The sequence below is a fragment of the Nonomuraea sp. AD125B genome (genome assembly GCF_041402765.1).
Classification (GTDB): domain Bacteria; phylum Actinomycetota; class Actinomycetes; order Streptosporangiales; family Streptosporangiaceae; genus Nonomuraea; species Nonomuraea bangladeshensis.
The window spans coordinates 223,491-279,157 of the sequence record NZ_JBGLOU010000005.1 but is presented as its reverse complement, the minus strand read 5'-3'; the positions used below and the strand labels follow the sequence as shown (position 1 = coordinate 279,157).

Annotated in this window: 52 protein-coding genes (2 of these 52 cut by a window edge); 28 read left to right on the top strand and 24 right to left on the bottom strand. The window is 73.5% G+C overall.

The window, feature by feature from the left end; all coding sequences use genetic code 11:
* The 3 genes in view from ACBR40_RS15805 to ACBR40_RS15795 are tightly spaced (each overlapping or abutting the next) and all read right to left on the bottom strand, a layout consistent with a single transcriptional unit that may run on beyond the window.
* On the bottom strand, positions 1–673 hold the 5' portion of the coding sequence (locus ACBR40_RS15805) for a hypothetical protein (RefSeq protein ID WP_371249186.1). The gene continues 74 nt to the left of window position 1, outside the view; only the first 673 of its 747 coding nucleotides appear in the window; it begins with the start codon at positions 671–673; the stop codon falls past the left edge of the window.
* Positions 670–1,707 (bottom strand): GNAT family N-acetyltransferase, encoded by a 1,038-nt coding sequence (locus ACBR40_RS15800; protein ID WP_371249185.1) that lies wholly within the window; start codon positions 1,705–1,707, stop codon positions 670–672. The genes ACBR40_RS15805 and ACBR40_RS15800 overlap by 4 nt, the downstream gene beginning before the upstream one ends.
* On the bottom strand, positions 1,692–2,729 hold the full coding sequence (locus ACBR40_RS15795; protein WP_371249184.1) for a hypothetical protein: 1,038 nt from the start codon (positions 2,727–2,729) through the stop codon (positions 1,692–1,694). The genes ACBR40_RS15800 and ACBR40_RS15795 overlap by 16 nt, the downstream gene beginning before the upstream one ends.
* A gap of 166 nt (positions 2,730–2,895) precedes the next feature.
* On the opposite strand from ACBR40_RS15795, the gene ACBR40_RS15790 reads away from it, so the two are divergent.
* The 8 genes from ACBR40_RS15790 to ACBR40_RS15755 all read left to right on the top strand — a co-directional run bounded on the left by ACBR40_RS15790 (position 2,896) and on the right by ACBR40_RS15755 (position 9,959).
* Entirely contained in the window at positions 2,896–3,825 is a 930-nt protein-coding gene (locus ACBR40_RS15790; protein ID WP_364458526.1) for an NAD-dependent epimerase/dehydratase family protein, read from the top strand.
* Positions 3,822–4,952 (top strand): ATP-grasp domain-containing protein, encoded by a 1,131-nt coding sequence (locus ACBR40_RS15785; RefSeq protein WP_371249183.1) that lies wholly within the window; start codon positions 3,822–3,824, stop codon positions 4,950–4,952. The genes ACBR40_RS15790 and ACBR40_RS15785 overlap by 4 nt, the downstream gene beginning before the upstream one ends.
* Entirely contained in the window at positions 4,942–5,724 is a 783-nt protein-coding gene (locus ACBR40_RS15780) for a hypothetical protein (RefSeq protein ID WP_371249182.1), read from the top strand. The genes ACBR40_RS15785 and ACBR40_RS15780 overlap by 11 nt, the downstream gene beginning before the upstream one ends.
* Complete coding sequence (locus tag ACBR40_RS15775; RefSeq protein WP_344204245.1) at positions 5,721–6,380, top strand: hypothetical protein; 660 nt, start codon at positions 5,721–5,723, stop codon at positions 6,378–6,380. Before ACBR40_RS15780 ends, ACBR40_RS15775 begins: the two co-directional genes overlap by 4 nt.
* A gap of 6 nt (positions 6,381–6,386) precedes the next feature.
* Positions 6,387–6,917, top strand: a complete 531-nt coding sequence (locus ACBR40_RS15770) for a MauE/DoxX family redox-associated membrane protein (protein WP_371249181.1) — start codon at positions 6,387–6,389, stop codon at positions 6,915–6,917.
* A gap of 143 nt (positions 6,918–7,060) precedes the next feature.
* On the top strand, positions 7,061–8,242 hold the full coding sequence (locus tag ACBR40_RS15765; protein ID WP_371249180.1) for a hypothetical protein: 1,182 nt from the start codon (positions 7,061–7,063) through the stop codon (positions 8,240–8,242).
* Positions 8,243–8,875: 633 nt separating this feature from the next.
* Complete coding sequence (locus ACBR40_RS15760) at positions 8,876–9,325, top strand: RICIN domain-containing protein (RefSeq protein WP_371249179.1); 450 nt, start codon at positions 8,876–8,878, stop codon at positions 9,323–9,325.
* Positions 9,326–9,455: 130 nt separating this feature from the next.
* Entirely contained in the window at positions 9,456–9,959 is a 504-nt protein-coding gene (locus ACBR40_RS15755; protein ID WP_371249178.1) for a DUF421 domain-containing protein, read from the top strand.
* Here ACBR40_RS15755 and ACBR40_RS15750 read toward each other — a convergent pair.
* Positions 9,956–11,146, bottom strand: a complete 1,191-nt coding sequence (locus tag ACBR40_RS15750) for a cytochrome P450 (protein WP_371249177.1) — start codon at positions 11,144–11,146, stop codon at positions 9,956–9,958. The two genes, ACBR40_RS15755 and ACBR40_RS15750, sit on opposite strands and share 4 nt — an antisense overlap.
* Positions 11,147–11,381: 235 nt before the next feature.
* Between ACBR40_RS15750 and ACBR40_RS15745 the strand changes: the two genes are divergently transcribed.
* The 6 genes from ACBR40_RS15745 to ACBR40_RS15720 are packed head-to-tail and all read left to right on the top strand — an operon-like array spanning position 11,382 to position 21,128.
* Complete coding sequence (locus ACBR40_RS15745; RefSeq protein ID WP_371249176.1) at positions 11,382–12,893, top strand: FAD-dependent monooxygenase; 1,512 nt, start codon at positions 11,382–11,384, stop codon at positions 12,891–12,893.
* A gap of 51 nt (positions 12,894–12,944) precedes the next feature.
* Positions 12,945–13,796, top strand: coding sequence for a phytanoyl-CoA dioxygenase family protein (locus tag ACBR40_RS15740; protein ID WP_364458499.1), 852 nt, complete (start codon positions 12,945–12,947; stop codon positions 13,794–13,796).
* Positions 13,796–14,833: a ketoacyl-ACP synthase III family protein gene (locus tag ACBR40_RS15735; RefSeq protein WP_344204225.1), complete on the top strand. Its 1,038-nt coding sequence runs from the start codon at positions 13,796–13,798 to the stop codon at positions 14,831–14,833. Before ACBR40_RS15740 ends, ACBR40_RS15735 begins: the two co-directional genes overlap by 1 nt.
* Positions 14,834–14,875: 42 nt before the next feature.
* Positions 14,876–15,937, top strand: coding sequence for a ketoacyl-ACP synthase III family protein (locus ACBR40_RS15730; protein WP_357626182.1), 1,062 nt, complete (start codon positions 14,876–14,878; stop codon positions 15,935–15,937).
* Complete coding sequence (locus ACBR40_RS15725; protein ID WP_371249175.1) at positions 15,934–19,917, top strand: type I polyketide synthase; 3,984 nt, start codon at positions 15,934–15,936, stop codon at positions 19,915–19,917. The genes ACBR40_RS15730 and ACBR40_RS15725 overlap by 4 nt, the downstream gene beginning before the upstream one ends.
* Entirely contained in the window at positions 19,914–21,128 is a 1,215-nt protein-coding gene (locus ACBR40_RS15720; RefSeq protein ID WP_371249174.1) for a cytochrome P450, read from the top strand. Before ACBR40_RS15725 ends, ACBR40_RS15720 begins: the two co-directional genes overlap by 4 nt.
* Here ACBR40_RS15720 and ACBR40_RS15715 read toward each other — a convergent pair.
* Both ACBR40_RS15715 and ACBR40_RS15710 read right to left on the bottom strand, forming a co-directional pair.
* Positions 21,118–22,131 (bottom strand): NAD-dependent epimerase/dehydratase family protein, encoded by a 1,014-nt coding sequence (locus tag ACBR40_RS15715; RefSeq protein WP_371249173.1) that lies wholly within the window; start codon positions 22,129–22,131, stop codon positions 21,118–21,120. The two genes, ACBR40_RS15720 and ACBR40_RS15715, sit on opposite strands and share 11 nt — an antisense overlap.
* A 9-nt stretch (positions 22,132–22,140) precedes the next feature.
* Positions 22,141–22,830 carry a TetR/AcrR family transcriptional regulator gene (locus tag ACBR40_RS15710; RefSeq protein ID WP_371249172.1) on the bottom strand — a complete coding sequence of 230 codons (690 nt, stop codon included), beginning with the start codon at positions 22,828–22,830 and terminating at the stop codon, positions 22,141–22,143.
* Between the two features lie 99 nt (positions 22,831–22,929).
* Between ACBR40_RS15710 and ACBR40_RS15705 the strand changes: the two genes are divergently transcribed.
* Complete coding sequence (locus tag ACBR40_RS15705) at positions 22,930–24,420, top strand: MFS transporter (protein WP_371249171.1); 1,491 nt, start codon at positions 22,930–22,932, stop codon at positions 24,418–24,420.
* On the opposite strand, the gene ACBR40_RS15700 is transcribed toward ACBR40_RS15705, so the two are convergent.
* The 4 genes from ACBR40_RS15700 to ACBR40_RS15685 form a co-directional block, all read right to left on the bottom strand.
* Complete coding sequence (locus ACBR40_RS15700; protein WP_371249170.1) at positions 24,332–25,075, bottom strand: ABC transporter ATP-binding protein; 744 nt, start codon at positions 25,073–25,075, stop codon at positions 24,332–24,334. The two genes, ACBR40_RS15705 and ACBR40_RS15700, sit on opposite strands and share 89 nt — an antisense overlap.
* Entirely contained in the window at positions 25,072–26,172 is a 1,101-nt protein-coding gene (locus ACBR40_RS15695) for an iron ABC transporter permease (RefSeq protein ID WP_364458474.1), read from the bottom strand. Before ACBR40_RS15695 ends, ACBR40_RS15700 begins: the two co-directional genes overlap by 4 nt.
* On the bottom strand, positions 26,169–27,194 hold the full coding sequence (locus ACBR40_RS15690) for an ABC transporter substrate-binding protein (RefSeq protein WP_371249169.1): 1,026 nt from the start codon (positions 27,192–27,194) through the stop codon (positions 26,169–26,171). Before ACBR40_RS15690 ends, ACBR40_RS15695 begins: the two co-directional genes overlap by 4 nt.
* A gap of 316 nt (positions 27,195–27,510) precedes the next feature.
* Entirely contained in the window at positions 27,511–28,773 is a 1,263-nt protein-coding gene (locus ACBR40_RS15685; RefSeq protein ID WP_371249168.1) for a hypothetical protein, read from the bottom strand.
* 146 nt (positions 28,774–28,919) lie between these two features.
* Between ACBR40_RS15685 and ACBR40_RS15680 the strand changes: the two genes are divergently transcribed.
* Complete coding sequence (locus tag ACBR40_RS15680; protein WP_371249167.1) at positions 28,920–29,558, top strand: class I SAM-dependent methyltransferase; 639 nt, start codon at positions 28,920–28,922, stop codon at positions 29,556–29,558.
* A 251-nt stretch (positions 29,559–29,809) separates the two neighbouring features.
* Here the strand turns inward: ACBR40_RS15680 and ACBR40_RS15675 are convergent, their stop codons facing one another.
* Entirely contained in the window at positions 29,810–31,147 is a 1,338-nt protein-coding gene (locus ACBR40_RS15675; protein WP_371249166.1) for a PLP-dependent aminotransferase family protein, read from the bottom strand.
* Positions 31,148–31,229: 82 nt separating this feature from the next.
* Between ACBR40_RS15675 and ACBR40_RS15670 the strand changes: the two genes are divergently transcribed.
* Entirely contained in the window at positions 31,230–31,856 is a 627-nt protein-coding gene (locus tag ACBR40_RS15670; protein WP_344204191.1) for a LysE family translocator, read from the top strand.
* A gap of 249 nt (positions 31,857–32,105) precedes the next feature.
* Here ACBR40_RS15670 and ACBR40_RS15665 read toward each other — a convergent pair whose 3' ends face one another.
* Positions 32,106–32,237, bottom strand: a complete 132-nt coding sequence (locus ACBR40_RS15665; protein ID WP_371249165.1) for a hypothetical protein — start codon at positions 32,235–32,237, stop codon at positions 32,106–32,108.
* Between the two features lie 160 nt (positions 32,238–32,397).
* Here ACBR40_RS15665 and ACBR40_RS15660 point away from each other — a divergent pair, with 160 nt between their 5' ends.
* Positions 32,398–33,336 carry a hypothetical protein gene (locus tag ACBR40_RS15660; RefSeq protein WP_371249164.1) on the top strand — a complete coding sequence of 313 codons (939 nt, stop codon included), beginning with the start codon at positions 32,398–32,400 and terminating at the stop codon, positions 33,334–33,336.
* A 12-nt stretch (positions 33,337–33,348) separates the two neighbouring features.
* Here the strand turns inward: ACBR40_RS15660 and ACBR40_RS15655 are convergent, their stop codons facing one another.
* Positions 33,349–33,888 carry a helix-turn-helix domain-containing protein gene (locus tag ACBR40_RS15655; RefSeq protein WP_371249163.1) on the bottom strand — a complete coding sequence of 180 codons (540 nt, stop codon included), beginning with the start codon at positions 33,886–33,888 and terminating at the stop codon, positions 33,349–33,351.
* Positions 33,889–33,953: 65 nt separating this feature from the next.
* Between ACBR40_RS15655 and ACBR40_RS15650 the strand changes: the two genes are divergently transcribed.
* Positions 33,954–34,799, top strand: a complete 846-nt coding sequence (locus tag ACBR40_RS15650) for an alpha/beta hydrolase (protein WP_344204183.1) — start codon at positions 33,954–33,956, stop codon at positions 34,797–34,799.
* 85 nt (positions 34,800–34,884) lie between these two features.
* On the opposite strand, the gene ACBR40_RS15645 is transcribed toward ACBR40_RS15650, so the two are convergent.
* The gene (locus tag ACBR40_RS15645; protein ID WP_371249162.1) at positions 34,885–35,934 is read right to left on the bottom strand and encodes a zinc-dependent alcohol dehydrogenase family protein; all 1,050 of its coding nucleotides are present in this window, start codon (positions 35,932–35,934) and stop codon (positions 34,885–34,887) included.
* Between the two features lie 81 nt (positions 35,935–36,015).
* Positions 36,016–36,423 (bottom strand): VOC family protein, encoded by a 408-nt coding sequence (locus ACBR40_RS15640; RefSeq protein WP_344204178.1) that lies wholly within the window; start codon positions 36,421–36,423, stop codon positions 36,016–36,018.
* Positions 36,424–36,511: 88 nt separating this feature from the next.
* On the opposite strand from ACBR40_RS15640, the gene ACBR40_RS15635 reads away from it, so the two are divergent.
* Entirely contained in the window at positions 36,512–37,108 is a 597-nt protein-coding gene (locus tag ACBR40_RS15635) for a TetR/AcrR family transcriptional regulator (protein ID WP_344204175.1), read from the top strand.
* A gap of 3 nt (positions 37,109–37,111) precedes the next feature.
* Here the strand turns inward: ACBR40_RS15635 and ACBR40_RS15630 are convergent, their stop codons facing one another.
* The 3 genes from ACBR40_RS15630 to ACBR40_RS15620 are packed head-to-tail and all read right to left on the bottom strand — an operon-like array spanning position 37,112 to position 40,659.
* On the bottom strand, positions 37,112–38,710 hold the full coding sequence (locus ACBR40_RS15630; RefSeq protein WP_371249161.1) for an ATP-binding protein: 1,599 nt from the start codon (positions 38,708–38,710) through the stop codon (positions 37,112–37,114).
* 12 nt (positions 38,711–38,722) lie between these two features.
* Positions 38,723–39,478, bottom strand: a complete 756-nt coding sequence (locus tag ACBR40_RS15625) for an SDR family NAD(P)-dependent oxidoreductase (RefSeq protein ID WP_371249159.1) — start codon at positions 39,476–39,478, stop codon at positions 38,723–38,725.
* On the bottom strand, positions 39,478–40,659 hold the full coding sequence (locus ACBR40_RS15620) for an acyl-CoA dehydrogenase family protein (protein WP_371249158.1): 1,182 nt from the start codon (positions 40,657–40,659) through the stop codon (positions 39,478–39,480). Before ACBR40_RS15620 ends, ACBR40_RS15625 begins: the two co-directional genes overlap by 1 nt.
* Before the next feature lie 86 nt (positions 40,660–40,745).
* Here ACBR40_RS15620 and ACBR40_RS15615 point away from each other — a divergent pair, with 86 nt between their 5' ends.
* Positions 40,746–42,131 (top strand): enoyl-CoA hydratase-related protein, encoded by a 1,386-nt coding sequence (locus tag ACBR40_RS15615; protein ID WP_371249157.1) that lies wholly within the window; start codon positions 40,746–40,748, stop codon positions 42,129–42,131.
* The gene (locus ACBR40_RS15610) at positions 42,128–43,240 is read left to right on the top strand and encodes a CaiB/BaiF CoA transferase family protein (protein ID WP_371249156.1); all 1,113 of its coding nucleotides are present in this window, start codon (positions 42,128–42,130) and stop codon (positions 43,238–43,240) included. Before ACBR40_RS15615 ends, ACBR40_RS15610 begins: the two co-directional genes overlap by 4 nt.
* A gap of 31 nt (positions 43,241–43,271) precedes the next feature.
* Here ACBR40_RS15610 and ACBR40_RS15605 read toward each other — a convergent pair whose 3' ends face one another.
* Genes ACBR40_RS15605 through ACBR40_RS15595 form a run of 3 tightly spaced genes read right to left on the bottom strand, consistent with a single transcriptional unit; the run spans position 43,272 to position 46,544 of the window.
* Positions 43,272–44,102 (bottom strand): SDR family NAD(P)-dependent oxidoreductase, encoded by an 831-nt coding sequence (locus tag ACBR40_RS15605; protein ID WP_371249155.1) that lies wholly within the window; start codon positions 44,100–44,102, stop codon positions 43,272–43,274.
* Positions 44,102–45,724 carry an AMP-binding protein gene (locus tag ACBR40_RS15600; protein ID WP_371249154.1) on the bottom strand — a complete coding sequence of 541 codons (1,623 nt, stop codon included), beginning with the start codon at positions 45,722–45,724 and terminating at the stop codon, positions 44,102–44,104. The genes ACBR40_RS15605 and ACBR40_RS15600 overlap by 1 nt, the downstream gene beginning before the upstream one ends.
* A 10-nt stretch (positions 45,725–45,734) precedes the next feature.
* Entirely contained in the window at positions 45,735–46,544 is an 810-nt protein-coding gene (locus tag ACBR40_RS15595; protein WP_371249153.1) for an enoyl-CoA hydratase/isomerase family protein, read from the bottom strand.
* 115 nt (positions 46,545–46,659) lie between these two features.
* Here ACBR40_RS15595 and ACBR40_RS15590 point away from each other — a divergent pair, with 115 nt between their 5' ends.
* From ACBR40_RS15590 to ACBR40_RS15565, 6 genes are read left to right on the top strand one after another with little or no spacing between them, the layout of a single operon-like run.
* On the top strand, positions 46,660–47,538 hold the full coding sequence (locus ACBR40_RS15590; RefSeq protein ID WP_344204158.1) for a branched-chain amino acid ABC transporter permease: 879 nt from the start codon (positions 46,660–46,662) through the stop codon (positions 47,536–47,538).
* Entirely contained in the window at positions 47,538–49,349 is a 1,812-nt protein-coding gene (locus tag ACBR40_RS15585) for an ATP-binding cassette domain-containing protein (RefSeq protein ID WP_371249152.1), read from the top strand. The genes ACBR40_RS15590 and ACBR40_RS15585 overlap by 1 nt, the downstream gene beginning before the upstream one ends.
* Positions 49,346–50,041, top strand: coding sequence for an ATP-binding cassette domain-containing protein (locus tag ACBR40_RS15580; RefSeq protein WP_344204153.1), 696 nt, complete (start codon positions 49,346–49,348; stop codon positions 50,039–50,041). The genes ACBR40_RS15585 and ACBR40_RS15580 overlap by 4 nt, the downstream gene beginning before the upstream one ends.
* A 37-nt stretch (positions 50,042–50,078) precedes the next feature.
* Complete coding sequence (locus ACBR40_RS15575) at positions 50,079–51,290, top strand: ABC transporter substrate-binding protein (protein WP_344204151.1); 1,212 nt, start codon at positions 50,079–50,081, stop codon at positions 51,288–51,290.
* A 17-nt stretch (positions 51,291–51,307) separates the two neighbouring features.
* The gene (locus tag ACBR40_RS15570) at positions 51,308–52,456 is read left to right on the top strand and encodes an acyl-CoA dehydrogenase family protein (protein WP_344204150.1); all 1,149 of its coding nucleotides are present in this window, start codon (positions 51,308–51,310) and stop codon (positions 52,454–52,456) included.
* The gene (locus ACBR40_RS15565) at positions 52,446–53,399 is read left to right on the top strand and encodes an acyl-CoA dehydrogenase family protein (protein ID WP_371249151.1); all 954 of its coding nucleotides are present in this window, start codon (positions 52,446–52,448) and stop codon (positions 53,397–53,399) included. Before ACBR40_RS15570 ends, ACBR40_RS15565 begins: the two co-directional genes overlap by 11 nt.
* A gap of 48 nt (positions 53,400–53,447) precedes the next feature.
* Here the strand turns inward: ACBR40_RS15565 and ACBR40_RS15560 are convergent, their stop codons facing one another.
* The 3 genes in view from ACBR40_RS15560 to ACBR40_RS15550 are tightly spaced (each overlapping or abutting the next) and all read right to left on the bottom strand, a layout consistent with a single transcriptional unit that may run on beyond the window.
* Positions 53,448–54,260 (bottom strand): FCD domain-containing protein, encoded by an 813-nt coding sequence (locus tag ACBR40_RS15560; protein ID WP_344204148.1) that lies wholly within the window; start codon positions 54,258–54,260, stop codon positions 53,448–53,450.
* A complete protein-coding gene (locus ACBR40_RS15555) occupies positions 54,260–55,084 on the bottom strand; it encodes an SDR family NAD(P)-dependent oxidoreductase (RefSeq protein WP_371249150.1) in 825 nt (274 codons plus the stop codon). The genes ACBR40_RS15560 and ACBR40_RS15555 overlap by 1 nt, the downstream gene beginning before the upstream one ends.
* On the bottom strand, positions 55,081–55,667 hold the 3' portion of the coding sequence (locus ACBR40_RS15550; protein WP_371249149.1) for an acyl-CoA dehydrogenase family protein. Its footprint extends 520 nt past the window's final position; the window shows 587 of its 1,107 coding nt (coding positions 521–1,107); its start codon lies beyond the right edge, outside the window — the gene reads right to left on this strand; its stop codon occupies positions 55,081–55,083. Before ACBR40_RS15550 ends, ACBR40_RS15555 begins: the two co-directional genes overlap by 4 nt.

The window sequence follows — 55,667 nt, the reverse complement described above, 5'->3', positions numbered from 1 at the left end:
CGTCCTCGACCGCCTCGGCGCCGAAGCGGTCCAGCACGCCGGTCGGCGAGGGCCCTCTCTCCACCTGGAACAGCGCGGCGAAGAACGTCCGCAGCGGGCCGGACTCGAAGCGCTCGGGCAGGGGGAGCAGCTTCCGCACCGCCGCCGGGTCCGGCGCGGCGGCCGGCGGCGCGGCCACCCACGTGGCCTCGCGGCCCGGCCCGGCGAACCAGGCCCGTACGTGCCCCAGCCGCTCGGCCGCCCACGGGTCGTCCGGCGCGAGCCGCACCCGGGCCAGCCGCAGGTCGTAGCAGGTGGCGTGCAGGGCCGCGCACACCTGGGCGAAGGCGACGGGCTTGGCGGGCAGGTCGCCGGCCGGGACCTCGCTGACCTCCGCCAGCAGCCCGGCGGCGCTCTCGTCGGTCCTGGCCCGCTCCACCAGCGCGTCGAACTCCCGGTACCAGCGGGTCATGGCCGCCCGGTCCGGAGGGGAGTCGTCGTCGTTGTCGCGGATCCAGCGGATCATCCGGGCCGGCAGGTACGGCTCCAGCGGATCACCGGCCACGGACCGGGGCACGACCGGCGCCGCCCTGAACACGGCCCCGCAGGAGCGGCACGACCGGCGCCGCCCGCGCAGCCGTACGGGGTGCGGGTCGCCGCACTGCACGCAGCGCACCGCGACGGCCCCCTTCACAGCGGCACCGCCAGGGCGGAGGAGGGCCGCAGCTCGGCGCCCAGGTCGCGCTTGACCTCGGCCTGGCCCTTGCCGAGCACCAGCCCGCGCCTGCCGGACCGGATGGCCCATTCGATCATGCGGACGTACCCGTCGAAGTAGAGGTGCTTGCGGCCGCCCTCCTCGGGCGGGACGGCCCCCCAGCTCAGGCAGACGGGCCAGTCGGGGTGGTCGAGGATGAGCGACAGGCCGAGCAGCCGCCCCCCGTCCCGGTAGGTGAGCGCGACGCTCTCGCCGCTGCCGATCAGCGTCTCCAGGTAGGGCAGGGGGAGCGGCGGGGCGGGCGAGAGCCTGCTGCGGTGCTTGAGGTCGTTCTCGGCGCGCAGGCGGGCGGCCTCGTCCGCGCCGACCAGGTCGCGGGCCGGGCCGACGCGCACCGACAGCTCGGCGGCGAACGTCTTCGCGCGCCTGCGCAGGGAGTCGCGGCGGCGCGGGTCGAGCACGGCGTACCAGTCGTCCAGGCGCGGCCAGGGCAGGGCCAGCCTGGCGAGCGGCGCGGTGGGGATGCGCAGCCGGAGCGGGCCGGGCAGCAGCGCGTCCTCTCCCTCCGACACCTCGCGCCAGACGGTGCTCCGCCAGCCGGGGCCGAGCGCGCGGCGCACCGCGCGGAGGTAGGCGGTCAGGAGCTCGGGGTCGTGCCCGTCCCGCCACCACCAGCCCTTCTGGGAGCGGTTGCCGGGCGCGTGCACGTCCACGACGCCCGCGGGGGAGCGGCGGAGGCCGGCGTACCGGCCCGCGGGGGAGCGCCGGGGGCCGGCGTACCGGCCGCGCCGCAGCCTTGGGGCGCGCAGCGAGGCCGCCACCGCGCCCGCCGCCCGCCCGTCGCGCCGCAGCACGGCCAGCACGACGGGGGCCTGGGCGGCCCAGGCGTAGGCGCGCAGCAGGTCCCAGCGCCAGGTCACCCGCTGCCCCGCGGCCCGGCGTAACTCCTCCCAGTCGCCGGGCTCCGGGTCGTGCCGGGGATCCAGCAGCTCCACCTTCATCCGAGCGCCCACCGGGGCACCGCCACGAGTCTCATGGGGAGGTATTCGAACCCCAGGGAGCGTTTCTCGTCAACGAAGCCGCGTCCGGCGTACAGGCTCTCGGCCTTGCCGGCCACCGCGTGCGCGACGATCCGGGTGTAGCTGTAGAAGAAGAGGTCCTTGCGCCCGCCCTCGGCGGGGGTCAGCGCCGCGAACGGCCCGTACATCGGGGTGACCGGGTGGTCGTAGACGACGGCGAGGCCGATCAGCCGGTCGCCGTCGTGGTAGGAGACGGTCCAGACGTCGTCGCGGGGGATCAGCTCGGCGAAGTAGGCGGCGGGCAGCGACAGGCGGCGGTCGAACGCGGCGGCCGGCCGGGCGAGGAGCCGCCCGGCGAGAGCGGCCGGGCCCTTGGCGGGCGCGGGGCGCGAGGTGATCCTGACGGCCTGGCGCTCGTGGAGGTCGGCGAGCTCGGCGGGGTCGAGGTCGGTGCGCCCGGCGCCGGTCACGACGCGCAGCGTGCCGTCCTGCTCGATCCGCCGGGCCTGGCGGCGCAGCGAGGCGCGGCGGCTGCCGCTCAGCGTGCCGAGCCAGCCGTCGGCGGACGTCCAGCGCAGGGGTAACAGGGTCGTGCCGGGGGAGGGGCGGACGACCGCGCCGCGCCTGGCCACCAGCGGCAGGGCGGGCTCGGTGACCATGCGGTAGACGACCCCGGCCAGCCACGGGCCGAACTCCGCGCGGGCGGCCCGTTCGAAGCCCCTGATGACCGCGCGGCCCTCATCGCCGTCCGGCAGGACCCAGGTGGGGCCGTTGGAGTGGGCGGGCAGGCGTACGTCGAGCAGGAACGGCCCCCGGCCCGACCGGAGCGCGCCGACGGCGCCGACCACGCGCTCACCGTCGCGGGCCACGCACAGCACCGGCCGGGCCCAGGAGCCGTCGAAGGAGGCGCGGATCACGTCGTACGACCAGATCGCCGTGAGCTCCCTGTCGCGACGGAAGTCCTCCCAGCCGGCGGGTTCGGGGTCGCGGCCGGGCTGGAAGAAGTCGAACCTCACCGGTACGTCCTTGACTGACACGTAATACAACGAATCTGCAACAGAGTCATTTGAGATAAACGATCGCAGTATATGTCTGATTTGATCAGCGCCGCGTCCACGATCGGGCGCTCCGCATCATCCGCCCGCGCACCACCGCAGCGCACGGCACTGACCAGGGGAAAGCATGAAAGTAGGCGTCACCGGGGGCAACGGTTTCATCGGACAGTACGTATGCGAGGAGTTAGCCGCCCGCGGCCACACTCCCATCGTCTTCGACCATCGCCAGCGCGGCACGGGCACGTACGAGTTCATGCTCGGCGACATCAGGGACGCCACGGCCATGGTCGAGCTGGCCGCCCACGCCGACGCGATCATCCACCTGGCGGCCGTGCTCGGGACCCAGGAGACGATCGACAACCCGCGCCCCGCCGCCGAGACCAACCTCGTCGGCGGCCTCAACTTCCTCGAAGCCGTCGCCCAGTACGACCTGCCCGGCGTCTACATCTGCGTCGGCAACCACTGGATGGACAACAGCTACTCCATCTCCAAGACCGCCGTCGAGCGCTTCGTGCGCATGTTCAACGCCCACCGGGGCACCCGCGTCAACCAGGTCAGGGTCGTCAACGCCTACGGGCCGCGGCAGATGGCCGCGCCGCCGTTCGCGCCCGGCAAGGTCCGCAAGATCACCCCCGCCGTCGTCTGCCGCGCGCTGTCCGGCATGCCGGTCGAGCTCTACGGGGGCGGCGCCCAGATCTCCGACATGGTCTGGGTCGGCGACGTCGCGCGGGGCCTCGTCTCGGCGCTGGAGACCGCGGCCGAGCAGGGCCCGCTCAAGCACGTCGTCGAGGTCGGCCCCGCCGAGTCCACCAGCATCCGCGCCGTCGCCGAGATGATCATCGACATGTGCGTGGACCGCGGCTACGACCGCGTCCCGATCGTCGACCTGCCCATGCGGCCGGGCGAGACCCCGGAGACCGCCGTCACCGCCGACCCGCAGACGCTGCGCTCGGTCGGCATCGACCCCGCCACGCTCGTCTCGCTGCCCGAGGGCATGGCCAAGACCGTCGACTGGTTCATCGAGAGCCGCGGCACGCACTGGAGCCCGCCGCGATGAGGCGCCTGGTCATCCTGGGCGGCTCGGACGGCACGGTCAGTGCCTTCCGCGCCGCCCGGCGGCTGGGCCTGGCCACCATCTGCGTGGACATGCGGCAGGACGCGCCCGGCGTCGCCGAGGCCGACGAGTTCCTGCACCTCAGCACCCGCGACGTCCCCGCCGTCGCGGCCGCCCTGCGCGACCGCGACGGCCTGGCCGGGCTGCTCGCCCCCGGCAGCGACATCAACCTCCCGTCGCTGGTCGAGCTGGCCCGCCTGCTCGGCCTGCCGTGCGGACTGACGGACGCGACGCTGCGCGCCTCGACGGACAAGCTCTTCTTCCGCGAGGTGTGCGAACGGCTGGGCCTGCCCGGTCCCCGTTACTGCGCAGGCGACGCGGACTCCGCGCTCCGGCCGCCGCTGCCGGTCATCGTCAAGCCCGTGGACTCCGGCAGCTCGCGCGGCATCACGATCTGCCGCGAGCCCGGCGAGCTGCCGGCGGCGATCGCGCACGCCAAGGAGGTCTCCCCGACCGGGCGGGCCCTCATCGAGGAGCTGCTGACCGGCGAGGACCTCTGCGCCGAGGCCATGCTCCAGGACGGCAGGATCGCCCTGCTCGGGCTGAGCAGGCGCGTCACGGCGCCGCCCGCCGTGGTGGCGGTCGGCCACGACATGGCGCCCGCCGACGACGTCCTGGAGAAGGAGGTCGTCCGGCAGCTCGAACGCGTCTGCGCCGACCTCGGCTACCGCGACGGCCCGCTCAACGTCGATCTGTTCGTGGACGGCGGGCAGGTCACCCTCGTCGAGATGGGCGCGCGGATCGGCGGCAACGGGCTGGGCGAGGCCCTCGGGCTCATGCACGGCGTCGACACGGTCGAGGCCACCGTGCGCCTCGCGATCGGCGAGCGTCCCGACCTGACCCCGGCCCGGCGCGTCCCCGCCCACGTACGGGTGCTGCGCGCCCCCGCGGAGGGGACGCTCGTCTCCATCGACGGGCTGGAGTCGCTGCCGGACGGCGCCGAGGTGGTCGTGGTGGCCAAGCCCGGCGACCACGTCGTGCCCTACACCGAGTGCCGGGCCAAGCTGGGGTACGTCGTGGACCGCGAGCCGCCCGACCTCGACGCGCTGATCAGGATAGATGTCCGCTAGCGCGTCGCCGGGCGGGTTCCCCGGCGTCCTGTGGCGGCTGGCCTACCGGCGGGCCGTCCGGACGGCCTTCGCCCGCGTGCCCTTCTACCGGGACCAGTGGGTACGGGCGGGGCGCGAGCTCGCCGAGCCCGAGCCCACGCCCAGCGCGGACCTCGCGGGGCAGTTGCACCGGCTGTGCCCGTTCGGCGCGCCGTACGACGCGGGCGCGGAGCCCAGCCTGTGGATCGGCCCCGCCGCCGACCTGCGGGCCGCACTCCGCACGGCCGGCGTACGCGGGCGGGCGCCCGTGCTGGAGGTGGGTCCCGCGGTGCTCGACCGGCGCGCGCTCGGCCCGTTCCAGCGCTACGGCGTGCTGCTGGCCGCGGGCGCCAAGGTCAGGAACGAGCGGCGTCGGCGCGAGCTCAACGAGCCCGCGCTCCGCCTCGCCGCCGGCGCCGGGCGGGCGGTCCTGGTCGGCGAGCGTGACGCCGTGGCCGAGTTCCTGCCCGCGCTCGCCGGGATCGAGACCCGCGTGCTGATCCGCGCCGGCCTGCGCGGCGACGCGGAGCTGGCTCATGACCCGCATCTCGGTTACTACGCCGCACGCGCCCGGTGCGGCCACCTTCACCTGCTGTGGCGGCGCTTCCACGCGCGGACGACGGCGGACGGCGCGCCGGCCGTCACCGCGCTGCGCAGGCGCAGGCCCGTCCTGGTCGACGTGGTGCCCGACGGCGCCGCCACGCTCGGACGCTGCCCCGTCCACGGCGCCCCGATCCTTGGAGTCCTACCGTGATCAGAGCCAACCTGGTGACGCTCGTGATGGGCGTCGTGGCCGTCGCACTGGCCGGGCTGGTCCGTTTCGTCCTGCCGTACGAGCAGGACATCACCACCCTCTGGGGCTTCCTCGTGAAGCTCACCCCGCAACTGGCCGCCATCGTCGCGGTCGCCTGGCTGGACGTGGAGACGGCCCGCCGGCTACGCCTGCACCTGATCGCCCTTCCCGCGCTCTTCCTGGGGTTCCTGCTGTACTTCGTGCCCGCCACCTTCATCAGGGCGATGGACATCGAGGACGGATCGGGCACCTTCGAGGACCTCTACCTGCACGTCGTGGTGTTCGTGCCGTTCCTCATCGTCGCGCTGCTGGTGGCGTACCGGATCGGCGGCGGGTCGCGGGAGGGCGTGCTGCGTACGGGGGCGGCCATGTCGATCCTGCACGTGTCCGGGCTGGAGGACCTGGTGGCGGTCTCGATGAACCGCCGGCTCGACGGGATCCCCGAGGTGTGGGCGTGGGCGGACCACATCACCGTGCGGATCGGCCATCCGGCCACCAAGGCCGAGGCGTACGCCTTCATCGCCGCGCACGTCGTGGCGGCGCTGCTCGTCCTGTTCCTGCCGCGCAGCCTCTTCCGCCGCCTCTCCCGGCGGCGCGACCGGCAGCCGGCCGCCTGACCGCAGATGGACTATCTCGCGCTGACCGCGCGCTGCGCGCTGGGGCTCGTCTTCCTGGTGGCGGTGATCGGCAAGGTGCGCGGACGGGCGGCGTACGAGGCGTTCCGGCGGTCGGTGCCGGAGCTCGTCCCGCTGCGACGGGGAGCGGCCGTGCTCCCCGCAGTGGTGGTCGCCGCCGAGTGCGCCGTCGTCGTCCTGCTGGCCGTGGAGCGCACGGCGACCGCCGGGCTCGCCCTGGCCGCCGCCGTCCTGCTGGCCTTCTCCGCAGGGATCGGGCGGGCGCTGCGCGCCGGCGTCCGCGCCTCCTGCCGCTGCTTCGGCATGACGCCGTCGCCGCTCGGCCGCCTGCACCTCGTACGCAACCTCGCCCTGGCCGCGCTGGCCGTCGCCGGCGCGGCGGCCGTCCTGGCCGGAGGCCCCGAGCAGCCGCACCCGGCGGGCGTGACGCTGGCGGTCGCGGGCGGCGCGCTGCTCGCCCTCCCGGCCGTGTTCGCCGACGACCTCGCCGCGCTCTTCGCGCCCCCTCCCGGCCGCTGAACCAGGGCTGCACGCTCGCTGCAACAACCTGACAGGCCGCTTGACACCCGCGTCACCGCTATTCAAACGTTTTAGGGACGGAGGCGCGCCTCGGCGGTGATGCGCGGCTCTCTTGCCGTGCCAACACCCCACCGGAGGATGTCATGACAGCGGTCACCCCCTCGTCACCCTCGCCCAGGCGCCGGCACCGGATCGCCGCCGCCCTCGCCGTGCTGCTGGGCGCCGCCGGAGCCGCGGTCGTGCCCGGCGTGACCCCGGCGTCCGCCGCCGCGTGCGGCGACGGCGCCTTCCAGTCGCAGGTCACGGTCAGCGGCAGCACCTGGACCGCCCGCGACAGCGCCGGCGGCACCGTCTACAGCGGCACCGACTTCCGGGCCGCCGTCCAGGCCGGTATCGGCAGCCTCACGGCCGGGCGCACCTCCATCCAGCGGGTCGTGGTGCGCGGCAACGGCACCATGAGCGCCGGCACCCGGATCTCCCTGCCCAGCTACACGTCACTGTCGGTGTGCGGCACCATCAACGTCACCGGCTCGGGCTCCGGCGACTACGCGCCCGTCTACTCCCGCGGCACCACGAACATCGAGGTCCCCTACCTCAACGTCACCGGCACCCCGGTCTACGGCATCTTCCTGCGCAACGTCACCAACGTCTGGCTCGGCCAGCTCGACATGCGGCTCGGCGCGGGCCTCGGCGTACGCATCGACAACCGCGGCGACACCAGCCAGTGGACCCGCAACGTCCGGGTCGACAACGTGTACGTCCAGGAAGCGAGCTCGCACGCCATGGAGACGTACGGCGTGGACGGCCTCACCGTCGGCACCGTGACCGCGCGCGACGTCGGCGAGTCCGGGCTGCTGCTCAACCAGACCGTCAACGCCACGGTCGGCACCGTGGACGCCGACAACGCCGGCGCCGGCACCGGCTACGCCGCCTTCCGCATGGCCAACCGCAACGGCCGGATCGGCAGCTCCTACCCGAACAACATCCGCGTCGGCACGGTCAAGGCGCGCGGCGGCGGCCGGGGCGTCTTCTGCGTCTCCGAGAGCGGCGGCGCCACCATCGACCGGGTGGACATCGCCAACACAGGCAACAACTCGGTCCTGGTGGAGAACTGCTACAACGTCGTCATCGCCGGCGTGTCCGGCACGATCAGCGGGGGCGGCGAGGTCAGGATCGCGGCCCGTACGGAGTTCCCGCCGTCGTCGGGCATCAGGTTCCAGAACTTGACGGTCAGCAACACCAACATCCGCTGGAGCCCCTGCACGGGCAGCAACAACACGATCAGCAACGTCACCCGCAACAACTCCACCCTGACCTGGTGCTGACACGGGCCAACGCGAGCAATGGGCCTATGTATACGTCGCCCAAAAGCCAAGGAAACCAAATTAAAACTCCGGACGAGCTGAGGACCAAGCGGCGGAGGCTTGAATCCTGTCCGGATGTGGTCATGGCTGGAGGGTGATTTCCCGCCCGCTATCAAGTTTCATAGAGACGAACGAAGCGCCGCCGCCTCGATCGTCGACTGGAGGGGATGAAAATGGCCATTCCTGCTGTCATAAACCCTGATCAGTAGGCAGCCACGGTCGGCGATCGACGTCGAGGGCGCATTAACCTTCGAAATCGCGCCCGCCCCGTGATCCTGTCGGCGCTTTCCAGCAAGGCGCTGATAGTCAGAGGCCGATTCATCCCCACCAATTATGGATGCTCCTGGAAGTTCAGGCGCCCACGTCGGCCGATAAAGTTCTGCCCCCGCCGCGAGGGTTGTTATGGCGCCGTCGCCGCCTGCTCCGGCAGGGGCAAATAGCCGTGGTTCGGCAACTCACCACGGGTTTTCTTAGCCGCTATGCCGGTATTCGCCCTTGAGCGTCGACCGGCTCAATGTGGTGACCACGGGCAGGGCCGCGCCGCCCGGCGTGCGTCAGGGCCCTGCCCCCGATTCCCCTACCAAGGAGGTAGCCATGGCTCCTTTCCCGACGCGAGTCCGGCTGATCGTCAAGCATTCGGGCAAGGTGCTGGCCATCGAGAACGCCAGCCTCAAGGACGGTGCCAGCCTGAACCAGTACGACTCCGGCGCCCAGGACAACGAGAAGTTCGAGCTGCGCGACGCCGGCGGCGGCTATGTCCGGATTATCGTCAAGCATTCGGGCAAAGTGCTGGCCATCGAGAACGCCAGCCTCGATTACGGTGCCAGCCTGAACCAGTACGACTTCGGCACCCAGGACAACGAGAAGTTCGAGCTGCGCGACGCCGGCGACGGTTACGTCCGCATCATCGTCAAGCATTCGGGTAAGGTCCTGGCCATCGAGAACGCCAGCCTCGATTACGGTGCCAGCGTGAACCAGTACGACCCCGGCACCCAGGACAACGAGAAGTTCCGGTTGGAGCCCATCAGCGACGCCGGCTGGTAGCTCACAAGGTTCAGCACGTCCGTGCCGTCCGCGCGCCGGACGGCACGGACGGATATCGCACCCGTCTGACCGGCGGTCCCGGCTCCTCACGTGGGGATTCGCCGCACGCCGGCCCGGGTAGCCAGGTCGTATGCCCGACTGGGGAGCGGTCTTCCTGCTCAGCACGCCCGTTGCCGAGATCTTCGTACGCGGGACCGTGACGTTCCTCGCGCTGCTGCTCATGCTGCGCGTCGCCGGGCAGCGCGAGGCCAGCGGCCTCGGCCTCACGGACGTGCTGCTGGTCGTCCTGGTCGCCGAGGCCGCGGCGGGCGGCCTCACCGGGTCGTCGCACTCCGTCGGCGACGGGCTGCTGCTGGTCGCCACGATCCTGGTGTGGAGCGTCGTCGTGGACGCCGTCGCCTACCGCTGGCCGCGCGCGGCCCGGGTGCTGAAGGCCCGGCCGCGCCCGCTCATCAGCGACGGCCGGCTCAACCTCCAGGTGATGCGCCGCGAGTTCATGACCCGCGATGAGGTCCTCACCCAGCTCCGGCTGCACGGGATCCAGGACCTGGACGAGGTCAAGTCCGCCTACCTGGAGCCGAACGGCCTGATCAGCGTCGTGCGCCGCGACCGCGGCGAGGTGGACGAGCCCTAAGGGCGCCCCCAGGTGACCGGCAGCCGGTCCACGCCGTACACCGCCGAGCGGTCGCGGGTCGGCACCTCGGCCGCCGGCACCGCCAGGCGCAGGTCGGGGAAGCGCTCGAAGAGCGCGGTCAGCGCCACCCGGAGCTCGGCCCGCGCGAGATGCTGCCCGAGACACTGGTGGACGCCGTGCCCGAACGCCAGGTGCCCGGTCGCGGAGCGGGACAGGTCCAGCGCGTCCGGGCAGGGGAAGCGCCCCGGATCGCGGTTGGCCACCGGCAGCGCCAGCACCACGGTCTCCCCGGCCGCGATGACCTGCCCGCCGATCTCGACGTCGACCAGCGCGGTCCGCCGTACGTCGAACTGGAGCACCGACAGGTACCTCAGCAGCTCCTCGACCGCCCGCTCCGGGTCGGCCGCCAGCAGGGCCCGCTGGGCCGGTTCGGTCAGCAGCGCGAACGCCCCGAGCGCCAGCATGCTCGACGTCGGCAGGTGACCCGTCGCGAGCAGCACCATCCCGAGGTTGGTGAGCTCCTCGTCGCTCAGCTCGCCGGTGGCCGCCGCGTGCGCCAGCAGCCCGCCCTCCCCAGGGCTCGGAACCTGCCGGGCGAGGACGTCGCGCACCGTCCCCGTGATCGTCATGACTGCCGCGCCGACCTGGTCCGGGCGCGAGTCGAGGTCGTTCATCACCGCCGTGGCCGCCTGCACGCGCTGCCGGTCCTCCACCGGCACGCCCAGCACCTCGCAGATGACGAGCGCCGGGATCGGCATGGCGAACGCGGTCAGAAGGTCGGCGGAGCCCCCGCCGCCCGCCATGCCGTCGAGCGCCTCGGCGGTGTGCCGCCGGATCGCGGGCAGCAGCCCGGCCACCCGCCGGGGCCCGAAGTGGTGGGCGAGCAGGCGGCGGAAGCGCGTGTGCTCGGGCGGGTCCATGTGCGGGAAGATGCCCGGCTCGGCGGGCGTCGGGCGCTCGGTCGCGCGCTCGCCGCCGACCGGCTGGTGCAGCAGCTCACGCCGGGTGCTGAAGCGCGGGTCCGCCAGGATGGCGCGGGTCTCCGCGTACCCGGTGGACACCCAGCCGAGGTGGCCGTCGGGGTAGGCCAGCCTGCTGAGCGGGGGGCGGCGGCGCAGCGCGACGGGCGGGTCGAAGGGGGTGGGCCGGTCGGTTTCCAGGGACTGGGCGGTCTGGCCGTCGCTCATGGGTTGGCCTCCCCTGCGAGCTGTTGATCAAGGCCGAAGGGGATTATGCATGACAAACACGGAAAATTCCACCACTAGGAATTCTTTGATCATCGACTTAACATCGGCATCGGCTGACAGAACAGTCACCTGTCAACCCATCGGCAACAGGACCGCGCACCGGCCGTCGCCGCAGGTCAGCGGCCGGTGATCCGACGATTTCCCCAGCATTCTCACCCCCTCAGCAGAGGTGTGCATGACACAGGTCGCGATAGTCGGTGGTGGACCGATCGGGCTCTTCCTCGCCTGCGAGGTGGCGCTGCACGGTGTGCCGGTGGTGGTGCTCGAACGACTGCCCGAGATGGAGGAACATCCGAAGGCCGAAGGCATCACCGGGCGGGCCATCGACATCCTGGACCGCCGCGGCCTCATGCTCGGGGTGGACGGGACCCCGGCGCAGCCGACGCCCGAGGAGCGCGAACGCATCGCCCAGGGCGAGCGGCGGCCCGACAGCCTGCAGCCCAAGGCGTTCCCCGGCGCGCGGCACTTCGCCACCATGTTCGTGCTCCGCCCGGAATCTCCCGACCTGCTGGTGCCCCAGCAGGTGCTGGAGCGGGAGCTGGCCCGCCGGGCCGCCGAGCTCGGCGTCGAGGTACGGCGCGGCCACACGCTCACCGGCTTCACAGAAGCCGAGGACGGCGACGGCGTACGGCTCGACGTCGAGGGCCCCGCCGGGCCGTACGCGCTGCGGGCCGACTGGCTGGTCGGCTGCGACGGCGGCCGGAGCACGGTCAGGAAGCTGGCCGGCATCCCCTTCCCCGGCACCGACGGCGTCACGACCGGCTACCGCGCCTTCGCCGACATCGACGACCCCGGCTTCCACCTGCCCGGCTGGTTCCGCAAGGACAACGGGCTCCTGGTGTACGAGGAGGGCCCGCCCCGGTTCATCACCCTGGAGTTCATCGGCCGCCCGGCGAACAGGGACGCGCCCATCACACGCGAGGAGTTCCAGGAGTCGCTGCGCCGGCTCAGCGGCACCGACGTGACCGTCACCAAGGTCCACAAGATCAACCGGTTCACGGACAACGAGCGGCAGGCCGCCACCTACCGCCAGGGCCGGGTCCTGCTGGCCGGCGACGCGGCCCACGTCCAGTCGCAGTGGAGCGGGCCCGGCCTGCGGCTCGGCCTCGGCGACGCGATCAACCTCGGCTGGAAGCTGGCCGCCGTCGCCCGCGGCCGGTGCCCCGAGGACCTGCTCGACACCTACACCGCCGAACGCCACCCGGTCGGCGCGCAGACCCTGGAGGTCCAGCGCGCCTCCATCGCGCTCATGCGTCCCGGCCCGCACGTGGACGCGCTGCGCCGGCTGTTCACCCAGCTGCTGCTCGACGAGCACACGAACCGGAACCTGACCGCCCTGATCGACGACCTGCACATCACGTACGACATGGGCGACCCCTCCCTGACCGGCCCGCTGGTCGGCGGCTTCTGCCCCGACCTGCGGCTGAAGAGCGCCGACGGCCCGGCGCGGCTCGCCGAGCTGCAGCGCGGCGGGCGGCCCCTGCTGCTCGACCTCGGCCCGGACCCCGGCCTGCGCGCGCTCGCCGAGCCCTGGGCCGACCGGGTGGACCTGATCAGCGCCGAATGCGCCGAGGCCCCGGCGGACGCCCTGCTGGTCCGCCCGGACGGCTTCGTCGCCTGGAGCACGCCCGCCGGAGGGGCGTCGCTGACCGCCGCGCTCGAACGGTGGTTCGGCCCGCCCGCCTGACCCTCTCGTCACGACCGTCCGACCACGACTCAGCCCCCTGCGGAGGCCGGGATGAGCGATTCCACCCTGACGACCCTGACCACCCTGCCCGCCTCGGCCGCGATCGACGAGGCGATCGAAGCGGTCGAAGCCGCCGGAGCAGTGATCATCGAGGACTTCATCGACCCCGGGACGCTCGCGGGCCTCTGGGCGGACCTGCGCGCCGACCTGGAGCGCACCGCGGATGGCGACGGGCGGCTGGTCGGCGAGAAGACCCGCATCCTGCCCGGCCTGGTCCGCCGCAGCGCGCACTCGGTCACGGTCCTGCGCCAGCCGCACTTCCTCGGCGCGGCCCGGCACTTCCTGCAACGGCCGGTCCGCGCCTGGCTCGGCGAGCAGCGCATCGAGTTCGTCCCGACGATCCAGCTCGGCATCTCGCGGGCGATCCAGATCCAGCCCGGCGTCCCCGTCCAGGGCCTGCACCGGGACGACACCGCGCACCTGCGCACCCACCCCGGCCCGGAGAGCCGCGTCCAGGTCATGATCGCGGCCAGCGAGTTCACCGCGCGCAACGGCGCCACCCGGGTGATCCCCGGCAGCCACCGCTGGGACGACGAGCGGGGGCCGCGCGAGGACGAGGCGGTGCCCGCCGAGATGCGCGCCGGGTCCGCGCTGCTCTGGCTCGGCAGCACCTACCACGGGGCCGGCGCCAACCGCTCGGACGGGCCGCGTACCGGCCTGTCGTACGCCCTGGACCTCGGCAACCTCCGGCAGGAGGAGAACCAGTACCTGTCCATCCCGCTGGACGTGGTCCGCGGCTACCCCGAGGACGTCCAGCGGCTGCTCGGCTACGAGCCCTGCCCGCCGATGTGCGGCCTGTACGAGCTGGACGACCCGATGCTGCTGCTCCGAGGAAAGGCTTGATGCGTACTTCCGGCACGTACCTGCGCAGCATCGGCGTCCACCTGCCGCCCGTGGTCGGCATCGAGACGGCCGTCGCCGAGGGCCGCTACCCGGCCGACGAGGTGGAGCACTTCCAGCTCAGAGGCGCGGCGGTGGCGGGCGACGTGCCCGCGCCCGAGCTCGGCCTGCGCGCCGCCCGGCAGGCGTTCGAACGCTCCGGCGGGCTGTCGCCGCACGACCTCGACCTCCTGCTGTACTGCGACGTCTGGCACCAGGGCCCCGAGGGCTGGGCCCCGCAGTACTACCTCCAGCAGCACCTGACCGGCGGCCACGTCCCGGCCGTCGAGCTGCGGCAGGGCTGCTGCGGCCTGTTCAACGCGCTCCAGCTCGCCGCCGGATACCTGCGTCCCGGCGGCAGCGCGCTGCTCGTCGGCGCCGACAACCACGGCACGCCGCTGGTCGACCGGTGGCGGATGATCGAGGGCACCGTGATGGGCGACGCCGGCTGCGCGCTGCTGCTCACCACCGACACCGGGTTCGCCGAGCTGCTGTCGGTCAACGTCCGCGTGGTGCCGGAGGCCGAGGCCGTCAACGACGGCGGCGTGCCGATGTTCCCGCCGGACGCGACCGTGGGCCGGCCGCTGGACTTCGCCGCGCGCAACCGGGAGTTCCGCAACCGGCTGCTGCACGGCGACGGCGCCCAGGTGATGCTGGCGATCCAGACGGCGATGCTGGAGCTGGCCGACCGCACGCTCAAGGAGGCCGATCTCACGCTCGACGACGTGGCGCGGGTCGCCTTCCCCCACGTACGCCGCGACGACGTGGAGCACCGCGGCGTCAACTGGTTCGGGCTGACCCTGGCCGACACCACCTGGGAGTACGGCGCCGGCGTCGGCCACTTGGGGGTCGGCGACCAGTTCGTGGCCCTCGACCACCTGCTCGCCACCGGCGCGCTGGCCCCGCGCGACCACATGCTGCTCCTCGGGTTCGGCGCCGGCACCACCCTGGCCTGCGCCGTGCTGCGGATCCTGGACATCCCGCCCGAGTACGCCTCCTGAGGAGGGCCGCACCGACCTGTTCCGAACGAGCCAGGAGGCGACATGGAGACGGCGGACATGTACATCAGCGGCGTCGGGTCCTACCTGCCCGGCACCGTGGACGTGGATCACGCGGTGGCGGCCGGCTGGTACCCGGCCGAGGAGGCCGAGCTGCACGGGATCGCCTCGGTCGCGGTGGCCGGCGACGTCCCCGCGCCGGAGATGGCGCTCCGCGCGGCCCGTACGGCGGTGGCGCGCAGCGGCCGCTCGCCCACCGACCTCGACCTGCTCCTCTACACCTCCACCTGGCACCAGGGCCCGGAGGGCTGGCCGCCCCAGGCGTACGTGCAGCGCCACCTGGTCGGCGACGGCGTCCTGTCGACCCAGCTCAAGCAGGGCTGCAACGGCATGTTCGCGGCACTGGAGCTGGCCGCGAGCTACCTGCGGGCCGAGCCGGGACGCCAGGCGGCCCTGCTGGTCGCCGCCGACAACTACGGCACGCCGCTGGCCGACCGCTGGCGGATGCTGCCCGGCGCGATCGCCGGCGACGCGGGCAGCGCCCTCGTGCTCGACACCGAGCCGGGGTTCGCCCGGCTGGCCTCGGTGTGCTCGGTGTCGGTGTCGAAGGCCGAGGAGATGCACCGCTGCGCCGAGCCGCTGTTCCCGCCCGGCGTCACCGAGGGCCGCCCGCTGGACTTCGCCGCCCACAACGACACCTTCCGCCGCCGCGCGGTCGCCGGCGGCGAAGGGACCATGGTGCTGGTCACCCTGGACGAGCGCATGGTCGAGGTGATCGACCGCGCCCTGGCGCAGGCGGGCGTCAAGGCGGCCGACGTGACCAGGCTGACCTGCATGAACACCTCGCAGGAGATCGCCGACCAGATCTGCGAGCACCGGCTGGGCATCCCGGCGTCCCGCTCGACCTGGGACTTCGGCCGCACCATCGGCCACTGCGGGGCGAGCGACCAGGTCCTCGCCCTGGAGCACCTGGTCCGCGGGGGCGACCTCGGACCCGGCGACCACCTGCTGATGTTCGCCTACGGCCCCGGCGTGACCATCTCGGCCGCCGTCGTGGAGATTCTGGAGTCGCCCGCCTGGTCGCGGGCTCGGGGAGGGGACGCGTGACGGATCGACAGTTCGAGGCCATCGCGGTGATCGGGATCGGCTGCCGGCTGCCCGGCGGCGCCGACACGCCGGAGCGGTACTGGAACCTGCTGTGCGAGGGACGCGACACGAGCGGGCCCGCGCCCGCCGACCGCTGGCGCTCCTACGCCGACCGCGGCCCGTCCTACGCGGCGGCGGCCCGCCGCGCGGTGCCGTACGGCCACTTCCTCGACCGGGTGGCGGACTTCGACGCCGAGTTCTTCGGGCTCTCGCCGCGCGAGGCGGAGCTGATGGACCCGCAGCAGCGCCTGGTGATGGAGACCGCGTGGGAGGCGCTGGAGCACGCCGGCACCCCGGCCGGCGCGCTGGCCGGCACGGACGCGGGCGTGTACGTCGGCGTGTGCACCGGCGACTACGGCCACCGGCTGCTCGAGGACCTGCCCGACATCGAGGCGTGGACCGGGATCGGCGCCGCCACCTGCGCGGTCGCCAACCGGGTGTCGTACGCGCTGGACCTGCGCGGCCCCAGCATGGCCGTGGACACGGCGTGCTCGGCGTCCCTCGTCGCCGTGCACCTGGCCGTGCAGGCGCTGCGGTCGGGGGAGACCGACCTGGCGCTGGCCGGCGGCGTCAACCTCATCCTGTCGCCCGGCGAGACGCTGACCCTGGACGCGGCCGGCACCCTCGCGCCGGACGGGCGGAGCAAGTCGTTCGACGCCGCCGCCGACGGCTACGGCCGGGGCGAGGGCGCCGCGGTCGTGGTGCTCAAGCGGCTGAGCGACGCCGTACGGGCCGGGGACGTCGTGCTCGCGACCATCCTCGGCAGCGCCGTCAACCAGGACGGCCACACCGCCGGCATCATGGCGCCGTGCGGCCAGGCGCAGGAGCACGTCATGCGCCGCGCGCTGCGGCAGGCCGGCGTCGAGCCCGGCACGGTCGGCTACGTCGAGGCGCACGGCACCGGCACCGCGGTCGGCGACCCCCTGGAGGCCGCCGCGCTGGCCGCCGTCTACGGGGCAGGCAGGGAACGGCCGTGCCTGATCGGCTCGGCCAAGTCCAACATCGGCCACCTGGAAGGCGCCGCCGGCGTCGCCGGCCTGGTCAAGGCCGTCCTCGCGGTGCAGCGCGGCGAGATCCCGCCGAGCCGGCTGGACACCCCCACCCCGGCCGTGGACTGGGCCGCCGCCGGGCTGCGCGTCGCCGACCGGCCGACGCCCTGGCCCGAGGCGGGGCACCCCCGCCGGGCCGCGGTCTCCGCCTTCGGCTACGGCGGGACGGTCGCCCACGTGGTCCTCGAACAGGGACCACCGGCGCCCGCGCCCGCCGGGGGAGCCGCCGGAAGCCTCTTCCCGGTGTCCGCCGCGACCCGACCGGCCCTGCGCCAGGCCGCGTCCGACCTGGCCGCCGTCGCCGCCGTGGCCGACCCGGCTGGTGCGGCAGGCGCCGCTGGTGCGGCCGATCCGACTGGTGTGGCCGACCCGGTCGGCGCGGCTCGCGCGGCCGGCCGGGTGACGATGGCGGACCTCGGGCACACGCTCGCGCTGCGCCGTACCCACCTGTCGCATCGCGCGGTGGTCGTCGCGGACAACGAGACCGCCCTCGCCGCCGGGCTGCGCAACCTCGCCGCCGGCACCCCGCACGACGCCGTGGCCACCGGACGGCCGCTCGCCGACCCCGGCCCCGGGCCGGTGTTCGTCTTCTCCGGGCACGGCTCGCAGTGGGCCGGGATGGGCCGGGACCTGCTGGCCGCCGAGCCGGCGTTCGCCGCCGTGATAGACGAGCTGGAGCCGGTGTTCGCCGAGGAGATCGGGTTCTCGCCGCGCGAGGCGCTGAGCGGGGGCGAGCTCACCGACGTCGACCTCGTCCAGACCATGATCTTCGCGATGCAGGTCGGCCTCGTCGAGGTCTGGCGCGCGTACGGCGTGCGCCCCCACGCGGTGATCGGCCACTCCGTCGGCGAGATCGCCGCCGCGGTGACGGCCGGCGTGCTGAGCCGCCTCGACGGCGCCCGGCTGATCTGCCGCCGCTCCCGCCTGCTGCGCCGGGTCGCGGGGCGGGGCGCGATGGCCATGGTGCAGCTTCCGTTCGCCGAGGCGGAACGGCGGCTCGAAGGCCATGAGGGCGTGGTCGCCGCGATCGCGTCGTCGCCCGGATCCACGGTCGTCTCCGGCGAGCCCGACGCCGTCGCCGAGGTGCTGACCGGCTGGCTGGAGGAGGGGATCCCGGCCCGCCGGGTCGCCTCGGACGTCGCCTTCCACGGCCCGCAGATGGACCCGCTCATGCCGGACCTGGCCGCCGCCGCGGCCGGCCTGACGCCCGCCGCCCCCGGCATCGCCGTCTACTCGACGGCGCTGGACGACCCGCGCGGGCGGCCCGGCTTCGACGGCGCGTACTGGGCGGCCAACCTGCGCCGCCCGGTACGCCTCGCGGACGCGGTCGGCGCCGCCGCGGCCGACGGCTACCGCGCGTTCATCGAGATCTCCGCGCACCCGGTCGTCACCCACTCGGTGCTGGAGACGCTGGGCGACGGCGGCCACGAGGACGTCTTCGTGGGCGGGTCGCTGCGCCGCAACCGGCCCGGCAGGACCGCCCTGCTCACCGCCGTGGCCGCCGCGCACTGCGCCGGGCTCGACGTGGACTGGCGCCGGCTGCAGCCGTCCGGCGGGCCGGTCACGCTCCCGGCGTACCCGTGGCAGCGGCGCACCCACTGGCGTCCGCCGTCGCCGCCCGACACCGGCGGCCGGGGCCACGAGCCGGACACGCACACGCTGCTCGGCGACCACGTCGATCTCGCCGGGACGGACGTCCGGCTGTGGCGTACCGTCCTCGACGACCACACCCGGCCCTACCCGGGCAGCCATGCGATCGAGGGCGTGGAGATCGTGCCGGCCGCGGTCCTCACGGCGACGTTCCTGGCCGCCGCCGGCGGCGAGGAGCTGTCCGACGTGACGATGTCGGCTCCGCTGCTGACCGCCGACCGCCGCGAGATCCAGGTCGTACGCCAGGGCGCCGAGCTGCGCCTGGCCGCCAGGCTCGCGGGCGAGCAGGACGCCGCCTGGCAGCTCATCGCCACCGCCGCGATCCCCGACGCGCCGGCCGCCCCGCCCGAGCCCCGGCCGCGGCCGCTCGCCCCCGCCGATCCCGGCCTGGTCACCTCCCGGCTGGCCGCGGTCGGCGTACCGGACACGGGGTTCGACTGGAAGGTCGAGGAGCTGCAGATGGGGGACGGCGCGGTGCGCGCCCGCGTCCGCTGCGGCCCGGTCCCGTCCGGCGCCTCGCCGTGGACGCCCGTCCTGGACGCGGCCATGTCGGTCGCGCCGAGCGTGTTCCCCGGCGACCCGCTGCTGCGCATGGTGACCAGGATCGACCGGCTGGTCACCTCGGGCGTGCCGGACGGTCCGGTCACCATCGAGGTGCTGCTCGACGACGAGCAGGCCGACGACACGGCACAGGTACGGATCATCGATGACACCGGCACGGTCGTCGGCAGGCTGACGGGCCTGCGCTACCCGGTGATCGACGCGCCCGCCCCCGCCGGGAGCGGCGGCGCGCAGGGTGAGCGGCCCGCCGACTCGTTCGCCCACCTGGAGCCGGAGGAACTGCGCACGTTCCTGGTCGAGGAGGTCAGCGCGCAGATCGCCAAGGAGATGCGGCTCGCCCCCACCGACCTCGAACCGCACCGGCCGCTCATCGAGCAGGGGCTCGACTCGGTGATGACCGTGGTCGTCCGGCGGCGGCTGGAGCAGCGGTTCCGGTGCTCGCTGCCGGCGACGCTGCTGTGGGCGCAGCCGACCGTCGCCGCCGTCGCCGACTACATCGCCGGGGTGCTCTCCGACCGGGAAGCGGTGCCCGCCACCGCGCCCGGCCGGGAAGCGGTGAGCGCCGCCGCGCCCGGCCGGGAAGCGGCGAGCGCCGCCGCGCCCGACCTGGAAGCGGTGAGCGCCGCCGCGCCCGGCGGGGAAACGGTGAGCACTGCCAGGCCCGGCGGGGGAGCGAGGTGAGCGTCGCCGACCAGGCCCCGGCCCCGGGCCCGACGCCGGCGTTCCCGATGGCGCGGAGCTGCCCGCTCGCGCCACCCGACGAGTACGCCCGACTGCGGGCCACCGCCCCCGTCGTCCGGGCCGCCCTCCCCAACGGCGCCCCGGTCTGGGCGGTCACCCGCCACGCCGAGGCGCGGCAACTCCTCAGCGACCCGCGGATCAGCTCGAACACCGGCCGCCCTGAACGCCCGCGCGGCCCCGACGACGACCGCCCGGACGACGGCTTCTTCGTGGATCTGGACCCGCCGGAGCACACCCGGTTCCGTCGGGTGCTGATCCCGGAGCTCGGCGTCCGCCCTATGAACGCCCTGCGCCCGGCCCTCCAGCGGATCGCCGGCGCGGCGATCGACGAGCTGCTGGCGGCCGGGCCGCCCGCCGACCTAGTCGCCGGGTACGCGCGCCGGGTCCCGGCCCGCGTCCTCTGCGAGCTGTTCGGCGTCCCGCCCGCCGACCACGGCTTCTTCGAGTCGCGGCTGCGGATGTTGTCGGTGACGAGCATGGACCCGAGCGTCGCGGCCGAGGCGTCCAGGGACGTACGCGGCTACCTGCGCGGGCTGATCCACGACGCGGAACGGCAGCCGCGCGACGGCGTCATCAGGCGGCTGGCCGCCCGGCACCTGCCCACCGGCGAGCTGACCGCCGACGAGCTGGTCAACATGGGCTTCCTCATGCTGCTCGCCGGCTACGACTCGCCGGCGAACACGCTCTCCCTGGGCGTGCTCACGCTGCTGCGGCACCCGGAGCAGCTGGCCGCGCTGCGCGCCGACCCCGGCCTGCTGCCGGGCGCGGTCGAGGAGCTGCTGCGCTTCCACTCGGTGCAGGACTGGGTCAGCTTCGACCGGGTCGCGACCGCCGACCTGGAGGTCGGTTCAGCGCGGATCCGGGCCGGCGACCGCCTCACGGTGCTGGCGGCCTCCGCGAACCGGGACGAGCGGGCGTTCGAGCGCCCGGACACGTTCGACATCCGCCGGTCCGCCCACCACCACCTCGCCTTCGGCCACGGGGTGCACCAGTGCGTCGGCGCGAACCTGGCCCGCGCCGAGCTGCGGGCCGCCCTCGGCACGCTGGTGACCCGGCTGCCGGAGCTGCGCCTCGCGGTCGCGTTCGAGGAGGTGCCGTTCGCCTACGACGCCCCGTTCTTCGGGCCGCACGCGGTGCCGGTCACCTGGTAGGGCCCGCCAGGTAGGCGTCCTCGGCCGCGTACGGGAACCAGACGTCGGGGCCGTGCCGTTCGACCAGGTCGGGGAAGACGTCCGGCCAGCCGCCGCCGGCGGCCTCGGCCGCGCGTACGGCGGGCACGGCCCATTCGACGTCCTGGCGCAGCGCGTCGTCGTAGGGGAGCGCGGGGGAGTAGCCGAGTTCGGCGCGGGCCCGCGCGGTGTCGAACACGATCGGCTCGGCCACGTTCCACGGATGGAAGCCCACGCCGTCGGGTCGCGACGGGCCCGCGAAGGTGACGATCTCCGCCTCGTGGCCCATGACGGCGAAGATCCTGGCGGCGATCTCGGCGACGGTCAGCGGATCGTCGGCGATGTTGAGCACCCGGGCCGCGGGCCGCTCGCCGCACAGGCGGATCAGCTCGGCGACGTTCGCGACCGCCGTCGTGGGGAACCGGCTGCCGCCGTCCTGGGCGATCACGACGTACGGCCGCTTGTCCAGCGCCCGCTTGATGAACCACCAGTGGTCCAGCGACGTGCCGTGGGGCCCGTGCAGCACGCCCGTCCGCAGGACGCTGACCGGCAGCTCGGGCGTCGCCAGCAGGACGCGCTCCAGCGCCGCCTTCCCCGCCGGGTAGTCGTGGGCCTCGCGCTCGATCGTCGGCCACGTCTCCGGGATCGGCACCGGCAGGCCGGGAGCGCGGTAGACCGCCCCCGACGAGATGACGACCAGGGAGCCGACCCGGCCCGCCAGCCGGGCGAGCTGCGCGCCGTGGTAGGGGTTGAACGCGACCGTGTCCACGACCAGGTCGTGGCCGTCGAGGGCGGCGAGCAGCGCCTCGGTGTCGGCCCGGTCGATCTGGACGAGCCGCGCCCCGGGCGGCGCGGCGGCGTCCGGGCGGAGCCGGCGCTGACCGAGGGTGACCGCGTAGCCGGCCGCGGCGAGCCGGGCGGCGGTGGCCCGGCCGATCTGGCCCGTGCCGCCGATGATGAAGGCGCTCCGACCGTGAACCGTCACCAGTTGATCTTAACCCGCCCCCGTCCTACCGCCCTCGGCGTCTTTTCTGACCGCGGAGGAGAGGTGGCGGGCGATCCGCCGCATCTGCTCCGTGTAGTGCGCCACGAACTCGGGGGACCGCGCGTCGGCGCCGCAGATGGCGTTGGCCATGTGGGGCAGCAGGACGGGCGCGACGCCGGCGCCGATCATGGCGAGCAGCACGACGGCCGGGTCGAGGTCGTCGGCCAGCTCGCCGCGCTCCTGCCGCTGCCGCAGCTCGGCGACGTCGCGCGCGGCCTGCTCGCGCCGGCCCTCCCGGTCGGGGTCGTGCTCGGGGCCGTCGTAGTGCAGGCCCTCCCAGGCGAGGATGCGGGTGGCGACCGCGTCGCCGGCTCCTTGCCCGACGTAGTCGGCGATGACGTCCGGCAGCGACCGCGCCTCGTTCTCGAAGGCGACCTTCTGTTCCCGCCAGCGCTCGCCGATCGCCCGCAGCAGCCCGTCCCGCCCGCCGAAGTAGTAGGAGATGAGCTGCTTGTTGACGCCCGCCCGCGCCGCGATGGCGGCGACCCGCACCTGCGCCGGCCCCACCGCGGACACTTCGACGATCGCCGCCTCCAGGATGCGGGCCTTGGTGCGCTCCGCGTCCCGCTGCCGCTCCTGCGGCTCAGGCGAACGCCGTGCGCGTCGAGGTGTGCCGGAGGAGCCGGGTGCGGTCGACATGGATCCAGCCTAGCGATCCGCTAATTATCCGTTGGTTGACAGATTCATCCTGTCGGTGATTCTCTCGTGGAGAGCCACGAACCCCCCTGGAGCGTTCAGATGCACGAGCCGACCGGAGCAGTGCGCCTCCACCCTCGACGGTGGCCCGCCCTCATCGTGATCCTCATCGCGGTCTTCATGGACCTCCTGGACGCCACGGTCGTCCTCATCGCGCTGCCCTCCCTCCGGCACGACCTCGGCGCGAGCGAGACCGTGCTGGAGTGGACCGCGGCCGGCTACACCCTCGCCTTCGCCACGCTGCTGATCACCGGCGGCCGGCTCGGCGACCGGTTCGGCCGCAAACGCGTCCTCCTGGCCGGCCTGGTCGTCTTCGTCGTCGCGTCGGTCGCGGCGGGCGCGTCGGTGTCCCCGGCCATGCTGGTCGTCTCCCGCCTCGTGCAGGGCGCCGCGGCGGCGCTGATGATCCCGCAGGTCCTGCCCTTCATCCAGACGGAGTTCTCCGACGAGGAACGGCCGAAGGCCATCGCCGCGTTCGGCATGACGTTCGCCGTCGGCGGCGTCAGCGGGCCGCTGCTCGGCGGCCTGCTGCTCGACGCCGGCCTCTTCGGCTGGGGCTGGCGGACGGTCTTCTTCGTCAACGTGCCGTTCGGGCTCGTCTGCCTGGCCGGCGTGGCCGCCCTGGCGCCGGAGTCCCGGACCGGGGCCGCGCGGAGGTTCGACGTCCTCGGCCTGCTCATCGCCACCGCCGCCCTGGCCGCACTGTTCCACCCGCTGATCGAGGGTCAGGCGCTGGGGCGGCCCGGGTGGATCCTCGCCCTGCCGGTCGCCGCCGTCCTCCTGTTCGCGATGTTCCTCCGGAGGGAACGGACGGCGGTCGGGCGCGGCGCGGACCCCCTGATCAACCCCGCCCTGTTCCGCAGCCGCGCGGTGAGCGGCGGCCTCGCCGTCGCGGTGTTCTTCTTCTGCGGTCCCGCTTACGGGTTCGTCATGACCATCTTCCTCCAGGACTTCGCCGGCTGGACGCCGCTGCGCACCGCGCTGACCCTGCTGGCCTTCGCCGTCGGCGTCGTCTTCGGCTCCGGCGCCGCCACCCGGCTCGCGCCCATGCTCGGCCGCCGCGTCGTCATCGCCGGGCCGCTGGTCATGGCCGCCGGCATCGGGATGGTCGCGGGCGCGGTCCGGCTCGGCGGCACCGAAGTGGGACAGTGGCAGCTCGTCCCGGGGCTCTTCGTCGCGGGCCTCGGCATGGCCGCCGTCGCCACGACGCTGATCACCGTCGTGCTGGCGCACGTCCGCGACGACGACGCCGGCGCCGCGTCCGGCGTCATCAACACCACGATCCAGCTCGGCACCGCGCTCGGGATCGCCGTCATCGGCGCCGTCTTCTTCTCCCTGCTGGACGCCGGTCCGCCCGCCGACGCGACGGTCGCCGCCCTGCTCTGCGTGGCGGCGCTGCTGCTCGTGTCGGCGGCGCTGGGATTCCTGCTGCCGCCTCGGCGGATCACCGATCTTCCTGGAGCCGCTCGAAGACGAGCTGGGGGCGGCGCACCGCGCGCACCCCGTACACCTCGGAGATCAGGCCGGGGGTGAGGACCTCGCCCGGCGGGCCGCCGGCCACGACGCGGCCGGCGTTCATGACGTAGAGGCGGTCGCAGAAGGCGGCGGCCTGGTTGAGGTCGTGCAGCACGGCCAGCGTGGCGATCCCCAGCTCGCGGATCAGGTGCAGGAGTTCGAGCTGGTGGCGGATGTCGAGGTGGCTGGTGGGCTCGTCGAGCAGGAGCAGCCGCGTCTGCTGGGCGAGGGCGCGGGCGAGCAGGACCCGCTGTTTCTCGCCGCCGGACAGGGTGGCGAAGATCCGTCCCGCGGCCCCGCTCAGGCCGACCCGGTCCAGCGCGCGGGCGCACACCGCCGCGTCGGCGGCGGCGTCCGCCTTGTACGGGGTACGGCCCATGGCGACGATCTCCGTCACCGTGAAGTCCAGGTCGGCCGGGATCTCCTGGGCCAGGACGGCGGTACGCCGGGCGGCCTCGCGGGCCGGCAGCCGGTGCACGTCGTCGCCGTCCACGGCGATGAGCCCGGCGGACGGGCGCAGGGCTCGGTAGACGGCGCGGAGCAGGGTGGACTTGCCGCAGCCGTTCGGCCCGACCAGGCCGACCAGCTCGCCGTCGGCCACCTCCAGGCCGGCCTCGCGCACGATCGGGTGCCCGTCCAGCGTGACGGCCACCCCTTTCAGGTCGAGCCTCATCCGACGGTCACCGCCCGGTCCACGGAGCGGCGGCGCAGCAGCCACAGGAAGAACGGCACGCCGAACAGCGCGGTGACGATGCTCAGCGCCAGCTCCTGCGGCGCGTTGACGGTCCGCGCCGCGATGTCCACGAGCTGCAGGAACACGGCCCCGAGCAGCGCCGTCACGGGCAGCACCCGGCGGTGGTCGGCCCCGACGAGCAGGCGCGCCGCGTGCGGCACGATCAGCCCGACGAACGCGATCGCGCCGCTGGTGGCCACCATCACGCCGACCAGCAGCGAGGTCAGCACGAACAGGGTCAGGCGGAAACGGTTGACGTTCACGCCGAGCGAGACGGCCGTCTCCTCCCCGGCGGCCAGCGCGTTCAGCGGACGGTGCTGCACCAGCAGGTACGCCACCCCGACGGCGAGCACCACGGCGGGCAGCGGCAGCAGGTGCCAGCGGGCCCCGCCGAGGCTGCCCATCAGCCAGAAGAGCACCTGCTGCGCGGCCCGCCCGCTCTGCGCGAGTTGCAGCACGAAGCTGTAGGCGGCCTGGAACAGGTACGCCAGCGCCACCCCGGCCAGCACCAGCCGCGACGGCGTGAGCCGCCCGGCCCGCTGCGCCAGCACGTACACCAGCCCGAGGGCCAGCAGCGACCCGGCGAAGGCGGCGGCCGACAACGACAGCCCGCCGAGCGCCGAGGCCCCCAGGATCAGCACGAGCACCGCCCCGAACGACGCCCCCGAGGAGACGCCGAGCAGGAACGGGTCGGCGAGCGGGTTGCGCACCAGCGCCTGCAGCACCGCCCCGACCACCGCCAGCCCGGCCCCGACCAGCAGCGCCAGCAGCGCGCGCGGCAGCCGGAACTCCCAGATGATCTGCTCCTGCACAGGCGTCCACGTACGCGGCACCGCGCCGGGCACCAGCCGGTCGGCCACGATGCCCCACGCCTGCGGCAGGGCGACCGGCACCGCGCCGATGCTCACCGCGAGCCAGGTCGAGGCGACGGCGGCGACGGCGAGCGCGACGACGAGCAGGACGAACCGGCGCGCGCGCCGGTCACGGAGGACGGGCGGCCCGGCCGGCGCCGGGCTCCGCGTGGTGGTGCCGGTCACTGCGCGAAGGCGTCCGGGTGCAGGAACCGGGCGAGGTCGGTGACGGCCAGGAGGTTGCGGTAGCCGGGATGCTGGGCCGCCACGGGCAGGGCGAGGTAGCGCCGGTCCTTCGCCGCGGGGCTGTTCCTGGCGATGGCGAACGCCTCCTCGGCCTTCGCCGGCGAGCTCGGCGTGTCCTCGCCGCGCAGCGTGGCGTAGTCGCTGACCAGCAGCGCCTCCGGCTGGGACGCGCTGACCTCCTCGGCGCTCACCTCGGTGTAGTCGGCCTTGACCCCGGCCAGCACGTTCACGCCGCCCGCCATGGTGATCATCTGGTTCGTGACGCCGGCGCCGCCGTAGGCGTTGACTGGGCCCTTGCCGCCGTCGGTGGCCAGCACCTTGACCGGCGTACGGCCCTCGACCCGCTTCTTGACGCCGGCGAGCTGTCCCTGCAACTCGGTCACCAGCTTCTCCGCCCTTTCGGGGACGCCGAAGATCCGGCCGAGGTTGCGCAGGTCGGTGAAGGTGTCGTCGAGCGTGAACCGCAGCACCTCCTCGGGGCTGCACCAGCCGCCCAGGATGTAGACGGGGGAGCCGGCCGCGTCCAGCTCCTCGACGGTGGCGTAACCGCCGGCGGCGTCGAAGCTCGCCATCGCGTTGTCCAGGACGAAGTCCGCGCCCTGGGCGAGCATGACCTCCTTCTGCGGCAGCATGATCGTCTCGCTGATCTGCGGGATCTTGTCGTACTGCTCCTTCTGTCCCGGCAGGAACGCGCTCTCACCGAAGAACGTGCGCCCGGCGATCCGGTCGCCCAGACCGAGGGCGAGCAGGGTCTCCAGGGCGGGGTGGTAGCCGGTCACCACCTTGGAGGGCGGCCGGTCGAAGGTGAGCTTCCGCCCGCAGTTCTCGACCGTCACCGGGAACCCGGCCTGCGCCGCCTGCCCATTCTGCTGACCGTTCTGTTGGGCGGCCTCCTGGAGGGCCGGCGCCTGCCCGCAGGCGGTCAGTGTCAGAGCCGTCACGAGGACGAGCAGCCTTCTCATGGTGGTCTCCGGGGGCGAGCGGTCGGTCGATCGTGCTGAGAAAACACCACATTCTGCTCATAAATCGCAGTTGCGAGCAACTCGCAATAAACTCCTTCGGGATCATGGCAGGGCCGCCGGCACACGCCGCCGGCACACGCTGCCGCAGCAGGAGGCCGCAGCAGGAGGCCGCAGCAGGAGGCTCCAGTGGGGGCCGCGGTAGGAGGCCTCGACAGGGGCACCGCAGGGAGCCACGGCAGGGGCACCGCAGGAAGCCACGGCAGGGGCACTGCAGGGAGCCTCGGCAGGGGCACTGCAGGGAGCCTCGGCAAGAGGGTTACAGCAGGCGGTCGCGCCGGGCGGCAGCCGCCTGCCGGACTTCGGCGAAGAACGACGCGATGCGGCGCTCCCGCCACCCCTCCTCGTCGAGGTCCTCGACGTCGGGACCCTCCGCGGCGGAGCCCTCTGCGTCAAGATCCTCAGCGTCGAAGGTTCCGGCGTCGTGGACCTCTGCGTCGCGGGCCACTACGTCAGGACCCTCCGCGTCAGAGCCCTCCTTTTGGGAGACATCCGTCTCGTCGCGCTCGGTGGCGTATTCGGCATACAACAGCCAGCAGCCGCGGATCCCACTGAGCAGGTCCTCCAGGAGATCGAGGGCCGGACGAGCGGGATCCAGGGGCGTGAGCCGCAGGCCGAGGGCGTCCAGGCGTGGCTCGCGCTGGTCCTCGCGCCACTGGGCGAGCAGCCGTTCGGCGGCGTTGATCCGCTGCTGGAGCTGCGCGAGGTCGGGAATCTCACCCTCAGCGACCCGCAGAGCCTCGCGAATCAGGGACATCACCGCCTGACGGGGCGAGGCGCCATCGGCCATCAACTCCAGGACGAGGGTGGGCGTCTCGTGAGGAAGCGCCTCGATGGTGTCGGCCTCGACCACGATCTGCGTGGCGGGCAGCCCGGCGTACTCGGCGGTGACGGCGGCCGCCGCGTCCAGCCAGTGCGCGGCGGCGACGGCGGCCGCGGCCGGATCGATCTCGGTGAAGAGCGTCTCAGGACCGAACGGATCGCCGTGCAGCAAATTGTTCGCCTGAGCCACCTGGACGGGGGAGGCGTCCTCACGGGTGAGGGCGACCGCCTGCCGGGCGCGTTCGGCCAGATTGCCCAGCTCGGCCTGCTCGATGGCGGCCAGTTCCGCGGCGACGTCGATGGTGACGCGAGTGGTCAGCTCGGCGGCCCCGAGCGCGTGCAGAGCCCGCCCCACCCGATGCGCGGCCTCCTCGACCCGTACGAAGGACCGTGCCAGGTAGCCGTCCGAGGGCAGGTTCGGGCTGGTCAGCGCGGTCAGAACGACGGCGAAGGCATCACGCTCCGCCTGCCGGCGCTCACCCTCGGACCCGGCCTCCTGACTGCCGGCGGCGCTCGCCGGATGCGTGTAACACCGCCAGCAGACCTCGGAGAGCCGCGTCAGCGCCCTGGCCAGAGCGAGGGCGTCGTGGCTGGACATCCCGGCGGGAAGATCGGCTACGACCGCCGCAGTGTCCCCCACCCCGGTGTTCCAGGAGGCGATGAGGGCGTTGCGGCTGCGATCGACGGCGTACCGGGTCAAGAGGGCTCCTCGCAGGTGAGCATGGACGATGCTGGGACACGCTCAGCATGGAGCATCAGCCCTCACCCGCAACCCAAATCCGCGCGTCCGCCGCGGAGGAGCGACGGCCGGGTAGGGGCCGCGGCCCTCGGGTAGGGTGGCCCGTCATGATCGAACGCCCCTCCTGCCTCACCGACACGGCGAACGCCTACGACGCCGTCGCCGCCCTGTACGCCAGCCTCTTCCAGAACGCGCTCGACGACCAGCCGCTGGACCGCGCGGCGCTGGAGGTGTTCGCCGAGGTCGTACGGACCGGCGGTGGCGGACCGGTCGCCGAGCTCGGCTGCGGCCCCGGATACGTGACGGCGTACCTGCGGAAGCTGGGACTGGACGTCTTCGGCCTCGACCTGTCGCCGGTGATGATCGAGATCGCCCGTGAGGCGTATCCGGAGCTGCGCTTCGAGGTCGGCTCGATGGACGCCCTGGACCTGGCCGACGAAGAGCTGCGGGGCATCGTGTCCTGGTACTCGGTCATCCACGTGCCGCCACAGGAGCTGCCGGCGTACATCAGGGAGTTCCGCCGGGTCCTGGCCCCGGGCGGTCATCTGCTGCTCGGCTTCTTCGAGTCCGAGGACGAGCCGGTGACGCCCTTCGACCACAAGGTGACGACGGCGTACCGGTGGCCGATCGACGAGCTGGCCGCGCTGGCGGGCGCGGCCGGCTTCGCCGAGGTCGGCCGGGTGCTGCGCGAGCCGCACGAGGGGGAGCGGTTCCGCCAGGGCCGCCTGCTGATGCGCCGGAAGTAGCGGCGCATATCTCCCGCCCGAGAGCGCCGGCTGGGCGTCACACGGCGAAGAGGCCCGATAGAGGTCACTCGGCGAGGAGGCCGGTTGGGGGTCACTCGGCGAGGAGGCCGGTTGGGGGTCACACGGCGAGGAGGCCGGGTGGAGGTCACTCGGCGAGGAGGCCGGTTGGGGGTCACTCGGTGAGGAGGCCCGATGGAGGTCACGGCGAGGAGGCCGGTTGGGGGTCACTCGGCGAGGAGGCCGGATGGAGGTCACTCGGCGAGAAGGTCGTCCGGCGTGGACCGGGCGAGGGCGGCGAGGACGGCCAGAGCCCGGGAGAGGGTCTCCGGCGGGGGTGAGGCGAGGCCGAGGCGAACGGCGTTGGGGGCGCTGTTCCGCCCGACCGCGAACGCGGCCCCGGGAGTGACCGCGATGCCGTGCCGCGCGGCGGCCGCCACGAACGTGTCGGCCCGCCACGGCGCCGGCAGCTCCCACCAGCAGTAATAGGAACGCGGATCGCTGCGTACGGCGAAGTCGGCGAGGTGGCTCGCGGCGATCTCCTGGCGCATGGCCGCGTCCTGCTGCTTGGCGTGGGCCACCGCCCGCGCCGTGTCGTCGCTCAGCCACCGGGTGGCCGCCTCCAGTGCGAACCGCATCGGCGTCCACCCGCCCGAGCGCAGCGCCGTCGCGACGGACGCGACGGCGGCGTGCGGCAGGACCGCGAAGCCGAGCGACAGGCCGGGCGCGAGCCGCTTGGACAGGCTGTCGACGAGGACCGTGTGCTCGGGGGCGTACGAGGCAAGGGGCGGCAGGTCGTCGCGGAGGAACGACCAGATCGCGTCCTCGATCGCGAGCAGGTCCAGGCGGGCGAGGACGCTCGCGAGCTCGGCCCTGCGCTCCTCGGGCATGCTGATCGACAGCGGGTTGTGCATGGTCGGCTGGACGTAGACGGCCTTCAGCGGGGCCTTGCGCGCGGCGTTCGCGAGGTCCGCCGGATCGAGGCCCGCCGCGTCGGTCCGCAGCGGGACGAGCGTGACGCCGGCGCGGGCCGCGATGCCCTTGAGCACCGGGTACGTGAGCTCCTCCACCCCGAGCCGCCCGCCGGGAGGAACGAACGCGGAGAGGGCCGCCGCGATCGCCTGACGGCCGTTGCCCGCGAACAGCAGCCGCTCGGGGTCCGGGCGCCAGCGCCCGCGCGCGAGCAGATCGGCGGCCACACCGCGGGCCGAGGCGGTGCCCGCCGCGCCGACCGGCCGCATGACCGACTCCAGCACGTCGGTGCGGAGCAGCGGGTTGATGCCGTCGGCGAGCAGCTTCGCCTGCCCGGGGACGACGGGGTAGTTGAGCTCCAGGTCGATCCGGCTGTCGGCGGGCTCGGCCAGGGCCGGCCCCGGCCGCGGATCGGCGGCCCGGACGAACGTGCCGCGGCCCACCTCTCCCACGGTCAGGCCCCGGCGGGTCAGCTCCTGGTAGACGCGGGCCGCGGTGGAGCCGGCGATGCCGTGCTCGCGCGCGAACGCCCGCTGCGGCGGCAGCCGGTCGCCCGGCCGCAACCGCCCTGCCGCGATGTCCCGGGCGATCAGGTCGGCGACTGCTCTGAAGTCCTCCACCTTGGGCCCACCCAATCCCTTCGTTGCTCCGACTTCAATTTGCCATATTGTACCGAGATTGCGAGGCAGATAGCTTCGTTTCATGGTCGAACAAACCGCGGTGCTCGGCGTGGCATCCATAGGTCTTGGGATGGTGCTGTCACCGGGGCCCAACATGATGTACCTGATATCCCGGAGCACGAGCCAGGGGCGGCGGGCCGGCGTCATCTCCCTGGCCGGGGTCGCCGCCGGGTTCCTCGTCTACCTCGTGGCCGCGAACCTCGGCCTCGCCGTGCTGTTCGCCGCCCTCCCCGGGCTCCTCACCGTCATCCGTGTCGCGGGCGCGCTGTACCTGCTGTGGCTGGCCTGGCAGACGGTCAAGCCCGGCGGGCTGTCCGTCTTCGCGTCCCGGGACGTACCGCCGGAACCGCCGCGCCGGCTGTTCCTCATGGGCCTGATGACCAACCTGCTCAACCCGAAGATCGCGCTGCTCTACGTCGCGGTCATCCCGCAGTTCATCGCCCTTGACCAGGGGAACGTCCTGCTCCAGGGCACCGTGCTCGGCTGTGTGCAGATCGCCGTCGCCCTGCTGGTCAACCTCGCGATCGTGCTGGCCGCCGGCGGCATCGCCGGATTCCTGGCCGCCCGCCCCGCATGGCTCCGGGCGCAACGCCTGGTCATGGGATCCCTCCTCGCCGTACTCGCGGTCACACTCGCCGTCGCGCCGTAGGGGAGCCGTGTCCTGAAGGCGGCTACCGCGCGTCCGGAAGGCGAGGCGTGGCGCCGGCCTGAAGCGGGCCTGCAAGCAGCGCCTCCACCTGACGCCTGAGCGGAAGACGCGCGAGCCGGCGTTCTCCTCCGTACACTGCCGAAAGGTCGCGTACGCCATGAAAGGGTGGTAGGTGTCGGATCCGGAGATTCTCGCGAAAAGCGCCGCACCGGCATCGCGAGGAGCCGCAGAACGGGATCAACAACCAGCTCAGGCGATCCGCGCCCGCGGCGGCACCTGGCTGGCCCTGTCCTGCGCGGTCGCCGTCCTGAGCGCGGGATGCGGTGGCCCGGCGGCGCCCCGCGACACGCCCGTGCGGACCTCCACCTCTCTCAGCGTCACCGCGGCAACGCGCGATCCCTCTCCGATCGCCACGGCCAGGGGCCGGGGCTGGGAGCTTGCGCATGCCGGCGGTCAGCGCGGAACACGGCTGAGGGCGGTCGCAGCCAGCGGACCGCACGATGTGTGGGCGCTCGGCAGCCCCGATGAAGGCGTCGGCCAGGTGCTGCTCCTGCACTTCGACGGCCGGCGTTGGCGCGAGCGCCCGGCACCCGAGGTGACGTGGGACGCCGGCGACCACGAGAGGTTTCCCGCGCTCGTGGCGACGGGGCCGCGCGATGCCTGGGTCTTCGCCGCCACTACCGCTTTGGCCGCGCACCACTGGGACGGCGAGCGCTGGAGCCCGGTCCGGCTGCCGGACATGGACTACGACCCGGGCGAGCGGGCCGGTGCCACGGCCCTCGCGCCCGACGACGTGTGGCTGGTGGTGGGGGATCACGCCGCGCACTGGGACGGGCGGGCATGGACCGTCATGCGCCTGCCCGCCTGGGCGGCGTCGGTGTCGGCCGCGGCGCCCGACCAGGTCTGGGCGGTCGGTGGCACCGGCCGGCCGCTCGCTGAGGGGGGCGCCGGATCACAGGCGGCGATCATGCGCTGGGACGGCCGGTCGTGGCAGCTCGTCCCCGCGCCTGAGGACCGCACGCCGAGCGACGAGATCAACAGCTCGGGCCGGCCGGACGGCAGCATCCCGAGGATCACGCTCACCCAGGTCGTCGCCCACGCACCCGGCAACGTGTGGGCGATCGGCACCCGCGAGGTGTTCGACTACGAGGACGGGAGCAGGGGCACCACGATCACCATGCACTGGGACGGCAGGGCATGGTCGTGGATGCCGGGCTCGCCGACGGTCAGCGCCGCCGGCGCCGACGGCGCGGACGGGATCATCCTGGTCGACTGGGACGCCGACGAAGGCGGCCTCGGCGCGGCCGTCCGGGTGGCGCCCGACGGCAGCCGGACCCAGCTCCCGCCGATGGCGGGGGCGAACCGCGGACGCGAGATCGACGTCTCCGCGGTGACCGCGGTGCCGGGAACGGGGACGGTCTACGCGGTCGGCCTCGTCCACGGCAGGGACTTCGGCCCCATGATCGCCCGCTACCGCTGAGTCCCGCTGGCTTTATGCGTCGGGCGGTCGTTCGGCGGGGAACAGGATCGCGCTGAGGAGGTAGGGCGTGCGGCCTGGCGCGGGTGTGTTGTCCAGCCGGTCGCGCAGCACCGCGAGCAGGTCGGCCGTCATCGCGTTGAGCTCGTCCGGGCTGAGCCACAGGGTGCCCTGCCGATAGGAGACCGAGTCGGCGGCCGGATCGGCGCCGTCGCGGCTCAGGTAGGCGTCGAACTCGGCGATCAGGACGGCCATGGACGCGGCGAATCCCCGGCGGTGGTCGTCGAGGGACATCGCGGCGGCGGCGTCGGCGTCGATGGTGGGCCGGTCTTGACGCAGCCGGTAGCGGCGCTCGACGGCGCCGCGTACCCGCTGCTCGCCGTCCACCTCCAGGAACCCGCCCTCGGTCAGCTGCGCGACCTGCCGGTACAGCGTGATCTTCGGTACGTCGGGCATGCGGGCGCTCATCTGCGTGATCGTCAGCGTGTCCGCTGCGGACAGGGCGTGCACGATGCGCAGCCGCACGGGGTGCAACAGCTGCTCGACAGGGTCCATGGTCGAACGATTTCATGTGCGATACCGTTATCCAAAATGAAAACGGTGAGTCGGAGGTGATCGGCATGCGCGAGATGCCCGGGCGGCTGGTGCCGGTGAACGGCCGGCACGTCTATGTCGAGGAGTCCGGCCAGGGGCAGGACCGGGTGGTCTTCGAGGCGGGCGCCGGCTGCGGCCGGACCTCATGGGACCCGGTGCTGCCGCTGCTGGCCGACAGGGCGCGGCTGGTCGCCTACGACCGCGCCGGGCGCGCCCTGAGCGGCCGCACCCCCCAGCCGCTCAGCGTCGATGACATGGCCGCCGACCTGGTCGCGCTGATCGGGGCCGTCGTCCCGGGCGACTTCGTGCTCGTCGCGCACAGCATGGGCGGCCTGGTCGCCCGCCGTGCCGCCGAGCGCCTCGGACCCCGGCTGCGGGGTCTGCTGCTGGTCGACGTTCTGCCGGAGACCTCTCCGGTGTACGACACCTGGGACCGGACCACCAGGAAGATCGATCGCATGCTGGCGGTGACGCAGCCGCTCACCCGTTTCCGGCCTCTGGCGCGGCTCTTCAGCGGCAACGTCCGGCGCCTGTTCCCCGCCGACACCTACCAGGCCATGCTCGCCGAGGACTTCACCCCCGCCGGGACCTTGCAGACCCGCCGGGAGTTGCAGGCGGTGGCCGCCGCCGTCCCGCGGTTCCGCGCCCGGCCGCCCCAGCTCCCTGGATGCCCGACGATCGTGCTGTCCGCGGCGCACGCCGCCAGAGGGCGGGAGCGCCAGAACGCCGCTGTCCGCGAGCACCAGCGCCGCTACGCCGGGACCTTGCCTGACGGGCGTCACGAGGAAGTCGCCTCGGGGCATCTCGTCCAGGCCGAGCAGCCACATCTCGTCGCCGACCGGATATGCCGGCTCCTCCGCCGCGACTTCTGACCACGCCGATTGACGGCATACAGCGCGCTCACCCAGCTCTGGCAGGGATCGCCAGATGACGGCCCCGCGGGGTCGCAGACGGACGTCAGCCGTCGGCGCTCCTGGACAGGACGACCTTCAGCGCCCCGGTGTCCGCCGCGTCGGAGAACGTCTGGTAGGCCGCCTCCATGTCGTGCAACCCGAACCGGTGGGTGATGAAGGTGGTCGGGTCGAGCCGGCCCGCGGCGACCATGTCGAGCAGGGCCGGGGTGGAGTGGGTGTCCACGAGACCGGTGGTGATGGTCAGGTTGCGGATCCACAGGTCTTCGAGGTGCAGGGTGACGGGCGCGCCGTGCACGCCGACGTTGGCGACGTGCCCGCCGGGCCGGACCAGCCGGGTGCACAGGTCGAAGGTGTCGGGGACGCCGACCGCCTCGATCGCCACGTCCGCGCCAAGCCCGTGGGTGAGCTCGGCCACCGCGGCGGCAGGGTCGTCGCCCGCGCCGACCACGACGTCCGCGCCCAGCCGCTTGGCGGCCTCCAGTCTCGACGCGGCCAGGTCGACGGCGACGATGTGGCTGGGCGTGAACAGTTGCGCGGTCGTGATGGCCGCCAGGCCGATGGGCCCGGCGCCGACCACGACGACGACGTCGCCCGGCCGCACCCGGCCGTTGAGCACGCCGACCTCGTACGAGGTGGGCAGGATGTCGGCGAGCATGAGCGCCGCCTCGCTGCTCACCCCCTCGGGCAGCGCGTACGTGGACGTGTCGGCGAACGGGACGCGGACGTACTCGGCCTGGGTGCCGTCGATGCGGTGGCCGAGGATCCAGCCGCCGCCGCCGAGGCACTGCCCGTACATCCCGGTGCGGCAGTAGCGGCAGCGGCCGCACGCGGTGATGCAGGAGACCAGCACCCGGTCGCCCTGCTCGACGGTGGTGACCGCGTCGCCGGTCGCCATGACGGTGCCGACGGCCTCGTGGCCGAGGATCCGGCCGGGCTCGACGGCGGGGACGTCGCCCTTGAGAATGTGCAGGTCGGTGCCGCAGATCGTGACGGTGTCCACGCGCACGATCGCGTCCGTCGGCTCGACGATCCGCGGATCCGGAGTCTCCTCCCAGGCGCGCCGGCCCGGCCCGTGATAAATCAGCGCCTTCATCAGGACCTCCTTGTCCTTTCCTCCACCATCACCCCTGACGGCGGGGCGGGAGAAGGGACGAAGGTCCTCGTTCGCGCCGCCTCAGGAGGGCGCGTACTGGGCCGCGTACTCCTCCGACGGCGCGATCGGCGTGATCACGTCCACGAGCACGCCGTTCGGATCGGCGACGATGAAGTGGCGCTGGCCGAAGTCCTCGTCGCGCAGCTCCAGCTCCGGCGTCAGGCCCTCGTGGACGACGAGGCGCTCCCACTCGGCGTCGACGTCGGCGACCTCGAAGTTGAGCAGCAGCCCCGCGACCGGCCGGCGGTAGGCCGCGGGCAGCGTCGGGTGCTCGTGGTCGAGCAGGGCGAGCTCGTACGGCCCGCGGCGCAGGCTCACGTACCAGTCGGCCTCGAAGGTCACCTCATAACCGAACAACCGGACGTAGAAGTCCTTCGACGCGGCCAGGTCCGCGGTGCACACCACCGGATACACGCTGCTCAGCTCCATGCGCTCCTCCTCCTCGTTGCGTTCACATACCGTCGGTATGTCGGCGTACGCTATTTGAGATACCGTCGGTATGTCAAAGAGGGGTGGAATGACCAGGACCGAACAGAAGGAGCGGACGCGCCGCGTGCTGCTCGACACGGCGAGGCGCCTGTTCGCAGCCCGGGGTTACGCCGGGGTAGGGCTGGCGGAGCTCGTACGAGAGTCCGGCGTCACCAAAGGCGCCCTCTACCACCACTTCACCGGCAAGACCGACCTCTTCCGCGCCGTACTGGAAGAGGTGCAACGCGAGGTGGCCGGCCGGGTGGCCGAGGCCGCCGAGGCGGAGGACGACCCGTGGGCGCAGCTCAAGGCGGGCTGCGCGGCGTTCGTCGCGGCCGGCGCCGACGCGGAGGTGCAGCGGATCATGCTGATCGACGGCCCCGCGGTGCTCGGCTGGAACGACTGGCGCGCGATCGACGAGGCCACCAGCGTCCGGCACCTGACGGACGCCCTGACCGTGCTCGTCGCGGACGGCACCCTCCCCGCCCAGCCGGTCGCACCGCTGGCCCGGCTGCTGTCGGGAGCGATGAACGAGGCCGCGCTGTGGCTGGCGCAGTCCGCCCCAGCCGACCCGGCCGACACCCAGGCGGCGCTGTCCCGTCTCCTCGACGCCCTGCGTGTTTCGCCCGCCCCGCCCGGATCATGAGCGTCAGACGCGCAAGATGGTGACCTGGTGGCCGGCGGGTGTGGTGGTGTGTTCGAAGTGGCCGCGTTCCTGCCAGGGTGGGGCTTCGGGGCGGCGGTTGAAGATGACCAGGACGCCGGTGGTGAGGGTGAGGCGGTCGAGGTAGTGGTCGAGTTGGGTGAGGCCGGCCTGGGTGGGGTCGGTTTCGCCTGGGCGCCAGACTTTCAGCTCCATGACTTCGCGTTGGAGCTGTCGTTCGCCGTCAGGGGTGGTGTAGGGCCAGCGGATGAGGACGTCGAGGCGCTTGGTGCCGGCGGCGTATTCGCGGTCGAGGTGGCCGCCGCCGTTGACGAGGCGGTGCAGGAAGGCCATCAGGATGATCTGGCAGGCGGCTTCGTGGTAGCCCTCTTGTTGAATGAGGATTTCGCCGTGTTCGCGCCAGAAGGTGACGAACTCCTGGAGCAGGCGTGGCAGGTCGAACCGGCCGTCGGGGAGCACGAAGCTGCGGGGCTCGGCCTTGACGAACCGCTCCGTGCGATCGCCCAGGACCCGTAGCAGGACCTCGCGGTAGATCGGGTTGGCGATCTCCAGATCCCTGGTTCCGCGGATGAGGCCCAGGTCGTGAACGTAGGAGACGTCTTTGTCGAAGGCGGCGTCCGTGTCCGGGTATGTCCCGGCCACGATTGGTTCGATCACTCGTTCCACCCGTGGTTCGTGCAGCCGGGCCACCAGGGAGTCCAGGTGGGTGGCGCGCGCTCGGATGAGCCGCTCCTTGGCCTCCTCCACCCGCTCGCAGGTGATGGCGCCGGTCACTCGCATTTTGGAGATGATCTCGTAGGCGAGGGCGTTGACCAGCCAGGGCTGGCCTTGGGTGAGCTCGAAGGCGCGGTCCACCGCGTCTTTGGTGAACTCCTGGCCGGTGGCCTGGGTGTGCTGGTCGTAGAGCTCGGCGATGTCGTCGGCGGTGAAGTCGCCCAGGCGCAGTGAATCGGCGACGATGTTGAACGGGCTGGCCGGGTTCGACCCGTCGGATGGGCCGCCCGAGGCGACCTTGTAGTCACGTACGTCGCGCAGCCCGCACAGCACCACCGACGCGGGGAACGGAAGTCCTTTGTGCCGTGCGTTGTGGCCGTGGCGGAGCTGGCTGAGGATGCTGACCATGCTGTTGCCCTGCAGGGCGTCGATCTCGTCGAGGAGCAGCACCACCCGGCGCGGGCTGCGGCGGCACCACTCACGCAGCGCCGCACGGAACCGACTGCCCGGGGAGGACTGCGGCCAGGGATCCGGCGGCAGCAGCTCGTCGGGCCATCCCGACTCTTCGGCGGCCTCGCGCAGGGAGTCCAGCAGAAGCGACTCCGCGGCGGGGTAGTCGTCGCCGGCCGCCTTGGCGCTCTCGCAGGAGAACATCAGGGCGGTGATGTCGCCCTCGGCGTTCAGCTCGGAGGCCAGAGTGTCCAGTGTGGTCGTCTTGCCGGTCTGCCGGGGCGCGTGCAGCACGAAGTAGCGATCCATCTCGATGAGCTCGCGCGCCTCGGGAAGCCGCTGCGTGGGGGGCAGCATGTAGTGGCGCTGGGGATCGCACGGACCGGTGGTGTTGAAGTACTTAGCTCGGGGTGGCCGCATGACTGCATTCTGTCACTGATTTCGCTCGGGCCCACCCGTGTGAGCGTGCGCCGCCCGGAGTGCGCCGTCCATCCGGATGACCTCGCCGTTCAGGTAGTCGTGGTGGATGATCGCCAGCGCCAGGTGCGCGTACTCGTCCGGGCGGGCCGGCCGCCGCGGGAACGGGACGCCGGCCACCAGCTCCTCATGGGACTCCACGACGCCCGGGGCGATGGCGTTGACCCGGATGCCGTGCTGGGCGAGGTCGCGCGCCGCGGGCAGGGTCAGCCCGACGACGCCGCTCATGGCCGAGGAGTACGCCGCCTGCCCGACCCGCCCCTCGTACGCGGCGACCGAGGCGGTGTTGACGATCACGCCGCGCTGGCCGTGCTCGTCCGGCTCGGTACGGGCGATCGCCTCGGCGGCCAGCGCGAGCACGTTGAACGTCCCGACGAGGTTGATCTGCACGACCCGCGCGTACAGGTCGAGGTCGTGCACCCCGCCCCCGTCCAGGACGCGCGCCGACGGGGCCATGCCGGCGCAGTTGACGACCGCGCGCAGCGGCAGGCCGGAGGCGGCCGTCGCGACGGCGGCCCGCACCTCCTCGGGGCTGGTGACGTCGGTGGGGAGGTACTCCACCCCCCGCACCGGCTCCGCGGCGTCGATGCTCTGCTCGAGATCGAGGACGAAGACCTCCGCGTCCTCCTTGACCAGCAGCTCGGCGGTCGCGGCGCCGATGCCGGAGGAGGCCCCGCCGGTGACGATGACGGCGGTGTGGGCGACCTGCATCAGTGCTTCTCCCTGCCGAGCGAGGTGATCACGGGTGCGGTGTTCCCGGCGAGCGAGCGGCCGATGACCATGCGCTGGATCTGGTTGGTGCCCTCGAAGATCTGCATGACCTTCGCCTCGCGCATGTAGCGCTCGACCGGGAAGTCGCGGGTGTAGCCGTAGCCGCCGAGCACCTGGACGGCGTCCGTGGTGACCTTCATGGCGTTGTCGGTGGCGACCATCTTGGCGATGGACGCCTCCCGCCCGAACGGCAGGCCGAGGTCCTTCAGCCGGGCGGCGTGCAGCGTCATCGCGCGGGCGGTCTGCACGGCCGCCTCCATGTCGGCCAGCAGGAACGCCAGGCCCTGGTGCTCGATGATCGGCCGGCCGAACGTCGAGCGCTCCCTCGCGTACGTCACCGCGTGGTCGAGCGCCCCCTGGGCCAGGCCGGTGGCGACGGCGGCGATGCCCAGCCGGCCGGAGTCGAGCGCGGCCAGCGCGATGCGCAGTCCGTCGCCCTCCGCGCCGATCCTGCGCTCGGCCGGCACCCATACGCCGTCCAGCCGCATCGTCGCGGTCGGCGAGGCGGTCAGGCCCATCTTGCGCTCGGGCGGGTCGGCGCTCAGCCCTTCGGCGTCGGCCGGGACGAGGAAGCAGGAGATGCCCTTGCGGTCGTCGGAGGTCCGCGCCATCACGGTGTAGAAGTCGGCGCGCCCGCCGTGCGTGGTCCACGCCTTCGCGCCGGTGAGCACGTAGTCGTCGCCGTCGCGTACGGCGCGGGTGGTCATGGCGGCGGGGTCGGAGCCGGCGTGCGGCTCGCTCAGGCAGTACGCGCCGAGCAGGTCGCCGCCGAGCATGCCGGGCAGCCAGGCCCGCCGCTGCTCGTCGGTGCCGAACCCGGCCAGCCCGAAGCAGGACAACACGTGCACGCTGGTGCCGACGGCGACGCCGGACCAGACCCGGGCGACCTCCTCCAGCACCCGCAGGTACACGTCGTAGGGCTGGCCACCGCCACCGTGCTCCTCGGGGTAGGGCAGGCCGAGCACGCCCATCGCGCCGAGCGTGCGGAACACCTCGCGCGGGAACTCCTCGTCCGCCTCGGCCTTCGCGACGCGGGGGGCCAGCTCCCTGTCGGCGAGGTCCCGGACGATCTCGATCAGGTCGGCGCTCTCTTCGCTGGGCATGACGTGCGATGCGGGCATCCAGGCTTCCTTCGGCGGAGTACGGAACTAAGTACCAAAGTATCAGAGACTGTACTGTCCGCCAGCGGGTGCCGTAGAGTCATGCCATGCCATCGCCCGACAGGAGCCGCACCCGGCCCGAGGAGACATTGGCGCAGCTCCGCGAGCTGTTCCTGGCCGAGGGGTTCGCGTCGTTCAACATCGGCGATCTCGCCGAGCGGCTGCGCTGCTCCCGCACCACCCTGTACGCGGTGGCGCCCAGCAAGGAGCAGATCGTGGTGGCCGTCGTCCGCTCGTTCTTCAAGACGGCGACCGAGCGCATCGAGGCCAGGGTCGCCGCCTCCGGCGACCCGGCCCGGCAGCTCGCCGTCTACCTGGAGGCCGTCGCCGCCGAGCTGCAGCCCGCCTCGGCGGCGTTCCTCGCGGACGTGGCCGCCTTCGGCCCGGCCAACGAGGTCTACCAGGAGAACACCCGCTTCGCGGCGGAGCGGGTGCGGAGCCTGGTCGCGGAGGGGGTCAGGGCGGGGGTGCTGCGTTCGGTCCACGCGCCGTTCGTGGGGGCCGCGGTGGCCGAGGTCATGAACTCCATCCAGCGCGGCGCCCTCCAGTCGGCCACCGGGTTCGACGCCGCCCAGGCCTACCGGCACCTCGCCGACCTGGTGCTCGCCGGACTGACCACCGCGCCGGCCGACGAACGTACGGTCACCGGCGGCGCACTGCGCTACGAGGTCGCCGGCGGGGTGGCGACCATCGAGCTCGACCGGCCGGAGCACTCGAACGCACTCGACCTGCCCACGGCGCGGGCGCTCGGCGACGCCGTCGAGGCCGCCGCGGCCGACCCCGGGGTGCGCTGCGTGCTGCTGCTCGGCCGCGGCCGCAACTTCTGCGCAGGCGGCGACGTCACCGCGATGCACGGCGCCGCCGACCGCGCCGGCTACGTGCTGGAGCTGGCCACGACGGCGCACCGCGCGGTGCTGGCCCTCGCCGGGCTGGAGGTCCCCGTCGTGGCCGCCGTCCAGGGTGCGGCGGCGGGCGCCGGGCTGGCGCTCACCCTGGTGGCCGACGTGGTGCTGGCCGGCGAGTCGGCGACGTTCCTGACCGCGTACGCGCAGGCGGGGCTGACCCCGGACTGCGGCACGTCCTGGCTGCTGCCGCAGGTGGTGGGGCTGCGCCGGGCGCTCACCCTGACCTTGACCGACCGCCGGCTGACGGCGGCGGAGGCCGCCGACTGGGGGCTGGTCACCGGCGTCCACCCCGACGACGAGCTCACCGAGGCGGCCAGGCAGGCGGCGGCGCGGATCGCGGCCGGGCCGTTCCCGGCGCTCGGCCGGACCCGGCGCCTGCTCCGGGACGCACCGGCCCGGTCGCTGGCCGACCAGCTCGGCGTCGAGGCGGCGACGATCGCCGAGGCCGCCGCGTCCGCCGCGGCCGGGGCCAGGCTCGACGCGTTCGTGAACGGCAAGCGCAAGGAGAAAGGTGGAAACCCCCGATGAAGGACGGCCCCCTGGCGGGACTGCGCGTGGTGGAACTGGCCGGGCTCGGCCCGGCACCGCACGCGGCCATGGTGCTCGCCGACCTCGGCGCCGACGTGGTCAGGATCGAACGGCCGGCGGGCCGCGGGCTCCAGTTCGGCGCCCCGGGCGCGACCGACGCCGTGCTGCGCGGCCGGCGGCAGATCCACGCCGACCTGAAGTCCGCCGACGGGCGGGCCGTCGTCCTCGGCCTCGCCGAACGCGCTGACGTGCTGATCGAGGGCCTGCGCCCCGGCGTGGTGGAACGGCTCGGCGTGGGCCCAGACGTCTGCCTGGCCCGCAACCCCGGCCTCGTGTACGCCCGGATGACCGGGTGGGGCCAGGACGGGCCGTGGGCCGGCCACGTCGGCCACGACATCAACTACATCGGCCTGACCGGCGCGCTGCACGCCATGGGCCGCGCCGACCAGGCGCCGGCGCCGCCGCTCAACCTGGTCGGCGACTTCGGCGGCGGCTCCATGCTGCTGCTCGTCGGCGTGCTGGCCGCGCTGTTCGAACGCTCCCGCTCCGGCCGGGGCCAGGTGATCGACGCCGCCATGGTCGACGGCACCGCGCTGCTCAGCCAGATGACGCTCGCCCTGCGCGGCATGGGGGCCTGGCGCGACGAACGGGAGGGCAACCTGCTCGACGGCGGCGCGCCCTTCTACGACACCTACGCCTGCGCCGACGGCGGGTTCGTCGCGGTGGGCGCGCTGGAGCCGCACTTCTACGCGGCGCTGCTGGCCGGGCTGGAGCTCGACCCGGCCGAGCTGGGCGAGCAGAACGATCCGGCCAACTGGCCGGCGATGCGCAAGCGGTTCGCCGCCGCGTTCGCGTCCCGGACCCGCGACGAGTGGGCCGGGCACTTCGCCGGCACCGACGCCTGCGTCACCCCGGTGCTCAGCTTCGCCGAGGCCCCCGGCCATCCGCACCTGGCGGCGCGCGGCACGTACGCCGAGGCGGACGGCGTGGTCCAGGCGGCCCCGGCACCCCGGTTCTCCCGCACGCCGGCCGGCCCGGTGGCCCCGGTGCCGCGAACGGCGGCCGAGGCGGCGGACGTGCTGCGCGAGTGGGGCGGCTCGGGGAGCTGACCGTCGCGTCAGGAACCCGAGGGCGTCGGGATCAGCTCGGCCCGGCTGTGGCGGAACCGCCCAGCCGGGCCAGGGCCTCCGCGATCGCCGCCGCCGGGTCCCCGGCCGTCCAGCCGGTGACCGGGACGAGGGACTCCGGCGCGTACACGCCGAGATCGGCGCCGTCGAACCGGACGATCCGGCCGGTCACGTCACGGGTGGCGTCGCTGAGCAGCGCGACCACCACCGGCGCCACATCCCCGGGCGAGCCCAGCACGGGCCGGTCGGGCCGGGTGTCCAGGGCCGCCATGCCGGTCTCGGCCAGCGGCGACACCGCGTTGACCCGGATGCCGGCGGACGCGCAGTCCCGCGCCCAGCCGGCGGTCATCGCGGCCACCGCTCCCTTCGTGGCGCCGTAGGCGCTCATGCCGGGGATGCCGAACCGGGCGCCGGACACGACGGTGACGATCGATCCGCCGGCGCCCCGCCGGACCATCGCCCGCATGGCGTGCACCGCGGCGAACTGCACGCCGAGCACGTTCACCTCGGTGATCCGCCGCAGCCGCGCCTCGTCCTCCTCCCACGGCGGGCCGTGGTGGGTGATCCCGGCGTTGGCGACGAGGCCGTCGAGCCGGCCGAACTCCAGCTCCGCCGTCCCGGCCAGCCGGGCCGCGACCTCCCACGACGTGGCGGAGCCGGGCTCGGCCACCGCGTGCCCGCCGGCGGCGGCGATCTCCGCGGCCACGGCGTGCGCGGCGGCCTCGTCCACGTCGTTGACCACGACCGCGGCGCCGTGGGCGGCGCAGGCGAGCGCGTACGCGCGGCCCAGTCCCCGCCCGGCGCCCGTCACGACGACACAGCGCCCGTCCAGCAGCCCGCACATCACCCGGTCTCCGGGTCGAACAGCTTGACCACCGCGGCCTTGTTGATCTTCCCGGTCGGGTTGGTGGGCAGCGAGCGAACCACCCGCAACAACTCCGGCTGCTTGTGCCGGGCCAACCCCTGCCCGGTCACCGCCCGCCCCACCTCCTCCAGAGTCAGATCCTCCCGCTCCGAGACCACGACCGCCCCGATCCGCTCACCAAGGCGCCCACCAGGAACCGCAACGATCGCCACCGCAGCCACATCGGGATGCCGCACGATGGCCTCCTCGATCTCCCTGGCCGAGAACTTCTCACCGCCCCGGTTGATCACGTCCTTGAGCCGCCCGGTGATCCGCACCTGCCCGTCGCCGCCCAGCGAGCCGAGGTCCCCCGTACGGAACCACCCGTCAGGGGTGAACGCGTGCGCGTTCAGCTCCTCCCGCACGTACCCGAGCATCATCTCCGGGCCGCGCAGCAGCAGCTCGCCCGTCTCGCCCGGCCCTGCGTCCCGGCCCGAGGAGTCCACGACCCGCAGCTCCACGCCGGGCGCGAGCCGGCCGTCGGTCTCCGCCCGGAACTCCAGCGGGTCCAGCTCGTTGGGCAGCGTCGCGGTGGGCAGCTCGGTCATGCCCCACGCCCGGTACGCCGCGATGCCCAGCTCGCCGGCCTGCCGGATGAGGTCCGGCGGCACCGCCGCGCCGCCGCAGCAGTACTGGCGCAGCGGTGAGCGGTCCCGCCCCTCGGCGGCGTACACGCCGAGCAGTTCGCGCAGGAACGGCGTGGCGCCGGCCATGTACGTGGCGCCGGTCCGGTCGGCCAGCTCGGCGCACGCGGCCGGGTCCCACCGTTCCATCAGCACCGCGGTCGCCCCCACCTGGCAGGGGATCATGAAGCCCTGCAGGAGGCCGGTGATGTGCGTGATGGGGGAGGCCATCACCATGCGGTCCCGGAAGGTCAGGCCCCACTCCACGACGGTGGTCCGCAGCTCGTGCCGCAGGCCCGCCACGGAGTGCACCACGCCCTTGGGCTCGGACTCGGTGCCCGAGGTGAACAGCACCAGGCAGGGGTCCTCGGGGGCGGCGGGCTCGATCCCGGACGGCAGCGCGCCGGGGCCCTCGCCGTCCGCCGCCCGCCAGCCCGCCGACCGGCCGGTGGTGAGCAGCCGCGCGGCGGGCTCGTGCCCGAGGTCGCGCAGCGCCTCGTCGAACTCGTCCGGGTAGGCCCGGCGCCGGTCGTCGCCGTACGTGACGACGGCCGCCGGCCGGATCTGGTCCAGCACGGCGCGGATCTCGCGCGGGCCGTACAGCGGCACGATCGGGCTGCTGGTCGCCCCGATCCGCCAGATCGCCGCCGCGACGGCGACGGCGTGCGGGCCGGTGGGCAGCAGCCAGCAGACCGCGTCGCCCGGCCGGACCCCGCCCGCGAGCAGGGTGCGGGCGACCGCGGCGGACGTGGCGGCCAGCTCGGCGAAGCTCGTCTCGCCATGCGCGGTGATGATCGCCGGCCGGTCCGGCCAGCGCGTCGCCCCGTGGTCCAGCAGGTCGCCGATCCGCTCCTCGGTGCGGAAGCCCCGGCGCCGCCAGGCGTCCGTCAGCTCGGGGGCGACCACCCGCGGCCTGCGCCTCCAGTCGGCCGCCCTCATGACGCCGCCCTCATGATGTCGTCCACTTCGGCTCGCGCTTGTCCAGGAAGGCGGCGGGGCCCTCGACGGCGTCCGGATGGTGCCGGTGCCGCCGGATCAGCTCCCAGCCGAGGTCCATGTCGGCGGCGATGAGCCGTTCCTCGAACGAACGCAGCACCCGGCGGCTGAGCCGTACGGCCTCCGGCGAGTTCCGCCCGACCATCGCGGCCAGCTCCATCCCGCGCCCGAGGAGCGCGTCCGGCTCGACGACCTCGGAGACGAGGCCGGCCCGCTCGGCCTGTTCGGCGGACAGCGACTCGTGCCGGCCGAGCAGGACGAGGCGGGTCAGCAGGTCCGGCCGCATCCGCAGCCGGAGCTGCAGCGGCTCCAGCGCGGACACCTGGCCGACGCTGACGTGCGGGTCCAGGAAGCGGGCCGCCGTCGAGGCGAGGCAGATGTCGGCGTCGGCCACGAAGTGCAGGCCGCCTCCCGCGCACACCCCGTTCACGGCGACGATGACCGGGATGCCCAGGCGCGGCCCCGGCAGGAAGTCGAGCTCCTCGGCCGCGGTGTCGCCGACCTTCACCCTCGGCGCCGAGAGCATGGACACGTCGGCCCCGGCGCAGAACGCCCTGCCCGCGCCGGTGAGCAGCACCGCGCGCAGCTCCGGCGCTCCGGCGGCGGCCCGCCACAGGTCCGCGAGCGCGTCCATGAGCTCGTCGTCGAGGGCGTTGGCGGACTGCGGGCGGTTGAGTGTCACGACCAGCGTCCCGCCGACGACCGTGCTGAGCAGCACTCCGTCGGCACGTTCCAGGTCTGCTCCGCCGCTCTTGCTCGACACGGGCGCCTCCCCACGGGCGCCGCGACGCCCTCCTTGACTGTCATCCAAATCATATATACGTTTCGCGCCATGGTGAAGAGAGACGACACATCCCGCGCCGGAACCGGGTCCCCCCATGCATGAGTTTCTCCAGACGGTGCTCGTGCCGGGTCTGGCGGACGGCGCGATCTACGGATTGGTCGCGGTCGGCTTCGCCACGCTGTTCACGACGACCGGCGTCATCAACTTCGCCCACGGGCAGATGGTGATGCTCATGCCCATGTCCGTGCTGGTGGCGGTGGGCGCCGGCCTGCCGGTCTGGCTCGCGTACGTGGCCGCGCTCGCCGTGATGGTGGTGGTGGCGCTGACCGTCGAGTGGACCGCGGTGCGGCCGTTCGTGCAGTCGGGCCAGTCGGCCTCCTGGCTGCTGTCCACCCTCGCGGTCAGCGTGGTCCTGGCCGAGCTGCTGGCCGTCCCCTACAGCGGGGAGTCCCGCAACTTCACGTACGGCGTCAGCAAGCACCGCTTCGACCTGGCCGGCCTGGCGGTCTCGCCCGCCGAGCTGACCGCGGTCGCCGCGCTGTTCGCCGTCGCCGGGCTGCTCCTGCTGTTCTACCGGCGCACCCGCGTCGGGCTGGAGCTGCGCGCGATCGCCGACGACCTCGACGGCGCGGAGGCGATCGGCATCTCCCGCGCCCGCGCCTCGCAGATCGCCACGGTGCTGTCCGCGCTGGTCGCCGCGGTCACCGGGGTGCTGGTGGCCTCCACCCAGCTCGTCACCCCGTCGCTCGGGATGTCGTACACCTTCTACGGCTTCGTCGCCACCGCGATCGGCGGCATGGGCAGCATCGGCGGCGCCGTCGTCGGCGGCCTGGTCATCGGCGTGGTCAGCCAGTTCGCCGGGGTCCACGTCGGCAGCCTCACGGTCAACCTGACGGTGTTCCTGCTGCTGGCCCTGGTCTACGTGGTGCGCCCGCACGGCCTGTTCGGCGCGGCGCCGGTGCGGGCGGTGTGATGTCGTACCGGCTCTCCGACCTGTCCAGGTCCCTGCGCGCCGCCGCGGCCCGCGGCCGCGACGCCACCCCCGCTCCCGTCCGCCGGGTGCTCGCCAGGCCCGCCGCGCACGGCGCGGCGATGCTGGTCGTCGCGACGGCGCTGCTGGCCCTGTGGGGCCCGCTCTCCTACAACGGCTACGTCCTGCAACTGGTGTGCCTGTACGCGGTCGCCACGCTCGGGCTCAACATCACCACCGGCTACGCCGGCGCGCTGTCGCTCGGGCAGGGCGCGTCGTTCGCCATCGGCGCCTACGTCACCGCCGTCCTGGTGGTCTCGTACGGCTGGCCGATCTGGGCGGCGCTGCCGGTCGCCGCGCTCGCCGGGCTCGCCGCAGGCGCGCTGGCCGGGTTCCCGGCCGGCCGGCTCGGCGCGATCGGCCTGGCCATGATGTCGCTCGGCCTGATGCTCGTCGTCAACGACATGCTCATCCAGTTCCAGTCGGTGACCGGCGGCAACAACGGCCTGGCCGGCATCGACGCCCGCCTCTGGTTCGGCGGCGAGCCGGTCTCGACCCCCTGGGTCGTGGCGATCGTGATCGTCGTCGTGGCGAGCGTCAGCTACTGGCTGCACGCCCGCTACCGGACCTCGCGCCTCGGCCGGGCCACCGTCGCGGTCCGCGACGAGCCGATCGGCGCGTCCGCGCTCGGCGTCTCCGGCTACCTCACCAAGGTCGTCGCCTTCGCCGCCGGATCCGCGCTCGGCGCGCTCAGCGGAGGACTGTTCTCCTACCTGTCCGCCTACATCTCGCCGGACGCCTTCTCCTCGAACCTGTCCATCCTGTTCCTGGTCATGGTGGTGCTCGGCGGCAGCGGCTCCCGGCTCGGCCCGGTCGTCGGCGCGGTGCTGCTCGTGCTGATCCCGCTGCGTCTCGACGAGTACCCGCACCTGAACAACCTGCTGTACGGCGCGCTGCTCATCGTGCTCATGCGGCTGCGGCCGCGCGGCCTGTTCAGCCGCACCGCGGCGCCCGCCCCGCAGGCGCTGCGCGACCTGGCCGCCACCCCGGAGGTGGAGGTGCCAGAACGCGCGCCGGGCGAGCCGATCCTGCGGGTCACCGACCTGCGGCGCAGCTTCGGCGGCGTGGACGCGCTCGCCGGGGTGTCGATGGAGTTGCGGCGCGGCGAGATCGTCGGCCTCATCGGGCCGAACGGGTCGGGCAAGACGACGCTGCTCAACGTCGTGTCCGGGCACTACCCGCCGACCGCCGGCCGGATCACCCTGCACGGGACCGACCTCGGCGGCCTCGGCGCCGCCGCCGTCGCCAGGCGCGGCGTGTCCCGTACCTTCCAGACCCCGAAGACGTTCCCCGGCATGAGCATCGAGGAGCACCTGGCGCTCCCGGCCGTCCACGGGGAACGCGACGAGGCGATGCGGGACGCCTGCCGGCGCGGCGCGCTCACCCTGCTGGAGCTCGGCGGCCTCGACCCGCACGACCCGGCCGCCGGCATGCGGGAGAGCAGGGAGATGAGCCACGGCCGGCTCCGTTTCCTGGAGGCCGCCATGGCACTCGGCACCTGTCCGGAGGTCCTCCTCCTGGACGAGCCCGCAGCCGGGCTGTCGGCCACGGAGATCGAAGGATTCGAGCGCGTCGTCAGTGACGTCGCCGCAGCGGGAGTGGCCGTCGTGATCGTCGAACACCATCTGGACATGATCAGCCGCCTGGTCGACCGGGTCGTCGTCCTCGACCTCGGCAAGGTGCTGTGGGAGGGCGCGCCCGGCGACCTGCACGACGTGGACAGCGTCCGCGCCGCGTACATGGGGGTCGCGTGAACGGCGGCCGGCTCAAGGTGGACGCGCTCAGCGTCCGGTACGGCGGCGTCACCGCCGTCGAGGACCTGTCACTCACCGTCGAGCCCGGCACCTGCCTGGCCCTGCTGGGCGCCAACGGCGCGGGCAAGACCTCCACGCTGCGCGGCATCGGCGGGCTGGAGTCCGCCACCGGCGGGATCTGGCTGGACGACCTGCGCCTCGACAACCTCCCGGCGAGCCGGCGGGCCAGGGCCGGGCTCGGCCACGTGCTGGAGGGCCGGCACGTGTTCAAGAGCCTGTCCGTAGCCGAGAACCTCAAGGTCGCGGCCGCCCGCGCCGCCCGCAGGCCCGAGGTCGACCCGCTCGACCTGCTGCCCGAGCTGCGCCCGATGGAGCGGCGCCTCGCGGGCGGCCTGTCCGGCGGCCAGCAGCAGATGCTCGCCATCGCCCGCGCGGTGGCCGGCGGACCCCGCGTGATCATGCTGGACGAGCCCACGAACGGCCTGTCGCCCAAGCTGGTCGGCCGGACCATCGAGATCCTCGCCGACCTGCGGGACGCCGGGTTCGCCGTCCTGCTGGTCGAACAGCGGGTCGAGGTCGCGCAGAAGCTGGAGGCCGACGTCGTGGTGCTGCGGCACGGGCACGTCGCGCACCGGGTGCGCGGCGCCGACCCGGACCTGCCCGACCTGCTGCAGGCCGCCTACCTCTCCTGACCCACCCCCAGCCAAACCCCCCAGGAAGGACACCCCCATGAGGAAACGTGCCACAACGGGCACAGCCGTGGTGTGCGCGGCGCTGCTCGCGCTCGCCGCGTGCGGCGACGGCGGATCCTCCGGCGACGCCGCCGAAGGCACCACCATCAAGATCGGTTTCGTCGGGGCGCTCACCGGCCCGCTCTCCCCGAGCGGCCAGAACTCGCTGGCCGGGCTCAAGGCCGGCGCCGAGTACGTCGAGCAGCACAATCCCGGCACGAAGATCGTGATCGAGCAGCGCGACACCAAGGGCGAGCCGACCGCGGCCGTCGCCGCCACCCGGGCGCTCGCCCAGGACGGCGTGTCCGCGCTCTACTTCACCACCGAGGCGTTCCCGCCCGTCCAGGACGTGCTCAACCAGGTGAAGGTGCCCGGCGACACCGCCGGCGGCATCGGCTCGATCGCCGCCGACGTCGGCGACTCCAAGCGCTACAAGTACGCCTTCAGCACCGGCGCCGGCACCTCCGGCGAGACCTCGATCACGCCGCTGCTGTCGTACGCGGCCTCGGCCGGCAAGACGGTGGCCGTGCTCGACGACTCCTCGGCCTTCGGCACCTCGCAGACCAAGGACACGCTCGCCATCGCGCAGAGCCAGTTCCCCGACGTCAAGATCGTGCACGAGAGCTTCCCGAACACCGCCTCGGACGTGACCGCGCAGCTCACCAAGCTCAAGGACGCGGGCGCCGAGTCGCTCATCGTCTGGTCGTACGGCGCCCCGCTGGTCGCCACCATGTCCAGCCTCAACAAGATCGGCTGGAACCCGCAGATGTCCGCGGTGCTCGGCATCGGCGACCCGGCGACCACCGAGCTCATCCCGGAGGGCATGAAGAAGACCCTCGCCGCCGGGCCCATCGCCAAGACGTTCCTGTCGTCCTCGACCGGCGACTCCTCGATCACGGCGGACTTCGTCAAGCTCTACCTCAAGGCCAAGGGCAAGACCGAGTTCAACGCCCTCGACTCGGTGGGCGCGGTCTCCTTCGACTGGGCGCTCCTGGTGACCCAGGCGGCGCAGCAGGCCAAGTCCACCGAGCCCGACGCGATCAAGAAGGCGCTCGTCTCCGGGGGCACCTTCAAGGGCGCCAACGGCACGTACACCTTCGGTCCCGACAAGCGCATCGGAATCGATGCCGACCAGCTCGGCGTCTTCGTACCCGCTCAGCCGTGCCCGGACGGCAAGTGTGTCGAAGCCGCCGTGAGTGCGGGGGAGTAATGCCCGAGGAGACCTCAGTGGATCTCCGGCTGGGAACGCGGGCGGACGCGTTGCGCGTCCGCCTGCGGGCCCTACTGGCGGAGCTCCTCCCCGACGACTGGACGACGTCGTTCTCGCCGGACCCGGCGGTCCAGTCCGTGGTGACCAGGGTCGTCGAGCGTCTGGCCGAGGAGCAGCTCCTCACGCTCAGCTGGCCCGAGGAGTACGGGGGCGCCGGCACCGACATCTGGCAGCAGGCCGTCCTGCGGGAGGAGATGTGGGCACACTTCGAGCCCCGCGGACCGCAGTACATGGGCCTGAACTGGGTCGGACCGGTGATCATGGAGGTCGGCACGCCGGAGCAGAAGGCGCTGCACCTGCCCGCCATCTCCTCCGGCCGGGCCGTGTGGTGCCAGGGCTTCAGCGAACCCGGCGCCGGCTCCGACCTCGCCTCGCTCCAGCTCGCCGCCGAGCTCCAGGACGGCGAGTGGGTGCTGAACGGCCAGAAGATCTGGACCTCGTACGCGGGACTCGCGCAGTGGTGCTTCCTCGCGGCCCGCACCGGCAGGGGCGCGGCCAAGCACGACGGCATCACCATCTTCCTGGTGCCGATGGACTCGCCCGGCATCCGGGTCGTCCCGATCGACTCGATCATGGGGGAGCAGCACCTCAACGAGGTGTTCTTCGACGACGTACGGGTCGGCCCCGACGCGGTGCTCGGCGAGGCCGGCCGCGGCTGGGACGTCGTCCGGCGGGTCATGAAGCACGAGCGGATCGGCATCTCCCGCTACGCCCGCGACGAGCGGGTGCTCGCCGCCCTCGCCGGCCACCCGTCCCTCGCCGAACCGGCCGCGCTGCACGAGTACGCCCGCGCCCTGGTGCACGCCCGGGTGGCCAGGCTGCTCAACTACCGCGCCGTCGCGCTGAACGACGCCGGCCGGCTCACCGACAGGGAGGCCTCCATCGCGCGGCTGGCCTCCATCCAACTCGACCAGGAGGTGGCCGCGCTGGCTCTCGACCTCTCCGGCGCCGACGCCCTCGTCCCCGACCCGTCGGCCGGCCTGCTCGGCCACGTCGAGGACGTCTTCCGGTACGCCCGCTCCGCGACCATCGCCTCCGGCACCATCGAGGTGCAGCGCATGCTCGTCGCCCGCTCCTCGATCGAGGGGGACCGGCGTGCGTCGTGACTGGCCGCAGGCGGCCGTCGCCTACGAGGAGAGCGTGACCAGGGCCTTCGACGCGCTGGGCGGGGTGGACCTCGCGCGCGCCGCCGAGGCGGACCGGACCCGGCGCGAGGCGCTCGTCGCGCCCGCCCTGGACCGGCTCGACCTGCGCGGCCTCGACCCGTGGGGCGAGGAGGACGAGTCGGCCGCCGTCATGCTGGCGGTCCGGGCGGCGGGCGCCGTCGTGCTGCCCTGGCCGCTCGCGCACGAGCTGGCCGTTCCCGTTGACCTGCGCGCCGAGGTCGGCGGCGTTCACCTGATCTCGGGGAACGCCGAACGGCTCGACCACGCGGACCTGCTGCGCGACGCCGTCGCCGTCGACCTGGACCAGGGCGTCGCCCGCCGGGTCTTGGCCGGGGCGCCGCGCCCCGCGCCGCTGGACCCGTTCGCGTCCGGCGTCGTCCTCGGCGCCGAGGCGCCGGGCGTGGACGCGGCGCGGGTCACGGCGATGCGCCTGCTGCTCGACGCCTTCTGGGTCGCCGGCGCGCTCGCCACCGCCGCCGAACGGGCGGTGACGCACGCCAGGGACCGGCAGCAGTTCGGCAAGCCGATCGGCAAGTTCGGCGAGATCCGCTGGCGCGTCGCGGACCTGTCCCTCGCGCTCGACGGGCTGGAGGAGCTGGCGCTGCACGCGTGGTGGCTGGTCCGGCTGGGTGAGGCGCGCTCGGCCGACCTGCTGGCGCTGCGGGTGCAGATGATCGAGGCGGCGAACACGGTGCTGGCCAACGGGCACCAGGTAATGGGCGCCATGGGCCTGTGCGAGGAGCACGACCTCACCGTGCTCGACCGCCACCTGCAGAGCGTGCTGCACCGGCCGGCCGGGCGGATCGCCTCGACCGGGCTGCTGGCGCGGGCCGTCGCGGCGGAGGGGTTCGACGGCGTCTACCCGGTGGCCGCCTGGCGGTGACGCGCTGAAAGGCCGGCCAGGACCTGGCCGGCCTTTCCGTTCATTCGGTCAGTCGCGGCCGTCCATGCGCGGGTTGCCGTACTCGTCCAGCACCTGGACGGGCGGGGCGTCCTCCGAGGCGACGTACAGCTGCGACGCCTCCAGATGCGCCCGCATGAGCTTGCCGGCCAGCGCCGCGTCCCCCGCCCCGATGGCCCTCTCGATGGCGCCGTGCGCCCGCAGCACCGCGTGCCGCCGGTCCACCGGCGGGTAGCTCGCCTCGTCGGACGCCCTGCGGGCCCACCCCCGCTCCTGGACGCTCCAGACGCTCTCCAGCATCCCGACGACCACCCGCAGCGTCTCGTTGCCGGCCGCGTCCACCAGCCCCTCGTGGAACCTGACCGACGCCCCGGTGAACGCCGGCCCGTCCTCCACGACCTGCGCGGCCTCCTCGTTGAGCTGCCGCAGCCGTACGGCGACCGCCTCGTGGTCGTCGCGGCCCGCCGCGTGCTCCGCGCACAGCGGCTCCAGCAGGTTGCGGGCCGCCGCCAGGTCCCGCATGGGGGTGGCGCGCGCGTGCAGCAGCAGCCCCATGTGGTACGCGGCCGACTCCGGCGCCGGGGCCTTGATGACGGTGCCGCCGCGCTTGCCACGGCGGACCACCACCAGCCCCTCCGTCTCCAGGATGCGGAACGCCTCGCGCAGGCTCGGCCGGCTGACCGGGTACTCCTGGAGCAGCACCGGCTCCGTGGGCAGCTCCGCCCCGTCGGCGAGATCACCTTCCAGGATGCGCAGCCTGAGCTGCGCCGCCAGGGCCTCGGCCACCCGCGGCGTCCGCAACGGCATGCGGCGGGGGCGTGGGGGGATCTCGGACTCGGTCATCAGAGTGTTTCACCGCCGTCGATGAAGATGGTCTGGCCGGTGATGAACGAAGCGAGGTCCCCCGACAGATGGACGGCCAGCGCCCCCAGCTCCCTGGGATCACCGGTGCGCCGCATCGGGATGCGCTCCTTCAGCCAGGCCTGACCTTCTGGACTGTCGTGAAGAGCCTGCGTCATGCTGGTGCGGAAGTGCCCCGGCGCGATGGTGTTGACCGTGACGCCGAAGGCCGCCCACTCCTTGGCGAGCGCCCGGGTGAGCTGGGCGATGGCGCCCTTGGCCACCTGGTAGCTCACCGTGAGGTTCGCCGACCGGGCGACGCTGCTGGACGCGATGTTGATCACCCGGCCGCGCCTCCGCTCCAGCATCCCCGGCACAAATGATCTCACGAGGTGGAGCGACCCGCGGACGTGCGTGTCCAGCACCGAGTCCCACTCCTCGTCGGTCATGGCCACACTCGCCGGCCCCGAGCCCGGCTGCCCCACCTTCTCCCCGGACGCCTCGTCCACGGGCAGCGGGACGACCGGCCGCTTCACCAGGTTGCCGGCGTTGTTGACCACGATGTCGACGCCGCCGACCTCGGCGAGCACCGCGTCGCGCAGCCGGTCGAGGTCGGCGGGGCTGCGGATGTCGGCGGGGAAGGCGTACGCCTGGCCGCCCGCGGCCTTGATCTCGGCCGCGAGGCTCTCCAGCTCCTCCGCGTTGCGGGAGACGCCGCACACCACGGCGCCCGCGCCGGCGAGAGCCGTGGAGATCGCCCGGCCGAGCCCGCGTCCGGCCCCGGACACGACGGCTGTCCTGCCCAGCAGGGGGTGGGTCTCTGTCATGGCGTGCCTTTCGGTAGTCCGAGCGTACGCTCCGCGATGATGTTGCGTTGGATTTCCGACGTGCCGCCGTAGATGGTGGCGGCCAGCGATTCGAGCCGCTCGTCGAAGAGCGCCGGGTCGTCGAACGCCCGCGCCCCGGCGCTCTCCAGCGACAGCAGGGCCGCGCGCTGCACCGACTCCGAGCCGAGCAGCTTGAGTATCGACGACGCGGGGGACGGCAGGCCCGCCTGCCGCTGGGCGGCGGTCCGCAGCCCGGTCAGCCGTACCCCCTCCGCGTCCGCCAGCGACCGGCCCAGCCGGACGAGCTGGTGCTCCGACAGCTCCGGCGCCGTCAGCGTGGGCTCCAGCGCGCGGGTGGTCTCCAGCCAGGTGTTGATCCAGATCATGTCCCGCTCGTGTTCGAGGCTGGACATGGCCACGCCCCAGCCGCCGTGCAGCGGGCCCAGCAGCGCGTCCTCGGGCACCTTCACGTCGTCGAGGAAGACCTCGCAGAAGGACTCGACCGCCGGCCCGGCGGTGCGGATCGGCCGGACCTCCACCCCGGGGCTGCGCAGGTCGAGGACCAGGCAGGAGATGCCGCGGT

Bases quoted from the DNA above. Each gene is read 5' to 3' on its own strand.
- ACBR40_RS15790 (WP_364458526.1), top strand. From the start codon at position 2,896: ATGAAAGTAGGCGTCACCGGGGGCAACGGTTTCATCGGACAGTACGTA.
- ACBR40_RS15785 (WP_371249183.1), top strand. From the start codon at position 3,822: ATGAGGCGCCTGGTCATCCTGGGCGGCTCGGACGGCACGGTCAGTGCC.
- ACBR40_RS15780 (WP_371249182.1), top strand. From the start codon at position 4,942: ATGTCCGCTAGCGCGTCGCCGGGCGGGTTCCCCGGCGTCCTGTGGCGG.
- ACBR40_RS15770 (WP_371249181.1), top strand. From the start codon at position 6,387: ATGGACTATCTCGCGCTGACCGCGCGCTGCGCGCTGGGGCTCGTCTTC.
- ACBR40_RS15765 (WP_371249180.1), top strand. From the start codon at position 7,061: ATGACAGCGGTCACCCCCTCGTCACCCTCGCCCAGGCGCCGGCACCGG.
- ACBR40_RS15760 (WP_371249179.1), top strand. From the start codon at position 8,876: ATGGCTCCTTTCCCGACGCGAGTCCGGCTGATCGTCAAGCATTCGGGC.
- ACBR40_RS15755 (WP_371249178.1), top strand. From the start codon at position 9,456: ATGCCCGACTGGGGAGCGGTCTTCCTGCTCAGCACGCCCGTTGCCGAG.
- ACBR40_RS15750 (WP_371249177.1), bottom strand. From the start codon at position 11,146: ATGAGCGACGGCCAGACCGCCCAGTCCCTGGAAACCGACCGGCCCACC.
- ACBR40_RS15745 (WP_371249176.1), top strand. From the start codon at position 11,382: ATGACACAGGTCGCGATAGTCGGTGGTGGACCGATCGGGCTCTTCCTC.
- ACBR40_RS15740 (WP_364458499.1), top strand. From the start codon at position 12,945: ATGAGCGATTCCACCCTGACGACCCTGACCACCCTGCCCGCCTCGGCC.
- ACBR40_RS15735 (WP_344204225.1), top strand. From the start codon at position 13,796: ATGCGTACTTCCGGCACGTACCTGCGCAGCATCGGCGTCCACCTGCCG.
- ACBR40_RS15730 (WP_357626182.1), top strand. From the start codon at position 14,876: ATGGAGACGGCGGACATGTACATCAGCGGCGTCGGGTCCTACCTGCCC.
- ACBR40_RS15710 (WP_371249172.1), bottom strand. From the start codon at position 22,830: ATGTCGACCGCACCCGGCTCCTCCGGCACACCTCGACGCGCACGGCGT.
- ACBR40_RS15705 (WP_371249171.1), top strand. From the start codon at position 22,930: ATGCACGAGCCGACCGGAGCAGTGCGCCTCCACCCTCGACGGTGGCCC.
- ACBR40_RS15700 (WP_371249170.1), bottom strand. From the start codon at position 25,075: ATGAGGCTCGACCTGAAAGGGGTGGCCGTCACGCTGGACGGGCACCCG.
- ACBR40_RS15690 (WP_371249169.1), bottom strand. From the start codon at position 27,194: ATGAGAAGGCTGCTCGTCCTCGTGACGGCTCTGACACTGACCGCCTGC.
- ACBR40_RS15680 (WP_371249167.1), top strand. From the start codon at position 28,920: ATGATCGAACGCCCCTCCTGCCTCACCGACACGGCGAACGCCTACGAC.
- ACBR40_RS15670 (WP_344204191.1), top strand. From the start codon at position 31,230: ATGGTCGAACAAACCGCGGTGCTCGGCGTGGCATCCATAGGTCTTGGG.
- ACBR40_RS15655 (WP_371249163.1), bottom strand. From the start codon at position 33,888: ATGGACCCTGTCGAGCAGCTGTTGCACCCCGTGCGGCTGCGCATCGTG.
- ACBR40_RS15650 (WP_344204183.1), top strand. From the start codon at position 33,954: ATGCGCGAGATGCCCGGGCGGCTGGTGCCGGTGAACGGCCGGCACGTC.
- ACBR40_RS15645 (WP_371249162.1), bottom strand. From the start codon at position 35,934: ATGAAGGCGCTGATTTATCACGGGCCGGGCCGGCGCGCCTGGGAGGAG.
- ACBR40_RS15640 (WP_344204178.1), bottom strand. From the start codon at position 36,423: ATGGAGCTGAGCAGCGTGTATCCGGTGGTGTGCACCGCGGACCTGGCC.
- ACBR40_RS15635 (WP_344204175.1), top strand. From the start codon at position 36,512: ATGACCAGGACCGAACAGAAGGAGCGGACGCGCCGCGTGCTGCTCGAC.
- ACBR40_RS15630 (WP_371249161.1), bottom strand. From the start codon at position 38,710: ATGCGGCCACCCCGAGCTAAGTACTTCAACACCACCGGTCCGTGCGAT.
- ACBR40_RS15625 (WP_371249159.1), bottom strand. From the start codon at position 39,478: ATGCAGGTCGCCCACACCGCCGTCATCGTCACCGGCGGGGCCTCCTCC.
- ACBR40_RS15620 (WP_371249158.1), bottom strand. From the start codon at position 40,659: ATGCCCGCATCGCACGTCATGCCCAGCGAAGAGAGCGCCGACCTGATC.
- ACBR40_RS15615 (WP_371249157.1), top strand. From the start codon at position 40,746: ATGCCATCGCCCGACAGGAGCCGCACCCGGCCCGAGGAGACATTGGCG.
- ACBR40_RS15610 (WP_371249156.1), top strand. From the start codon at position 42,128: ATGAAGGACGGCCCCCTGGCGGGACTGCGCGTGGTGGAACTGGCCGGG.
- ACBR40_RS15605 (WP_371249155.1), bottom strand. From the start codon at position 44,102: ATGTGCGGGCTGCTGGACGGGCGCTGTGTCGTCGTGACGGGCGCCGGG.
- ACBR40_RS15600 (WP_371249154.1), bottom strand. From the start codon at position 45,724: ATGAGGGCGGCCGACTGGAGGCGCAGGCCGCGGGTGGTCGCCCCCGAG.
- ACBR40_RS15590 (WP_344204158.1), top strand. From the start codon at position 46,660: ATGCATGAGTTTCTCCAGACGGTGCTCGTGCCGGGTCTGGCGGACGGC.
- ACBR40_RS15585 (WP_371249152.1), top strand. From the start codon at position 47,538: ATGTCGTACCGGCTCTCCGACCTGTCCAGGTCCCTGCGCGCCGCCGCG.
- ACBR40_RS15575 (WP_344204151.1), top strand. From the start codon at position 50,079: ATGAGGAAACGTGCCACAACGGGCACAGCCGTGGTGTGCGCGGCGCTG.
- ACBR40_RS15560 (WP_344204148.1), bottom strand. From the start codon at position 54,260: ATGACCGAGTCCGAGATCCCCCCACGCCCCCGCCGCATGCCGTTGCGG.
- ACBR40_RS15555 (WP_371249150.1), bottom strand. From the start codon at position 55,084: ATGACAGAGACCCACCCCCTGCTGGGCAGGACAGCCGTCGTGTCCGGG.